This is a genomic window from Meridianimarinicoccus sp. MJW13 (genome assembly GCF_014901205.1).
GTDB lineage: Bacteria > Pseudomonadota > Alphaproteobacteria > Rhodobacterales > Rhodobacteraceae > Meridianimarinicoccus.
Window position 1 is genome coordinate 55,684 of sequence record NZ_JACNMU010000010.1, and the last position, 56,313, is coordinate 111,996.

Here is a 56,313-nt window from a genome sequence, read left to right on the forward strand (position 1 = left end):
TCGGCGACCGCACCCTTGGCCGGGTGGAGCTGGCCCTGCAGACGCGTGGCGCCTTTTCCGTCGGCTGGCCGCCGGAATACGAAGGCTTCGTGGTCCGCCCGGTGCTGCGTTATCGCCAGAACGGCGCCCTGAAACCCGGCAGCCGTGTGGAGGCCGCCATCGGGCCGTTGTTCGGCACGCAGGGCATCAACGAATATTTCTACGCGGTGGATGACAGCAACGGCGGCGGCTACAAGGCCAGCCAGGGCTACATGGGCACCGAGATCACGGCCTCGATCCGCTATCCGGTGTCGCGCCGGGTGCGTCTGATCGGCGGCGTCGGTCTGGGGATCCTGTCCGGTGCGGTCAGCGAGGACAGCCCGCTGTTCGAAAGCAACTTCAGTGCTTCGGGCTATATCGGCTTCACCGCCAGCATCTTCCAAAGCAAGCGGCAGGCGCTGAAGGATCGCTAGGCGCGATCCGGGTTGGCGATGTCGGGAAAGTGCCGCCTTTGGCCCGCGGCAGGGCAGGGCGCGGCGGGACAACCCGCCGCGCGCCGGATCACTTGCGGTGCGCGCGCACGAAGAAGGCCAGCGCGATCAGGCCCGAGCCGTTGAACAGCAGTTCGATCCCCAGAAGGATGCCCAGCAGGCTGACCGAGGCGACCGCGAAATTGGCGATGATATAGCCGGCCAGCAGCACCGACAGGGCGCCCGACAGCAGCATCGGCCAGAAGTACGGGGTCGATTTCATTCCCCAGGCCAGCACCAGCCGCAGGATGCCGCTGGCGGCCAGCATGATGGTGACCAGCAGCGCCAGCGAGATCACGCCTTCCAGCGGGTTGGCGATGAAGGACACGCCGAGAAACAGCATCAGCACGCCCATGGCGACCGAGAAGATCTTGCGCCCGGTGCCCGTTTCCGACAGCCCCAGGAAAACCTGGATGCCGCCGAGGATCAGGAACAGAAGGCCGGTCACGATGGTCACCGCCATCGAGGCCGCGACCGCGTTGCCAAGGGCAAACAGCCCGAAGACCACCGACAGGATGCCGAGGATCAGCCATTTCGTCCAACTCTTCATGTCTTGAGTCTCCGGTTCGTTTTCTGGGTCAGGCGTCGGTCAGGGTGCGCACGTCGGTCAGCTTGCCGGTGACGGCGGCAGCGGCGGCCATGGCCGGGCTGAGCAGGTGGGTGCGTCCGCCCCGGCCCTGACGACCTTCGAAGTTGCGGTTCGAGGTGGCCGCGCAACGTTCGCCGGGGGCCAGCTGGTCGGGGTTCATGGCAAGGCACATGGAACAGCCCGCCAGGCGCCATTCGAAGCCGGCCTCCTTGAAGATGTCGGCCAGACCTTCTTCCTCGGCCTGGGCGCGGACCAGACCCGAACCCGGCACGACCATGGCGCGCATGCCTTCCTTGATCTTGCGGCCCTTCAGGATGGCGGCGGCGGCGCGCAGGTCCTCGATTCGGCCGTTGGTGCAGGACCCGATGAAGACCGTGTCGATCTCGATCTCGGTCAGCGGCGTGCCCGGCTTCAGGCCCATGTATTCCAGCGAGCGCGCGGCGGCTTCCACCTTGCCGCCCTTGAAATCCTCGGGCGCGGGAACCTTGGCGGTGATCGGCAGCACATCCTCGGGCGAGGTGCCCCATGTCACCACCGGCTCGATCTCTTCGCCCTTCAGGGTGATGACCTTGTCGAAATGCGCGCCCTCGTCGGTGTAGAGGGTTTGCCACCACTCCATTGCGGCGTCCCAATCGGCGCCTTTCGGTGCGTGCGGGCGGCCCTTGACGTAGGCAAAGGTCTTTTCATCCGGCGCGATCAGACCGGCGCGGGCACCGCCCTCGATGGCCATGTTGCATACGGTCATGCGGCCTTCCATCGACAAGTCGCGGATCGCCTCGCCGCAGTATTCGATGACATAGCCGGTGCCGCCGGCGGTGCCGGTGACGCCGATCACCGCCAGCGTGATGTCCTTGGCGGTGACGCCCGGACGCAGCTTGCCGGTGACTTCCACCTTCATGTTCTTGGATTTCTTCTGGATCAGGGTCTGGGTGGCCAGAACATGTTCCACTTCCGAGGTGCCGATGCCATGCGCCAGTGCGCCGAAGGCGCCATGGGTGGCGGTGTGGCTGTCGCCGCAAACCACGGTCATGCCGGGCAGGGTCCAGCCTTGTTCCGGGCCGACGATGTGCACGATGCCCTGACGCACGTCAGACACCGGGTAGTAGTGGATGCCGAAGTCCTTGGCGTTCTTGTCCAGCGCGGCGACCTGGATGGCCGAATCCTCGGTCATGTTCTTGGGATCTTCACGGCCCGGCGTTGTGGGCACGTTGTGATCGGGCACGGCGATGGTCTTGTCCGGCGCGCGCACGGTGCGGCCCGCCATGCGCAGCCCTTCGAAGGCCTGCGGGCTGGTGACTTCGTGCACCAGGTGGCGGTCGATATACAGAAGGCTGGTGCCGTCCTCGGCCTCATGGGCCAGGTGGGCGTCCCAGATCTTGTCGTAAAGCGTCTTCGCTGCGGTCATGGCGGGTCTCTCCCGAGAATGTATGGCGGTCTGATCAGATGGCGGTGCGGGACAGGTCAGGCACCAAGGCGGGCCGTGGCCGTGCGGGCCTGCCCGTAAAATCGCCACGGCAGGCGCGCGCGGTCGTCCATATCGAAGATGCCGATCATGCAACGGGCCATAGCCGCTTGGCGCGATCTGTTCAAGCTTCGGGCGCGGCCGGGACCGGGCCGGCGCGTGTTTTGTTGATCTGTTGCGCGGGCCGGCCCGTATCCCTTTGCAAATGGAGATCAACGATGCCGAAACTGATCAAGACCCTGCACCTGTCGCTGGTGGGCGGCTTTCTGGCCGCTTCGGTGGCCGCCGCCCCCGAGGCACGGATGTACAAGGGCTATGAAACCCCCGCCTACACGGTGGTCGAAAGCGATGGGCCGATCGAGATCCGCGACTACGCCCCCTACCTCAGCGCCGAGGTGACGGTGGATGGCAGCCGCACCGGTGCCGCGAACCGCGGGTTCCGGGTGCTGGCCAACTACATTTTCGGCGGCAACGAAGACGAACAGAAGGTCGCCATGACCTCGCCGGTGGCGCAGCTTCCCGGCCTGCCGGACGGTGTTTCGGGCAGCGAAGCGGGGGACGACGGCCTTTGGACGGTGCGTTTCATGATGCCGCGCGAATTCGATGCCGAAAGCCTGCCGCGACCGGAAAATCCGGCGATCCGGATCACCACGACACCGGGTGAGCGGCAGGTGGTGATCCGCTTTTCCGGCCGCTGGACCGAAAGCGCCCTGCGTGAACACTCTGCAACCTTGCAGGCCTGGGCCGATGACCGCGACCTGACCCTTGCGGGGCCGCCGCGGTTCTATTTCTACGACGCGCCCTTCACGCTGCCGGGGAACCGCCGCAACGAGGTTGCCTATCGCCTGCAATAGCTGCACTGCGGCATTGGCGGGGGATCATTGAGATTTCAGGCGTCCGATGCTATGTTGGAAGGGTCAGGCACCGGATGGCGGTGCCTTTAGAAGGAGTGCAAACCCTGTCTCGAATCGACCAAGCGGTCCCCGTTGGGACAGCCCATCCGGCACCTGCCGATGTTTCTCTTTCGGCGCAAAGCGACGAAACGCTTGCCCGAATCCTCTCCTCACTCTCTGAAGACAAGGCCGAAGACGTGATCTCGATCGATCTGAGTGGACGCTCCGAAATGGCCGATCACATGGTGATCGCCACCGGGCGCTCGTCGCGGCAGGTCTCGGCGATGGCCGAAAAGCTGACCGATCGGCTCAAGCACGATCTGGGCGTTGGTTGCAAGGTCGAGGGAAAGGATCAGGGGGATTGGGTGCTCATCGATGCGGGCGATGCCATCGTGCATCTGTTCCGTCCCGAGGTGCGCGAGTTCTACCAGCTCGAAAAGATGTGGATTGCCCCCGGTTCGGCCGAAGGCTGAGCGAAAAGGGGATTTCGGGTGAAGGTTTCGTTGTGTGTTGTGGGCCGCCTGCGCGGCGGGCCCGAGAAAGATCTTGTCGATACCTATCTGGAGCGGTTCACCCGCAGCGGGCGGCAGCTTGGGCTGGGTCCGGTGCAGGTGCTCGAGGTCGAGGATCGCAAGGGCGGCGGGCCGGCGGGCGAGGCCGCGCTGCTGGACAAGATCTGCCCTGCGGGGGCCGTGCGGCTGGCGCTGGATGAGCGCGGGCGGCAGATGACTTCGCCCGAATTCGCCGACCTGCTGGCCGAGTGGCGCGATGCCGGCAACAGCGAGCTGGCGATCTTCATCGGCGGGGCCGACGGGTTCGAACAGGGGTTCCGTCACGGTTGCGACCGCTGGATGTCCTTTGGGCCGATGGTCTGGCCGCATATGTTGGCCCGCGTGATGATTGCCGAGCAGCTCTATCGCGCGGCCTCGATCCTCGCCGGATCTCCGTACCACCGCGAATAGATGCGCGCCTTGCCCGATCCGGGGTGCGACCGCGCGCCGAAGGCGCGCCCGGCCCAACGGGACGCCGGGCCTGAAAAGGCCCAAGTCCGGGCGGGAGTTCCCCTTGCACCAAAGTCACTGCGCCGCGATACCGGAACCAGCCCTGTGACCCGAGGATCCGACCGCCTGCCATGACCCCGCATCTGTTTTCCTTTGGACACGGCTATTCCGCCCGTGCCCTGTCCCGCCTGCTGCTGCCCAAGGGCTGGCACATCACCGGCACCACGCGCGACGCTGCAAAGGCCGAGGCGTTGCGGGCCAAGGGGATCGCACCACTGGTGCTGCCCGGCGACGACCCGCTCCCCGTCCTTGGCACGGCCACGCATCTGTTGGTTTCAGCGGGACCGTCGGCGGCGGGCGACCCGGCCCTTGCCGCGCTTCGTCCGGCGCTGGACGCGGTCGCCCCAGCGCTGAAATGGATGGGGTATCTGTCCACGACCGGCGTTTACGGCGACCACGCGGGCGGCTGGGTGGACGAAGACACCCCCCTGACACCGGCCACCCGGCGTGGACAGCTTCGGGTCGAGGCCGAGGCCGCCTGGCAGGCCTTTGCCGCTGAAACCGGGCTTCCCTTGCACATTTTCCGCCTGGCGGGCATCTATGGCCCCGGACGTGGCCCCTTTGCCAAGGTGCGTGCCGGCACCGCGCGGCAGATCATCAAGCCGGGGCAGGTGTTCTCGCGCATCCACGTCGATGACATCGCCCAGGTCCTTGCCGCCTCCATCGCCCGGCCCAACCCCGGCGCGATCTACAATCTGTGCGACGACGACCCGGCCCCGCCGCAGGACGTGCTGGCCCATGCCGCGCATCTGCTGAACCTGCCCGAGCCGCCGCGCGAGGATTGGGACAGCGCCGAGATGACGCCGATGGCGCGCAGCTTCTATGCCGAAAGCAAACGGGTGCGGAACGACCGCATCAAGGACGAGCTTGGCGTCACCCTGAAATACCCCGACTATCGCGCCGGTCTGGCCGCACTTCTGGCCGAGGAACAGGCCGGCTAGACCCGCCGCAGCCGGTTCAGCCCCAGTTGTGCTGCCCAGAGCACCAGCAGAAACACCAGCCCCGAAGCGAAGGTCACGCCGTAGAACACCGCCCGCTCGGCCAGCACCATGTCGTTCAGAAACGGATAGGGCAGCCCGTTGGTGACGCTGCCCACAGGTTCGGCATTCAGCGGATGCACCACGCCCTCGGCCCAGACCACATAGGCCAGCACAAGCACCCCCAGCCACAGCGCCACCCGCAGCGGCCATCGGAAGGCGCGCTTGATCCACAGCACGTCGATCCATTGCAACAGCGGCCCCAGCAGGTGCAGGTAATACTCGCGGTAGGCGACGATCTGCTTGTCCCCCATCACCAGCGTCGGATCGGTAAAATACAGCCGCCAGTAGGACACCACGACGATCATGTTGACCACCGCCACCACCGAGACGAAGACCTCGGCCTTCGGTCCGGGGCGGCCAAGGGCGGGCACCAGCATCAGTGCTGCCGCAACAAGGCTGCCGGTCAGCGCCCAGATGGTCAGATAGCGGAATTGCCAGCCGAATTCGGCCATGTTGCCGAAGTCCTCGACCCGGAAGCGGTCGGCGAAATAGAAGGCCGTCAGCGCCAGAACGACGAGGCGATAGATCAGAACGGGGCGAGACATGGGCAGCTCCGGCAGGCGCGCTGAGGATCAGGCCACCCTAGCAGGAACGCAGGGACAGGCCAGAGGGGAGGATCGGAGACCCGCCGCGTGCGAGCGTGTGGGCGCACACCCGCGGCATGGGGCCGCCTCTGGCCTGTCCTGCTACCATAGCGTGTAAACAAGTTCAGGGGGAGTCCGGGTTTCCGGATGTTTGACCCCTTGCGCCGGTCTATCGCTGGCGGATCGCCTGTGCAATCTGCTCCACCCCCAGCACATCCAGCACGCGGGCCTCGATGTCCTCGGCGTTCATGGCGGCGCTGGCGTACATGTCTTCGGGGCTGGCCTGGTCGATGAAGGTGTCGGGGAAGACCATCGAACGGTACTTGAACCCACGATCAAACACCCCTTCCTCGGCCAGCAGTTGCGCCACATGGCTTCCGAAACCGCCGATGGCGCCCTCTTCGATGGTGATCATCGCCTCATGATCGGCGGCCAGTTGCAGGATCAGGTCGCGGTCCAGCGGCTTGGCAAAGCGGGCATCGGCCACGGTGGGCGAGATGCCGCGTGCCATCAGCCCTTCGCGGGCCTTCATGACCTCGGACAGACGCGCTCCGAAGGACAGGATCGCCACGCGCGCGCCCTCGGCCATGATGCGGCCCTTGCCGATTTCCAGCGGCTCGCCACGTTCGGGCATGTCGACGCCCACGCCTTCGCCACGCGGGAAGCGGAAGGCCGAGGGGCGGTCGTCGATGGCCGCAGCGGTGGCCACCATGTGCACCAGTTCGGCCTCATCGGCGGCGGCCATCACCACCATGTCGGGCAGATTGGCCAGGAACGCGATGTCAAAGCTGCCCGCATGGGTCGGCCCGTCGGCGCCCACCAGTCCGGCGCGGTCGATGGCAAAGCGCACCGGCAGGCGCTGGATCGCCACATCGTGCACCACCTGGTCATAGCCGCGTTGCAGGAAGGTGGAATAGAGCGCGCAGAAGGGTTTCAGCCCGCCCGCGGCCAGACCGGCGGCGAAGGTTACCGCGTGCTGCTCGGCGATACCCACGTCGAAACAGCGGCTGGGATAGCGCTCGGCAAACAGGTTCAGGCCGGTGCCATCGGGCATGGCGGCGGTGATGGCGGCGATGCGGTCATCCTGCGCGGCCTCCTTCAGCAGCGCGTCGGAAAACACCTTGGTATAGCTGGGCGCGTTCGACGGGGCCTTTTTCTGTGTGCCGGTGGCCACATCGAACTTGGCGGTGGCATGGCCCCGGTCGCGGCGGCCCTCGGCGGGGGCATAGCCTTTGCCCTTCTTGGTAATCGTGTGGATCAGGATCGGCCCCTTGGCCCGCGCCTTGACCGTGCGCAGCACCGGCAGAAGCTGGTGCAGGTCGTGCCCATCCACCGGGCCGATATATGAAAAGCCCAATTCCTCGAACATGGTGCCGCCAACGACCGAGTGTTTCAGCAGATCCTTGGCCCGCCGCGCGCCTTCCTTGAAAGGTTCGGGCAGAAGGCTGACGGCGCCCTTGGCGGCGGATTTCAACTCCTGGTAGGGCTCGCCCGCGTACAGGCGGTTCAGATAGGACGACAGCGCGCCCACCGGCGGAGCGATGGACATGTCGTTGTCGTTCAGGATGACGATCATCCGCTTTTTCAGGTGACCGGCGTTGTTCATCGCTTCGAAGGCCATGCCGGCGGACATCGACCCGTCGCCAATGACCGCGATGGCATCGCCGATGCCATGGTCGGGTGCCCCGCCAAGATCGCGCGCCGCCGCGAACCCCAGCGCCGCCGAGATCGAGGTCGAGGAATGCGCCGCCCCGAACGGGTCATAGGGGCTTTCGGCCCGCTTGGTGAACCCCGACAGCCCGCCCTTCTGGCGCAGGGTGCGGATCCGCTCGCGCCGTCCGGTCAGGATCTTGTGCGGATAGCACTGGTGGCCCACGTCCCAGATGATCTTGTCGCGCGGCGTATCGAACACCGCGTGCAGGGCCACGGTCAGTTCGACCACGCCAAGGCCCGCGCCCAGATGGCCGCCGGTTTCCGACACCGCGCTGATGGTCTCGGCGCGCAACTCCTTGGCCAGCCGCACCAGTTCGGTGTCCGTGAAGGCTTTTATGTCGGCGGGGGTTTCGACCCGATCCAGAAGCGGTGTCGACGGGCGCTCGGTCATGATCTGTCCTTTTGGGGGGCTCAGTGTGTGCGGGAAATAACGAAACGAGCCGCTTCCCGCAAGGTTTCGGCCTGTGCGCCATAGGACGCAAGAGCTGTTTCGGCGTCCTCAACCAGGCCCTGGGCGCGGGCGCGGGCGCCCTCCAACCCCAGCAGGCTGACGAACGTGGCCTTGCCGGCGGCTTCATCCTTGCGCAACCGCTTGCCGGCCGCCTCGGCATCGCCTTCTACATCCAATATGTCGTCGGCGATCTGAAAAGCCAGCCCAAGGGCCGTGGAATATTGCGTCAGGGCCGCAGGATCCGCACCCGCCAGCCGCGCCCCGGCCTCGGCAGACCAGCGGATCAGCGCGCCGGTCTTGTTGGCCTGAAGCACGGTGATCTCATCCAGCGTCAAGGGGCGTCCGGCGGATTCGGCAGCGATGTCCTGGGCCTGTCCCAGCACCATCCCCTCGATCCCCGACGCCCTTGCCAGGCTAGCCAGAAGATCCACGCGCACCGCCGGATCGTAGGTCATTTCTGGCCGGGTCAGTAGCTCGAACGCCAGTGTTTGCAGGGCATCGCCCACCAGAACCGCGATACCGTCGTTCCATTTGCGATGCACCGTTGGCAGGCCGCGCCGCAGATCGTCGTCATCCATGCAGGGCAGATCGTCATGGACCAGCGAATAGGCATGCAGACATTCCACCGAGGCCGCAGCGAATTCCGCCTGCGCCGGATCGACCCCGTGCAACCGCGCGCTTTCCAGCACCAGGAACCCGCGCAACCGCTTGCCGCCGCGGCTGGCATAGGCCATGCCCTCGGCCACCGGTCCCTGATCGCCGATCCGCACGAATTCTGCATCCAGCCGCGTCTGAACGCGGGTCGCGGCCTGCGCCAATGCCTGTTGAAACACGCGGCTACTGCCCGGCAACCGGGGTGGTGCCCGCCGCCTCGCCGTTTTCGTCCAGCGTGATCGCGGCGATCTTTTCCTCGGCGGCTTTCAGCCGGGCCTCGCAATGCTTCTTCAGGGCCGCGCCGCGCTCGTACAGGGTGATCGAATCATCCAGCGAGACCTCTCCGGCCTCCAGCTTGCCAACCACGTCTTCCAGCGCCTTCATCGCTTCCTCGAAGCTCAGCTTTTCCACCGGGGTGTCAGTCATTGCCCTGCCTTTCCTGTCCTCGTGCCATCATGACGGCCACATAGGCCGCGACGCTTTCCGCCAATGCGGTCAGGTCATAGCCGCCTTCCAGCACCGAGACCAGACGCCCCGCGCAGATGTCGCCGGCCACATCGCACAGGCGCTCGGCGATCCAGGCGAAATCCTCGGTGCCAAGCGCCATCTGCGCCAGCGGATCGGCCGCATGGGCGTCGAATCCCGCCGAGACAAGGATCAACTCTGGCCGGGCCTGCCGCAGCGCGGGCAACACGCGGGTCTCGAACACGGGGCGATAGGCTGTGCCATCGGTGCCCGGCGGCAGGGGAAGGTTCAGGATCTGACCATGCGCGCCGCGTTCCTTGCGCATGCCCGTGCCGGGGTACAGCGGACTTTGATGGGTCGAGATGAAGGTGGCGCGCGCCTCTTCCCACAGCAGGTCCTGCGTGCCGTTGCCATGATGCACGTCGAAATCCACCACCGCCACGCGCGACAGCCCGCGCGCCTCCAACGCGTGTTTGGCCGCGATGGCGACCGCGCCGAACAGGCAGAACCCCATGGCCGTGGCCCGTTCCGCGTGATGGCCGGGCGGGCGAAGGGCGCAAAAGGCGTTGGTGGCGTCCTTGTCCAGCACCGCGTCCACGGCGGCAATCGCCCCGCCGGCGGCCCGCAACCCGGCGTCATAAGAGCCTGACATCACATGAGTGTCGCCATCCAGCGCGACCCAGCCCTCCTCAGGCGCGGCCGAGGCGACCCGGTCCACATATTCCGGCGGATGGCAGCGCAGCAGGGCCGCGCGCGCGGCCGGCGGGGCGCTGCGCCGGTCCAGGGCGTCGAACTCGGGCGCCGACAAGGCGCGTTCGATGGCCAGAATCCGGTCTACCCGCTCGGGGTGGCCCTCGGGGGTGACATGCTCAAGCGAGGCGGGGTGGGTGAACAGCGCGGTGGTCATGGCCGCAGCCTAGGCAGGGGCGCGGGCGGGCGCAACGGCCCGTGACCTGCAACCGGCAGACCCGTCGGACAGTGCGTCGCGCCGCCACGGGCGCGGGCCCCGCACCGGCGTCAGCCGGGGTGGGGGGACAGGGGAATGCCGCGTCAGCGGCCCCATCGGATCGGTCAGTCGGCCACCAGCATGTAACCCGCGCCGCGCACGGTCTGCAGATAGCGCGGCTGTTTCGGATCGGCCTCGATCTTGCGGCGCAACCGGGTGATCTGCACATCCACCGCCCGTTCCTGCGCCTGGTCGGTGTCTCGGCCCAGTTCCTCGACCAGTTGCGCCCGGCTCACCGGCTCGCCCAGCCGCGACGAGAAGATGCGCATCAACTGGCTTTCGGTGGCGGTCAGGCGGATCATCTCGGTTCCGGCCCAAAGCTCGCACCGGTCCTGATCGAATCGCACCGGCCCAAGGGTCAGCACCTGCAAGCCCTGCGTTTCCGGTTCCGCCGGCGGCACCCGGCGCAGAATGGCGTTGATCCGCAGCAGCAGTTCCTTAGGCTCGAACGGTTTGGCCAGATAGTCGTCGGCTCCGGCCTCCAGCCCGGCAATCCGGTCCGAGGTTTCGCCCTTCGCGGTCAGCAACAGGATCGGCGTCGCGATGTCCTCGCGCAGGGATTTGGTCAGTGCGATCCCATCCTCGCCCGGCATCATCACGTCCAGCACGATCAGGTCGAATTCCAGCCCCGCCAACAGCCGCCGGGCGTGGGCCGCGTCGCGGGCCGCTGTCACCCAGAAGCCGTTGCGGCTGAGGAATTTCTGCAACAGGCCGCGAATCCGCTCGTCGTCATCCACGATCATCAGATGGGTTTCGGGCTGTGCCCCCATGAACCTACTCCTTCAGGCTGTGGAAATATTTCTGGTTCTCGGCGTCCATCATGGCCTCCAGAACCTTGCGAAAGCCAGCCACGGCTTCCGGACCCGCATCGCGATAGGCCGCGCGCACGCGCGCCTGCTGGGCATCGGCCAGCTTGCGTTCCAGACTGACGCCGCTGGGGGTCAGGTGCAGGTGCCGTTCACGCTTGTCGCGCTGGCCGACCCGGCTGTCCACCAGCCCATCCTCGACCAGCGTCCGCAGAACCCGGTTCAGGGACTGCTTGGTCACGCCCAGAATGCCCAGCAGGTTGTTCACCGTGGTACCCGGACTTCTGTTCACGAAATGCAGGGCGCGATGATGCGCCCGTCCATAGCCGTATTTCTCAAGGATACGATCCGGGTCCGAGGTAAACCCCCGGTAGGCGAAGAACATCGCCTCGATTCCCTTCCGCAACTGCTCATCCGTGAGATAAAGCAGTTTCTCGCCGCTGTGCCCGTCCATGTTACCGCTCGATCACTTTTCAGGAATTGGCCCGATTTTACGTCAGCCTTGTTGACTTTCCAAGACTCAACGGATACCTCCCTTTCTGAAATTGCGCAATATTCAGTCCGCTTCGGCCCTGAGATGCGCAACTTTTGAAAATCCCCGAACGGGCCGCATGAAAAGGATGGAATGATGGCGGGTGGCTACGACGATCGCGACGGCAAAATCTGGCTGGACGGAACCCTTGTGCCGTGGCGCGATGCCAAGGTACATATCCTGACCCACGCGATGCATTACGCCTCTTCCGTGTTCGAAGGCGAGCGTGCCTATGGCGGCAAGATCTTCAAATCGGTGGCGCATTCCGAGCGGCTGAAACGATCGGCCGAGCTGATCGACTTCCAGGTGCCCTGGACCGTCGAGCAGATCGAAGAAGCGAAATACGCCACCATGAAGGCCAACGGCCTGTCGGATGCCTATGTGCGGGCCATTGCCTGGCGCGGCGCGGGTGAAGACATGGGCGTCGCCTCGGCCCGCAACCCGGTGCGTCTGGCCGTGGCCGCCTGGGAATGGGGCGCCTATTACGGCGATGCCAAGATGAAGGGCGCGAAGCTGGACATTTCCAAGTGGAAACGCCCGTCGCCCGAAACCATCCCCTGCCATGCCAAGGCGGCCGGGCTTTACATGATCTGCACCATGTCCAAGCACGCGGCCGAGGCCAAGGGCTGTTCGGATGCGATGATGTTCGACTATCGCGGCTACGTGGCCGAAGCGACCGGGGCCAACATCTTCTTCGTGAAGGATGGCGAGGTGCACACGCCGCTGCCCGATTGCTTCCTGAACGGGCTGACCCGGCAGACCGTGATCCAGATGCTGGTGGAAAAGGGCATCAACGTGCATGAACGCCACATCATGCCCGAGGAACTGGAAGGCTTCGAACAGTGCTGGCTGACCGGCACCGCTGCCGAGGTCACGCCGGTGGGCCAGATCGGGGATTACACCTTCGAAGTCGGCGCCCTGGCGCGCGACATCTCGGACTCCTACGAAAAGCTGGTGCGGGCCTGATAGGCACCGCGTATCGCATCCGAAAACACGGATGGCGCCCGCCGGGGCGCCATTTTTCGTCGTTCAGCCTGAAAGTCAGACGGTATAGCCGCGCTCGATCCGTGCGAAGGCCCGCATCATGTTTTCGGTGGTCCGCTGCTTGGGGCGGCGTTGCAGCATCAGGGTTTCCCGACGGGGGCCCATTTCCTTGTCGATACGCGAAAACGACAGTTTCATCCCTGACGTGGTTCGAGCTTTGGTGTGGTCCAGAACATGGCGTCTCATGGCAACCTCCTGATCGATTAGGGGGCCCACCCTAGCATGATTCCTGCCGATTCCGAAATACAACCTAACCTTGTGGCGTCATGGTTTCGCGCGACTTGGCACGTTGCAGGCCAAGGTGCCGTTCGCGCAGGATAATGATGACCCCGGCGCCAATCACCACCGAGGCACCGATCAGCACCTGCGGTGTCGGAATCTCCTGAAACACGAAATATCCGATCACCAGGGAAACCAGCATCGAGGCATATTCGAACGGCGCGATCAGAGAGGCTTCGGCATAGCGATAGCTTGAGGTCAGGAAGATCTGCCCGAAGCCGCCCAGAAGCCCCGCCACCACCAGCAGCCCCGCTGTCGAGGCCGACGGCAGCACCCAGCCGAAAGGCAGGGTCATCAGTGCCAGTACGGACGATGTGACCGAGAACCAGAAGACGATGGCGCTGGTCTGCTCGACCTGCACCATGTTGCGGATGTGGATCTGCGCCAGCGAGGCGAAACAGGCGCCCATCAGCACCAGCAGCGCGCCCAGGGCCTCGCGGTCGGCCACCCCGCCGGGGGTGATTGTCAGGCGCGGGGCCAGGATGATGCCGACCCCGACAAAGCCGATGATGACCGCCGAAAAGCGGAAGATGCCGACGTTTTCCTTCAGGAACATGGCGGCGAAAATGACCACCAGAAGCGGCATGGTATAGCCCAGGGCAATCGCCTCGGGCAGCGGCAGATAGGCCAGCCCGGCAAAGCCCAGCCCCATGGCGGCTGTTCCGACCAGGCCGCGCAGCACATGGGCGGTGGGGCTTTTCACCTTCAGTGCCCCCTGCAATTTGCCCTGCCAGAGCACCCAGACCAGGATCACCGGCAGCGCAAAGAACGACCGGAAGAACACCGCCTCGCCGGGGGGCACGCCTTCGGCGGCCGCCGCCTTCACAAGGCTGGCCATGATGACGAAAGACAGCACCGCGATCAGTTTGAACAGGATGCCGCGAAACGGCTGGTGCGGGGGGGCGGAAACAACACTCATGCGCCGGTTCTATCCGGTTTCCCCGCGCGCGACGATCCCGGCCCGCCGGATTTTTCGAAGGCCGGGACCGCAGGTGTGCGGCCGGATCAGGTCCGGGCCCGCCGCAGCCGCCGAATCGAGACCAACGCCCCCGCCGCCGAGGCCAGCATCAGCGCGGCCCCCGGCAAGGGCACCGGCGCCGGGGTGTTGGACAGGCCCATTGCGGTGATCGAAACATTGTCGAGCAGCCCGCCCAGGCCGTCGCTGCGGCCCAGGGCCCCGAAACCCAGCGTATAGGTGCCGGCCTTGGCAACGTTGAACACCTGCGTCACCCGCGTCCATTGCCCGATCTTCGTACCCGCATCGCGGTCCGAGACGACGCCTTTGGTCAGCCCGTCCAGCCCCCACGAGATGTCGTTGGACTGGGCGCGCTGCGTGCGCGGGCTGTAGAAGAATTCCAGCATGTGCTCGCCCAGATCCAGCACCACTTCCTGAACCATCGACGAGTTGTTGTTGCTGTCCATTTCCAGGTAGTGCAGGCCGTGCTGCGCGTCGATGCCGCGCAGGGTGCGGTTCGATTGCACTTCAATCCCGTAGCCGCTTTTCGTGGTCCAGCCCGGCAGGGCATCCCAGACCTGCCACGACGAACCCCGCCCCGATTGCAGCTTGTCGAACACCTGCCCGCCATTGCGCTTGCCGGGCGTGGCGAAGCTTTGCTCGAAACTGCCATTCTGGACGATGGCCGCCTGCGCGGCACCTGCCATCATTCCAAGGGCTGCCAGCCCCGCCACCACCATTTGTCTCATCCAAAACCCCAAACCGTTTACCGTTACAGGGGAATTATACGCGTTTAGGGAGAGCTGCCCGGGTATGATCCCGAACCAGGGTTAACCCGCAGAGGTGCTGCCCGGCAGGCGCGCCAGGGCCCATTGGACCGCATCACGAACCGTAGCGCATTGATCCTGCGCCAGATTTTCCACAACGGGGCGCAGGGTGGCATCGCCGCTGTTGCCGATAGCGTAAACCACGTTGCGGATGAACCGGTCCCGGCCGATGCGCTTGATCGGCGAGCCGCTGAACCGCGCCCGGAACCCGGCATCGTCCAGCCCGGCCAGTTCGGCCAGCGGTGGCGCGCGCAGGTCGTCGCGCGCGGCATAGCGGACCTCCTGCGCGGCCACTGCGAACTTGTTCCATGGGCAGGCGGCAAGGCAGTCGTCGCAGCCGTAGATGTGGTTGCCCAGACCGGGCCGCAGGTCGTCGTCCACCGGGCCCTTGTGCTCGATGGTCAGGTAGGAAATGCAGCGCCGCGCATCCAGTTGGAACGGCGCCGGGAAGGCATCGGTCGGGCACACATCCAGACAGGCGGTGCAACTGCCGCAATTCTCGCGCGCGGGGGCATCCACCGGCAGGGCCACGGTGGTGAAGATCGCCCCAAGGAAGAACCAACTGCCCAGATCGCGGCTGAGCAGGTTGGTGTGCTTGCCCTGCCAGCCCAGCCCCGCCGCCGCCGCCAGCGGCTTTTCCATCACAGGCGCGGTATCGACGAACACCTTGATCCCGGCGTCCGCCGCCTCGGGTTGCGCCAGCAGCCAGCGGCCCACGCGTTTCAGCCGTTTCTTGACGATGTCATGATAGTCGCGGTTCTGGGCATAGACGCTGATCGCGGCGCGGTCGGGCTGGCCCAGCACCGTGCGCGGATCGTGATCGGGCGTATATGCCTCGGCCAGCATGATGACGCTTTGCGCCTCGGGCCACAGGGCGTCGGGCGCGCCGCGCCAATGCATCCGTTCGGCCATCCAGCCCATCTGCCCGTGCCGCCCCTCGGCCACGTAGTGCGCCAGCCGACCCGCAATCTCGGGCACCGCATCGGGGCGGCAGATGCCCATGTCGGCAAAGCCCGCCGCCAGCGCCTCGTCGCGCAGCGCGGCCTTCAGGGCCTCCGGGTCGCGTCGTGCCTTGGCCATGGTCCCGCCTGTCCTGTCCGGGCCGCATGGCCCGACGTGTCAGAAATCCAGATCGGAATAATGCAGCGGCGGCGGGAATCCCGCCACCATGTCGCGCAGCAGGGGCCGATAGGCCGGGCGCGACTTGATCTTGGCGTACCAGTCCTTCAGCACCGCGCTGCGGTTCCAATCCACGTCCGAAGTATAGTCCATCACCGAAAGCTGCGCGGCGGCGGCGAAATCGGCCGCCGTCATCACATCGCCGGCCAGCCAGCGGCGGTGGTCCAGCAATTCACCCATGTAGTCGAGGTAGAACTTGATCCGCATCATCCCGTCCTTGACGTTGCGGCTGTCGGGTTGGCCGGCGCCGGTGATCTTCTTCATCACCCGCTCGCCCAGGATCTTCAGGGTGACTTCGCGGTAGAAGCTGTCATCGAAGATCCCCACCAGGCGCCGCACCTCGGCCCGTTCGCGCGGATCGCCGGGCATCAGGGCAGGGGTGGGATAGACCTCTTCCAGGTATTCGCAGATCGCCGTGCTCTCGCTCAGCACCAGCCCGTCGATCTTCAGCACCGGCACCCGCCCCACGATGTTGCGGGCCAGGTGGTCGGGGGATTTTTCCCAGAATTTTTCTTCCTGCAAATCCGTGTCCAGACGTTTCTCGGACAGGGTCAGGCGCACCTTGCGGCTGAACGGGCACAGCGGGTGATGATACAGGACGGTCATTGCGGCTCGGTTGTCAGGGGTTTCCTTCGTCTTGCCGTGAAGACGAGGGCAGATCAACCGCTGAAACAGTCGGCGCGACCATCGCGCCGGATTGTCGCCGCCCCGTCAGCGATGGATGCTGCCCGCCGCCGCAGGCTGGCCGAGGGTTTCGAGGCCGAGCGTTCCTTCGGATTGGGCAGCACGGCGGCCAGCCGCGCGGCCTGCGTGGCGCTCAGTTTGTCGGCGCTGACCCCGAAATACCAGGGCGCCGCGGCGCCGATGCCGAAGACGCCCGCGTCAAATTCGGCGACGTTCAGATAGACCTCCAGGATCCGTTTCTTCGACCAGACCAGTTCCACCGCCGGGGTCAGCAGCGCCTCCAGCGCCTTGCGCGGCCAGCTGCGCCCCTGCCACAGGAAGACGTTTTTCACCACCTGCTGACTGATGGTCGAGCCGCCGCGCTTCAACCCGCCGTCGATGGCCGCGCGCAGGGCCGCCATGTCGAAACCCCAGTGAGTGCAGTAATTGGCATCCTCGGCCGCCACGGCCGACCGGGCCATCACCGGGGCGATGTCTTCCATGTCGCGCCAGTCATAGCGGATCTCGCCCAGCCGCGCCCGCTCGCCCAGCATGTAGGGGGTCGTGGGGATCGGGAAGACCGCATAAGCGGCCAGCAGCCCGCCCAACAGGACCAACACGAGCAAAGGCGCCAGCCGAAGCCAGCGCCAGATCCGGCCGCCACGCGCCGCTGTCTTGGGGGTCGATTGTCGTTTCGTCACGCCCGGACCTTAGCGGTCCGCACCGGGCGCGCCAAGACGCAGGCCTCAGCCCCGACGCCGCAGGGCGCCCAGTCCCAGCAGCGCCACGCCCAGCAGTCCCGCCGCCCCCGGCAGCGGCACCTGCGACACCGACCAGCTGCTTGCCGCCACCCGATAGGTGCCACGCTCGCCGCCCAGCACCGTATCGAAGACCGTCCCCATGATGTAATCCGGCGGCCCGTCCAGTGCATCCAGGCTCCAGGACTGAAGCTGATAGGCCGGCCCGAAGGTGAAGCTGATCGAACTGCCCGCCACCGCGTACAGCGGGAACGAAAGCCCCCACGACACGATCCCGGCGGTCTGGTTGGCCGGATTGCCCGGACCGTTGATGCCGTAGAATTGCACGGTGCTGTTGGCGAAGCTTTGGCCATAGGCGGCCTCGCTCAGCACGACATCCCCGAAGAACGCCGGGTAGAACGGACGCCCGGGATCCGGCGGCCCCGACACATGGGGCATGTCGGCACCCTGATAGCTCAGCTTCAGGGTCACCGCATGGGCCTGCGCCGCGAAAGCGATCAGCACGGCGGACAAGACAAGTTTCAGTCGCATGATTTTCCTCCGTATGCCGGACACATCATGCCAGATCGCGGCGCATTTGTCCTACCCTTCCGCGCCTTCCAGCAGCTTGCGCAGCGCCTCTTCATTGTCGTGGCTCAACGAGGTCTGCAGCACCTTGCCCTTGTTGCGGAAGTGCTCGAGGTTCTCCAGAACCTTGTCGCCGGTGACCTTCTTGAGCAGGACGAATACCTGGCTGCCGCCCGGTGTCAGGCTTTCGCCCATTTCCTTCATGAACTTGTCATTCACGCCCAGGTCGGTCAGCGCGCCCGAGACCGCGCCGGCACCGGCACCGGCGGCCACACCGATCAACGGGTTCAGGAACAGAACCCCGATCAGCAGGCCCCAGAACGAGCCGCCCACAGCCCCGGCCGCGGTCAGGTTCATCGCCTGGTGCAGCTTGACCTTGCCCGCATCATCCTTGGTGACGACCACCGCGTCTTCCATCTCCAGCAGGTATTCCTTCTGCAGCTTCGCCAGTTCGGCGCGCAGCTCGAACCCCGTGGCCTCGTCGTCAAAAGCCACCACGATCAAATCGGCCATCTGAAATCTCCCTGTTGTGCGTCATCCGGGGCGGTGGTTTCCGCCCGCGGTCACAAAAACCGTGAGTCGGGGCCGGGTCAAGGCCCGAGGCACGAGTGGCCTTGAGGCGGGCGCGACTCGCATCCCATTCTGGAACAGGCCTGTTTGCGGCAGACCTGCCCGCAATCGGCCTCTCGGCAGGCTGGCCCGCCATCGCCACGGGCCGTGCCGCTGCGGGATTGTGCGTCTCCAGCGGCCAGATGCAGACAGGCGCGGGCGAATGCCCGCGCCTGCCCCGCCCAACGCTTTGCGATCGGCAGATCGCCCAAGGGGCGGGAGCCGCCCCCGACCGTCTACTCCGCCGGCACCGCTTCTGCCGGGATGCCCAGCGGATGCGGCAGATGCACCAGCATCTCCTTGGGACAGATCTGCATGAAGTTGGCTTTTTCCAGGTCCCAATGCTGCAGGATATCGGCGGCCTTGCGGCTGCCGGTTTCCGCATGATGCCGTTCGACCAGGCCCTTCAGCTGAGTTTCCCAATGATCCTGGGTCACCGGGCAGGTCACCAGGGTTTCCATGTTCATCAGGGCCGGGGCCGCGCCGTCTGGATCGTACAGATAGGCCATGCCGCCGGTCATGCCCGCGCCGAAGTTGGCGCCGATGCTGCCCAGGATCACCGCGACCCCGCCGGTCATGTATTCACACCCGTTCGAGCCGCAGCCCTCGATCACCACTTTCGCCCCCGAGTTGCGCACGGCGAATCGCTCGCCCGCGCGCCCGGCGGCGAAGAGATAGCCATCGGTGGCGCCATACAGCACGGTGTTGCCGATGATGGTGTTCTTCGACGCCACCAGCGGGCTGACCTGCTGTGGCCGGACCACGATGGTGCCGCCCGACAGGCCCTTGCCGACATAGTCGTTGGCATCGCCCTGCACTTCCAGCTTCAGACCCGGTGCCGCAAAGGCACCCAGCGACTGCCCGGCGGACCCGGTCAGTTTCACCGTCAGGTGATCGGGCTGCAGCGAATTGCGCATCCCGAAGCGCCGCACGATGTGGCTGGATGTGCGGGTGCCCACCGTCCGGCGGGTGTTCTGCACCGCGTAGGACAGCTGCATCTTCTCACCGTCTTCCAGGAAGCGCGCCGCATCCTCGACGATCTCGGCGTCCAGCGTGTCGGGCACCGGGTTGCGCGGCTTGTTGCGGTCGTATTTCGCGTCCTTGGCACCATCGACGGTGATCAGCAGCGGGTTCAGGTCCAGATCGTCCAGATGTGCCGAGCCGCGGCTGACCTGGCTGAGAAGATCGGCGCGGCCGATGATCTCGTCCAGCGTGCGCACGCCCATCTCGGCCATGATCTCGCGCACCTCGGTGGCGTAGAAGGTGATCAGGTTGACCACCTTGTCGGCCGAGCCGGTGAACTTGGCGCGCAGGCTTTCATCCTGCGTGCAGACGCCCACCGGGCAGGTGTTGGACTGGCACTGGCGCACCATGATGCAGCCCATGGCGATCAGGGCGGCGGTGCCGATGCCGTATTCCTCGGCGCCCATCAGCGCGGCGATGACGATGTCGCGCCCGGTGCGCAGCCCGCCATCGGTGCGCAGGGTGACCCGGTCGCGCAGCTTGTTCATCGACAGAACCTGATGCGCTTCGGTCAGCCCCATTTCCCATGGCAGGCCCGCGTATTTGATCGAGGTCGCGGGCGACGCCCCGGTGCCGCCGTTGTGCCCCGAAATCAGGATCACATCGGCCTTGGCCTTGGCCACCCCGGCGGCGATGGTGCCGACGCCCGAGGAGGCCACCAGCTTCACCGTCACCTTGCAGCGCGGGTTGATCTGTTTCAGATCGTAGATCAGCTGTGCCAGATCCTCGATCGAATAGATGTCGTGGTGCGGCGGCGGCGAGATCAGCGTCACACCCTTGGTCGAATGGCGCAGGCGGGCGATCAGGTCGGTGACCTTCATGCCCGGAAGCTGGCCACCCTCGCCGGGCTTGGCACCTTGGGCCACCTTGATTTCAAGCTCTTCGCACTGGTTCAGGTATTCGGCGGTGACGCCGAACCGGCCCGAGGCCACCTGCTTGATCTTCGCCGACGGGTTGTCGCCGTTGGGCTCGGGGTGGAAATGCGCCGGATCCTCGCCGCCTTCGCCGCTGTCGGACTTGGCGCCGATGCGGTTCATGGCCACGTTCAGGGTCTTGTGCGCCTCGGGGCTCAGCGCCCCCAGCGACATGCCCGGCGTGACAAAGCGCTTGCGGATCGAGGTGATGCTTTCCACTTCTTCGATCGGCACCGGCTTGCCCAGCGGCTTGATGTCCAGCAGGTCGCGCAGGTGGATCGGCGGGTTCGACCGCATCTTGGCCGAATACTGCTTCCACATCTCGAACGAGGCCCGGTCGCAGGCCGATTGCATCATGTGCATCGATTGCGCTTCCCAGGCGTGGGTCTCGCCGGTGCGGCGCGCCTTGTAGAAACCGCCGATGGGCAGCACGTCCTGGCCGCCGCGCCAGCCCTTGGCATGGACCTGCTCCAGCTTGCGCTGGATGCCGACCACGCCGATGCCGGAAATGCGGCTGTGCATGCCGGGGAAGAACTCGGCGCACATGGCGCGGCTCAGGCCCACAGCCTCGAAGTTCAGACCGCCGCGATACGAGGAGATCACCGAGATCCCCATCTTCGCCATGATCTTCAGCAGGCCCTGGTCGATGGCATGGCGATAGCGCGCCACCGCCTCGGACAGCGACATTTCCAGCAGGCCGCGCTCGATGCGGTCGGCCAGGCTGTCCTCAGCCAGATAGGGGTTCACCACTGTCGCACCCGCGCCGATCAGCACCGCGAAGTAATGCGGGTCGATGCATTCCGCCGACTGCACACCGATCGAACAGAAGGTCCGCAGACCCTTGTCGGTCAGCCCGCTGTGGATCGCCGAGGTCGCCAGGATCATCGGCATCGGCACCCGGTCTTCGTTCTGGTGAATGTCGGTCAGGATCAGATGACCCGCCCCCGAGCGCACCGCCTCTTCGGCCTCGTCGCGGATGCGGTTGAGACATTTGCGCAGGGCGCGGTCACCGCCGCCGGCGGGGAAGGTACAGTCGATCTCTGTCAGCGGAGCGTTGAACTGGTGCTTGAGCGCCTCGAACTGGGCGTTGCCCACGAAGGGGCTGTCCAGCACCAGGATCTCGGTCTGGCTGCTGTCCTCGTCCAGCACGTTCTTCAGGTTGCCGAAGCGCGTCTTCAGGCTCATCACGCGGTATTCGCGCAGGCTGTCGATCGGCGGGTTGGTCACCTGGCTGAAGTTCTGGCGGAAGAAATGGCTCAGCGGGCGGTATTTCTCGGACAATACCGCCGACGGCGTGTCATCGCCCATCGAGGCCAGCGCCTCCTTGCTGTCCTCGGCCATGGGGGTGAGGATCTGCTCCAGCTCCTCGATGCTGTAGCCCGCCGCGATCTGCCGCTTGCGCAGCTCGGCGCCCGAGAACATGGCGGTTTCGGTCAGCCCGTCCAGGGTTTCGCTCAGATCGCTGATCTTGCCGACCCAGTCGCCGAACGGCTGCGCCGCGGCCAGACGGTTCTTGATCTCGGTGTCGTGGTAGAGCTTGCCGTCGGTCATATCCACGGCAATCAACTGCCCCGGTCCCAGCGCGCCTTTTTCGACCACGGTCGCTTCATCCACCGGCACCATGCCCGCTTCCGACCCTGCGATCAGCAGGCCGTCGCCGGTCACCACATAGCGCATCGGGCGCAGACCGTTGCGGTCCACCCCGGCACAGACCCAGCGGCCATCGGTCATCGCCAGCGCGGCCGGACCGTCCCAGGGCTCCATCACCGAGTTGCAGTAGGAATACATGTCGCGCCACGCCGGCGGCAGGTCCACCGCCTGCTTGGACCAGCTTTCCGGCACCAGCATGGTTTTCGCCATCGGCGCCGAGCGTCCGGCCCGCACCAGAACCTCAAACACCGAATCCAGCGCGGCCGAGTCCGACGATCCCTGCCGCACGATCGGCTTGATGTCCTCGGCCAGGTCGCCAAAGGTCGCCGAGGCCATGCGGATCTCGTGGCTTTTCATCCAGTTGATGTTGCCCTTCAGCGTGTTGATCTCGCCGTTGTGCGCCAACATGCGGAACGGCTGGGCCAGCCACCACTGCGGGAAGGTGTTGGTCGAATAGCGCTGGTGATAGATCGCGAAGGCGCTTTCAAACCGGTCGTCCATCAGGTCGGGGTAAAACTCCGCCACCTGCTCGGCCAGCATCATGCCCTTGTAGATGATCGACCGGCAGCTCAGGGAACAGATGTACAACTCGCCCACGCCCTGCGCGGCGGCGGCTTTCTCGATCCGGCGGCGGATGACATACAGTTCGCGCTCGAAGGTTTCCTCATCCACGCCCTTGTTGTTGGAGATGATGATCTGCTCGATCTCGGGGCGGGTGGCGTTGGCCTTTTCGCCAAGGCAGGAGATATCCACCGGCACATGGCGCCATCCGTAGATGTAATAGCCCATGCGCAGAACCTCGGCCTCGACGATGGTCCGGCATGTTTCCTGGGCGCCGAAATTGGTGCGCGGCAGGAAGACCTGGCCCACGGCAATCAGCTGCTCCATGTTCGGCTCGTGGCCGGTGCGGCGGATCTGGTCATAGAAGAACGGGGCCGGGATCTGCACATGGATGCCCGCGCCGTCGCCGGTCTTGCCATCGGCATCCACGGCGCCCCGGTGCCAGATTGCCTTCAGCGCGGTGATGCCCGCTTCGACCACCTGCCGCGAGGGCGAACCATCGACGCTGACCACAAGACCGACGCCGCAGTTGGCTTTCTCTTCGTCGGGCAGGTACATGCCCTGTTCCGCCAGAAAGGCGCGCTGTGCTTCTTGCTGGGCCACCCAGGCCTGATCGTATTTGGTCATGAGGGGTCTCCCGGATTGGAGGCAGCAACCATCGCAAGGATGTCGGCCTCGGTCATTTTCTTGGTGTCCCCGGCAAAGGCATGGCCCGCCGGCTTGTGATCGATGTAGACCTCGGTGGTCAGGGTCAGACCGTCCAGGCTGTCCAGTGTGCCCGCGGTGACGGACATCAACCCGTGCATCGGGCCGGGGACGGTCAGCCGCCAGAACAGGTTGCTGCCGCAGGTGCCGCAGAACCCGCGCTCGGCCCAGTCGGACGATGTGTAGATGCGGATGTTGTCCGCGCCCTCGAAAGTCACGCCGCCGGGCGGGACTTCCAGGCCCAACTCGATTCCGCCGGTCCAGCGGCGGCACATGCCGCAATGGCAGGCGCCATATCTTTCGGGCGCTTCGGCGAGGGTGTAACGGACTGCGCCACACAGGCAGCCGCCGGTTGTCGAAGCCATCGCTCAGTCCTTTCCGTTGCAGGGCCGAAACAGGTCAATCTGTCTGACCCGGTTCGGGACAGGCTGGCCTTGGCGGCCAGCCCGGAAGCCATACGTCTGCCATACGCGGGCCAGACGTTTTCCAGCGCGGCTTATTCTGCCGCCACGGACGCGGATTTCGCGTCAAAAGTTGCCAGCATCGCGTCCGCCGCTTCACGGCCATCACGGATCGCCCAGACCACCAGCGAGGCACCACGCACGATGTCGCCCACCGCGTAAACGCCATCCATCGCGGTCTGATGGGTGCGGAAATCGGCCTTCACGGTGCCCCAACGGGTCACTTCCAGATCCGGCTGACCCCAGAGCGTTGGCAGGTCTTCCGGCTCGAACCCAAGGGCTTTCACCACCAGATCGGCCTCTTCCACATAGTCCGCGTCTTCGATCAGTTCGGGCATCTGGCGGCCGGTGGCATCCGGCGCGCCCAGGCGCATCTTCTGCACCATGACGCCGCTGACCGGATCGCCGGCAAAGCCCTTGGGGGCCGACAGCCAGACGAATTCCACGCCTTCTTCCTCGGCATTGGCCACCTCGCGCTGCGAGCCCGGCATGTTGGTCCGGTCGCGGCGGTACAGGCATTTGACGCTTTCGGCGCCCTGCCGCACGGCGGTGCGCACGCAATCCATGGCGGTGTCGCCGCCGCCGATGACCACGACCTTCTTGCCTTTGGCGTTCAATTCGCCGCTTTCGTATTCGGCCACCGTGTCGCCAAAGCCGACGCGGTTCGAGGCGGTCAGGTAATCGATGGCGCGCACGATGCCCTCGGCACCCGAGCCGGGGCCCTGCAGATCGCGGGTCTTGTAGACGCCGGTGGCGATCAACACAGCATCATGTGCCTTGCGGATATCGGCGAACGAGATGTCATCGCCCACGGTGCAGTTCAGTTTGAAGATGACGCCGCCTTGTTCCAGCTGCTCGATACGCTGCATGACGACGGGTTTTTCCAGCTTGAAACCGGGGATGCCATAGGTCAGCAGCCCGCCGGCGCGGTCGTAGCGGTCATAGACCGTGACCTGCACACCCGCGCGGCGCAGACGGTCGGCCGCGGCCAGCCCGCCGGGACCGGCGCCGATGATGCCGACGCTCTCGCCGCGTTCCGCTGCCGGAACGATGGGCTTGACCCAGCCTTTTTCAAAAGCGGTGTCGGTGATGTATTTCTCGACCGAGCCGATGGTCACGGTGCCATGGCCCGACTGTTCGATCACGCAATTGCCTTCGCACAATCGGTCTTGCGGGCAGATCCGGCCGCAGATCTCGGGGAAGGTGTTGGTCGCCTGGCTGAGTTCATAGGCTTCCTCAAGCCGTCCTTCGGCGGTCATGCGCAACCAGTCGGGAATGTTGTTGTGCAAAGGGCAATGCGACTGGCAGTAAGGTACACCACACTGGCTGCACCGGCTCGCTTGCTCTTCCGCCTTCTGCGCGGCAAATTCCGCGTAGATTTCACCGAAGTCCTGGTTGCGAAGATTGGGCGCACGCTTTTCAGGCATGTCCCGTGCTACGGACACAAACTGAAGCATCTTTTGCTTGGCCATCCCGTTACCTCGCTCAACTGGGGTCAGGGGCCTTTTAGTAGGGAGAAGAGGAAATGAAAAGTCATAAGTAGTGACCTATTTTCCCTCACGAGCCTGCGGCAATGCAGCATCATCGGGTCAAATGCGGGAAATATAAGTCATATATACTGACTTATAAATCTAAAATACGATCAATAACAATATCTTACGAGTTCTTCCCCAAGGTACGGATTCCAACGACATGTCCCTGTTTCACCTTCTTCTGATCGCCATCATCCAGGGCGTGACCGAATTTTTACCGATCTCTTCGTCTGGCCACCTGATTCTTCTGCCGAATCTGACCGGGATGGACGATCAGGGGCTGGCCATCGATGTGGCCGTTCATGTGGGTACGTTGTTCGCCGTGATCCTGTATTTCTGGTCGGACGTGAAGCTGGCCGCAGTGGGCACCCTGCGGTTGCTGCGGGGGCGGATCGACACGCCGGGGGCGCGGCTGGCCTTCCTGCTGGCGGTGGCGACGGTGCCGGTGGTGATCGTCGGGCTGATCCTGAAGGTTACCGGGTTGAACGACGCCATGCGCTCGGTCGCGGTGATCGGCTGGACCATGCTGGTGTTCGGCATCGTTCTGTACGTCTTCGACCAGAGGGGGCCCAAGGTTCGCAAGGCCGAGGACTGGACCCTGCGCGATGCCATCATCATGGGGCTGTGGCAGGTGCTGGCGCTGATCCCCGGCACCTCGCGGTCGGGTATCACCATCACCGGTGCCCGCGCTTTGGGCTATACGCGGGAGGATGGTGCCAAGCTGGCCATGCTGATGTCGATCCCGACCATTGCCATGGCGGGCGGTTTGCTGACGCTGGATGTGATGGCGCATTGGGATCCGGCGCTGGCGCTGGATGCGGCCATCGCGGCGGTTTTCGCCTTCGGTTCGGCGTTGCTGGCACTGGTGCTGATGATGCGGCTGCTGAAGTCGGTCAGCTTCACACCCTATGTGATCTATCGCGTGATCCTGGGGCTGATCCTGCTGGGCATTGCCTATAGCTGACATGACAAGGGCGACCGTGAAGGCCGCCCCGTGGTCTGTGCCCAGGGGGCCGGTTCAGGCTTTCATGTCCTTGGCGGATTCGGTCAACGCCTCGTACTGGCCGGTAGGGCGGAAGCGCCACAGGTAATCATCCAGCACCGCGCCATAAGCCACCGGCGTGATGCCCAGATCGGCCAGCCCGCGCGCGCCGTCCGAGACCGCGTTGTCATTGCGCAGGTTGCGCACCTGGTCGGCGGTCAGCATCTTGTTCTCGATCAGGCCCATGCCGATCTTCTGCACCAGGTCCAGGCTGGCGCCCATGATCCAGGCGATCCAGAACGGCGTGTTCACGATCAGGCGACGGCGGCGGATGACCTTGAGCATGTCCTGCATCAAGTCGTGGAAACTGGCCACTTCCGGCCCGCCCAGTTCATAGACACCGGGCGCTGCCGCGCCGGTCACCCCCATGACGGCGGCCTCGGCCACATTGTCCACATAGACCGGCTGAAACCGCGTGTCGGCGCCCACCAGCGGCAGCACCGGGCCAAAGCGCGCCATGCTGGCAAAGCGGTTGAAGAACCCGTCCTCGGGCCCGAACACGATCGAGGGCCGCAGGATCACTGCATCGGGCTGATGCGCCAGCACGCCCGCCTCGCCGGCGGCCTTGGTACGGGCATAGGCGCTGTCGCTGTCCGCGTCGGCACCGATGGCCGACACATGCACCATGCGCGAGATCCCGGCCTCGGCGGCCAGCCGTGCCACACGGCCCGGCCCTTCGGCCTGCACCTTGTCGAACTTGTTCTTGCCAAACTCGTTCAGGATTCCAACGCAGTTCACCACCGCCTCGGCCCCGCCCAGAACCGCGCGCACCGAGTCGTCATCGCGGATGTTGCAGAACACCGGTTCGACCTGACCGACGACACCATAGGGCTTCACGAAGATCGCCTCGTTCGGCCGCCGCACCGCCACGCGCACACGGTAGCCTTGCTTGGCAAGGCGGCGCACGATGTAGCGCCCGACAAAGCCCGATCCCCCGAAAACAGTCACAAGTTGCGTCATCTCTGGCCTCCGCGCATTTCCCTTTGGGATGTATCGCCCGGACCCTTCCCGGGCAAGGCGCATCGCGTCGCGGTGGGTCGTGGAGGCGTGCGCAGAGTTTTTTTCAGAAAGTTTCGCACCCCGTGTTGACACCCCCCCCGCAGCAGGTCTAAACGCCGCTTCACGACACCTGCCCAGGTGGCGGAATTGGTAGACGCGCTAGCTTCAGGTGCTAGTGTCCGTATGGACGTGGAGGTTCGAGTCCTCTCCTGGGCACCATTTCCCTCAAAAGAAATGTCATCCGAACAGTGGGTTGGCGCGAAAGCGCACCGCGCTGCCTTCGGTCCACGCGGGTTGGCCTTTGGGGGCCGCCCGGTGATCCTGACGTTTGTCCGCGTCATGATGCACTCCCTGCTTTCACGGCCTGTTAACCCGCCCTGATGCTCCCTGTCGGCATGGCGCACGTTCTTTTCCTTTGCCTGATGTTGTGGGCCGGCTTGGCCGGGGCCGCGCCTTTGCGTGTAGCCATTTTCACGGCCGAACTGGATCGTGACGGGCCGGGGGTGTTGCTGCGCGATATTCGAAAGGACGATGCGCAGGTTCTGGCCGTGGCCGGGGTCATCGCGGCGGCGGATCCGGATGTGATTCTGCTGACGCGCTTTGACTGGGATTTCGAAGGCCGGGCGCTGACGGCTTTTGCCAAGGTTCTAGCGCGATCCGGGGCGACCTATCCGCATCGCTTCGCCCCGCGGCCCAACACGGGCTGGCTGTCGGGGGTGGACCTGAACGGCGATGGGCGCGTGCGGCTGCCCGAAGACGGGCAGGGCTGGGGGCGCTTTGCGGGTCACAAGGGCATGGCGTTGTTGTCGAAATGGCCGATCCTGACCGACCATGCCCGTGATTTTTCCGGTCTGCTCTGGGCTGATCTGCCCGGGGCAACCTTGCCGAAAACCGCCACGGGAGCGCCGTTCCTGTCGTCCGAGGCGCTGGCGACGCAGCGGTTGTCCACCACGGGCCATTGGGCGGTGCCGGTGGACACGCCAGAGGGCAAGGTGACCCTGCTGGTCTGGCACGCCACGCCGCCGGTGTTCGACGGGCCCGAGGATCGCAATGGGCTGCGCAACCGCGATGAGGCCCGTGTCTGGTCTTTGCTGATGGGCGGGCAGATTGACGGAGAGCCCCCGCCCGACGCGCCCTTCGTGTTGTTGGGCAATGCCAATCTGGACCCGCAGGCCGGGGATGGGCATCGCGCCGCGATGGCCGAACTGCTGGCACATCCGGCCCTGCAAGACCCGCGCCCAACCAGTGCGGGCGCTGCGGCAGAGGGGCGGGCCAGCGATACGGTGGCCTGGGATCAGGCCGGAGAACCCGGCAACATGCGCGTCGACTATGTGCTTCCGCAGGCAGGGCTGGAGGTCTCTGGCGCCGGTGTGCTCTGGCCGGTGCAGGGCGATCCGGCGCGCGCGCTGTTGGGCAAGGACGGGCGTGGGGCCAGTCGGCACCGGCTGGTCTGGGTCGATCTGGTGCTTCGGGGCGGATCCTGACGCGGCCTTGATCCGTTCCATCCCCGAGCCTGTCAGACGCGACCCAAGGCCAGGGCTGCACCGCGCGCCACCTTGACCCTTCCCCGAGGGCGGGCTACGCCCCCGCGCAAGTCTTTCAAGGAGATGCCCCCATGACGAACCCCTCCCTGCTCATCCTGCCCGGCGACGGGATCGGTCCGGAAGTTATGGCCGAGGTCCGCCGCATCATCGACTGGTTCGGTGACAAGCGCGGCCTGACCATCGATGTGTCCGAGGATCTGGTGGGCGGGGCGGCCTATGACAAGCACGGTGTGCCGCTGACCGACGAGACCATGCAAAAGGCGCAAGATGTGGACGCGGTTCTGCTGGGCGCCGTCGGTGGCCCCAAGTACGACGATCTGGATTTCAGCGTGAAGCCCGAGCGCGGCCTGCTGCGCCTGCGCAAGGAAATGGATCTGTTCGCCAACCTGCGCCCGGCCCAGTGCTTTGACGCACTGGCCGATTTCTCGTCGCTGAAGAAAGACGTGGTGGCCGGTCTGGATATCATGATCGTGCGCGAACTGACCTCGGGCATCTATTTCGGCGAGCCGCGCGGCATCATCACCGAGGGCAACGAGCGCGTGGGCATCAACACCCAACGCTACACCGAAAGCGAGATCGACCGGGTGGCGCGCTCGGCCTTCGAACTGGCCATGAAGCGCGACAGGAAGCTGTGCTCGATGGAAAAGGCCAACGTGATGGAATCGGGCATCCTGTGGCGCGAAGTCGTCACCAAGGTGGGCCGGGATTATCCCGAGGTCGAGCTGTCGCACATGTACGCCGATGCCGGCGCCATGCAGCTGTGCCGCTGGCCCAAGCAGTTCGACGTGATCGTCACAGACAACCTGTTCGGCGACCTGCTGTCGGATGCCGCCGCGATGCTGACCGGCTCGCTGGGGATGCTGCCCTCGGCCAGCCTTGGCGCACCGATGGCCAATGGCCGCCCCAAGGCGATGTACGAACCGGTACATGGCTCGGCCCCGGACATCACCGGGCAGGGCAAGGCCAACCCCATCGCCTGCGTGCTGAGCTTCGCCATGGCGCTGCGCTACAGTTTCGATCAGGGGGCCGAGGCCGACCGCCTTGAAGCCGCCATCGAGCAGGTGCTGGCCGACGGCGTGCGCACCGCCGATCTTCTGGGCGAAGAGGGCGTGACACCGGTCACGACCAGCGAGATGGGCAGCGCGATTCTGGCAGCGCTGGACGCATCGCTTTGAAATTCCACGGCGCGGGTTCTTGATCCGCGCCGTTGACAGCGCTAACGGTTGAGGCATCCCCGTATAGGATGCCCCAAGATGCTTCGTTCCCTGTCCGCCAACGCGCAAGGCGCCGTTATCGCGCTTGCGGCGTTTGCCGTTTTTTCCGTCCATGATGTGCTGGTCAAGCTGCTGGGTGGCACCTATGCGCCTGTTCAAGTGCTGTTCTTCACGGTGCTGTTCAGTTTTCCCCTGTTCACGCTGGTCCTGATCCAGAAACAACGCAGCGGATCCCTGCGCCCGCACAGACCATTGTGGACCGGGCTGCGGACCGTCAGCGTGGCCATTACTGGTCTGTCGGCCTTCACCGCCTTTTCCCTGCTGCCGCTGACCCAGGTTTACGCGATCCTGTTCTCGATGCCGCTGTTGATCACCCTGATGTCGATCCCGGTACTGGGCGAAAGGGTCGGCATCCATCGCGGCGCGGCGGTTCTGGTCGGCCTGTGCGGGGTTCTGATCGTGCTGCGTCCGGGGACAGAGCCCCTGTCGCTGGGGCATCTGGCGGCGCTTCTGGCGGCGGTCTGCGGCTCGTTCGCCTCGGTGATCGTGCGCAAGATCGGCCAAGAGGAACGCAGCGCGGTGCTGCTGCTGTACCCGCTGTTGACCAATCTCGTGGTGATGGGGCTGGCGCTGCCGTTCTATTATACCCCGATGCCGGTGGCGGACCTTGGTGTGCTGGCGGCCATCGCGGCGCTGTCCCTGACCGGCACCGGGCTGATGATACTGGCCTATCGCACCGGTGAAGCCGCCGTGGTTGCCCCGATGCAGTATTCCCAGATCGTGCTGGCGACCCTGTTTGGTTGGGCCCTGTTCAATGAAACCCCGGATCTGGGCACCATCATCGGCGCTTCGATCGTGATCGCCTCGGGGGCCTATGTGGTCTGGCGCGAAAGCGGGGTGCGCGACGACGGCAATCAGCCCGTGCTGCGCACACGGTCGCGCGTCGAAACCGGCGCAGCGCCCCGTGTCAGCGCGCTGATGAACGAGCGGCGAAACCCCGAGGATTGAGCGATTTCCTGTCGCTTCCCCCCTTGCAAAACTTGGTCAAAGTCAATATTGCCGCCGCTACACGGTCGGAGTGTAGCTCAGCCTGGTAGAGCACTGTCTTCGGGAGGCAGGGGTCGGAGGTTCGAATCCTCTCACTCCGACCATGTAAACAATCACTTACAAGTCATTTCCCACGAACCGCTTTGGCGCGGACTGTCTGCGCGCGTTCGGATTGTCTTGGGGGTGGTATCCTGTGCGGGCGGTGGCGACATTAGACGCCGACTCAAGCCGTATCGCACATGCTGCCGGGCGATTCAGGATATTTGTGGCCGTTCCGAAAACGACGACGGTCCGCCGGGTCGAGCACGGCGCATCGCCGCCGGTCCCCGCCCCGGCAGCAGCGCGACGCGGACCGGGGCGTCAGGCCATCAAAGATAGGGCGGGGTGCAGGCGGAAATCACGGTCGCGGCACGGTCGCCGATATTGCGAAACCGGTGCGGCTCCTGCGAGTTGAAGAGATAGGAATCCCCGGCCTTGAGAACTGCCACCCGGTCGCCCACCGTCAACTCGATTTCGCCCGACACGACGATGCCGCCTTCAGTGGACACATGTTCCAGCATGTCCTCGCCGGTGTCGGCCCCCGGCTCATAGGTCTCGTGCAGAATCTGAAGATTGTGTGCGCGGGCGTCCCCGACCTGCTTCAACGAGACCTTGCCTTCCAGCCCCTGCGCTTCGGAATAGATGCGCGAGGTCAGATCGCGCAACTGCTGCGGCGTGAAGAAAATATCAGTGTCCGGCGCATCTTCCGGCTCAAAAAATTCGGACATTCCAATGCTCAGGCCGCCCAATATCTTGCGCAACGATGCAACGGATGGGCTGCTCTTGTTCGTCTCGATCATCGAGATCTGCCCATGGGGCACGCCGGCCACATCTGCTAGCTGACGTTGCGAAAGGTCGTGCCGAAGGCGAAGTTCCTTCAGCCGCGCGCCGACGTCAAAATCGTTCATCTGAGCCTCCTTGGTCGGTTCCTGCCTACACAACATGGCGATTATGCTCAATATAATAAAATTATGTTGCTCAATATTATGAGCGATGGTAAGCGTACCCCCGAAATCAATAAGGAGCGCAACTGTGGACAAGAACGAAGAACTCAAGGCGCGTCGTGATCTCGCGGTTGCCAATGGGGTGGCGACGCGCGGAATCTATGCCGCACGCGCTCAGAATGCCGAGCTTTGGGACGTTGAGGGCAAGCGCTATATCGACTTTGCCGCCGGAATCGCCGTGAACAACACCGGCCACCGTCATCCCAAGGTGATGGCAGCCGTGGCGGCCCAGTCCGAGGCCTTCACGCACACCTGTTTCCATGTCTCGCCCTACGAGACCTATATCCGTCTGGCCGAGCGCCTGAACCAGGCCACGCCCGGCGATTTCGCCAAGAAGACGATGCTGGTCACCACCGGCGCGGAAGCCGTCGAGAATGCCATCAAGATGGCGCGGGCCTATACCGGACGGTCCGGTGTGATTGCCTTTGCAGGCGCGTTCCATGGGCGGACGCTGATGGGTATGGCGCTGACTGGCAAGGTCGCGCCCTACAAGCGGGCGTTTGGCGCCATGCCCCCCGAGGTCTATCACGCCGCGTTCCCGAACGAATTCCACGGTGTCACCACCGAGATGAGCCTGGCGCATCTTGACCAGATGTTCCGGTCGACCATCGACCCCGAGCGCGTGGCGGCCATCATCGTCGAGCCGGTGCAGGGCGAGGGCGGGTTTGTCGTCGCGCCGCCCGAGTTCCTGCGGGCCCTGCGTGAAATCGCCGACCGGTACGGCATCGTGCTGATCGCCGATGAAGTCCAGGCCGGCATGGCGCGCACCGGCAAGCTGTTTGCCTTTGAACATTCGGGCGTCGAAGCGGATCTGGTGACCATGGCGAAGGGTCTGGCCGGGGGCTTCCCGCTGTCGGCCGTGACCGGGCGCGCCGAGATTCTCGATGCGGCACCTGTGGGTGGCATTGGCGGCACCTATGCGGGCAACCCGCTGGGGATTGCGGCCGCGAACGCGGTGCTTGATGTCATCGAAGAGGAAAACCTCTGCGCCCGTGCCCTGGAAATCGGCGACAAGATCAAGGCACGCCTGATCGCACTGTCGGAGCGTCAGGGCATGGAGGCCATCGGCGAGGTGCGCGGGCTTGGGGCAATGGTCGCCTTCGAACTGGTCACCGACCGTGACAGCAGGTCGCCCGACCCGGCCCTGACCCTGGCAATCATCGCCGAAGCCGAGGCACGCGGCCTGATCCTTCTGCCTTGCGGGACGCGCGCCAACGTTGTCCGCCTTCTGCCGCCGCTGACCACGCCCGATGCGCAGGTCGACGAGGCGCTCGATATCATCGAATCCGCTTTCGAGGCGGCAATCTCCAAAACCGCCGCAGCTGCCTGAAGGGACCACGAGCATGGCCAAAGACCTGAAAGCCAAGAACTCCCCGGGACTGTCTCGGTTTGATTGGGAAGATGCCTTCCGGCTGGAAGACCAGCTCTCGGAAGAGGAAAGGATGCTGCGCGATGCTGCGCGCAGCTACGCACAGGAAAAGCTTCAGCCCCGCGTGATCGAAGCCTACCGCGAAGAGCGGACAGAGCCCGAGATCTTTCGCGAAATGGGGGACATGGGCCTTCTGGGCGTCACCATCCCCGAAGAATACGGCGGGCTGGGGTCGTCCTATGTCGCCTACGGGTTGATTGCGCGCGAAGTCGAGCGGGTCGATTCCGGCTATCGGTCGATGATGTCTGTGCAGTCGTCGCTGGTGATGTACCCGATCTATGCCTACGGTTCGGAAGAGCAGCGCAAGAAATACCTGCCAAAGCTGGCATCGGGTGAATACATCGGCTGTTTCGGTCTGACCGAACCCGACGCCGGATCGGACCCCGGCGGCATGAAGACCCGCGCCACCAAGACCGAAAACGGCTATGTGCTGAACGGCACCAAGATGTGGATCTCGAACGCACCGATTGCCGATGTTTTTGTCGTCTGGGCCAAGTCCGACGCGCATGACGGCAAGATCCGGGGTTTCGTGCTCGACAAGGGCACGCCGGGCCTCTCGGCGCCGAAGATCGGTGGCAAGCTCAGCCTGCGCGCGTCGATCACCGGCGAGATCGTGATGAAGGATGTCGAGGTTGGCGAGGACGCCCTGTTGCCCGATGTCGAAGGTCTGAAGGGGCCGTTCGGATGCCTTAACCGCGCGCGCTATGGCATTTCCTGGGGTGTTCTGGGGGCCGCCGAAGCCTGTTGGCATGGCGCGCGCCAGTACGGTCTGGACCGCAAGCAGTTCGACCGGCCGCTGGCACAGACCCAGCTTTTCCAGAAAAAGCTGGCCGACATGATGACCGAAATCTCGCTTGGTTTGCAGGCCAGCCTGCGGGTCGGTCGTCTGATGGACGAGGGCAAGGCCGCGCCCGAGATGATCTCGCTTGTCAAACGCAACAACTGTGGCAAGGCGCTGGATATCGCGCGGGCCGCACGCGACATGCACGGTGGCAATGGTATCCACGAAGAGTTCCAGGTGATGCGTCATGCGATGAACCTGGAGACCGTGAACACCTATGAAGGCACCCATGATGTCCATGCGTTGATCCTTGGACGCGCGATTACCGGGTTGCAGGCCTTCTACTGAACGCGCAGCCGCAGGATGTGCCCGTCCTTTGCGGGCGCATCCTGCGCAGCGTTTGACATCCCAATTGCTTTCGCGAGGCCAATGCCATGGCGAATGACGCAATTCTTGCGATCAATCCGGGGACAACCACGACCCGCTGCGCGCTGTACGGTGTCACCGGGGACGGCCTGCGGCTGATCGCCGAACAGAATCTGGACCACGACGAAGGCCAGATGGCCGGCTTTGCCGGCATTCCCGACCAGTTGGATTACCGCGATTCCTGTGTGTCGGCGTTCCTGTCCGATACGCTCGATGCGCATCGGTTGGTGGCGACAGCCGGGCGGGGGGGCATGCTGACCCCGGTGCCTTCCGGCGTGATCGCGGTGAACGACGCGCTTGTCGATTTCGCCCTGCACCGTCCGGTCTATCACCACGCCAGCAACCTTGGCGCGCCGCTCGCCAACCGGATCGCGCAGAGGCACGGCATCCCGGCCTATATCGTCGACCCGGTCAGCGTGGACGAACTGCCGCCCGTGGCACGGGTGTCGGGGGTCGAGGATCTGCCGCGATTCAGTTTCGTTCATGCGCTGAACATCCGGGCCTGCGCCCGCAGGCTGGCCGATGACCTTGGCAAACCCTTCGAGGCGCTGCGCGTGGTCGTGGCGCATCTGGGAGCCGGGTTTTCCATCGCCGCGCTGATCGATGGCAGGATCGTTGACAGTTCCAACCGGATGGAGGTTTCGCCCTTCTCGCCCGAGCGCGCGGGGGGCTTGCCGCCCTTGCCGCTGATCGAGCTGTGCTTTTCCGGCAAATATAGCAAGACAGAGCTTCTGGCGAAACTCTATGGCCGCGGCGGGGTCTACGGCTATCTCGGCACCAAGGACATGCGCAAGGTCGAGACGATGATCGCCGAAGGCGACACGCGGGCGGAATTGATCCACGACGCCATGCTCTACCAGACGGCCAAGGCCATCGGTGCCATGGCCGCCGTTGCCGATTTCGATCTCGACGGCATCATCCTGACCGGCGGGCTGGCCAACAGTTCGCGCGTCGTCGACGGCCTGACCCGCAAGGTCGCGCGGATTGCACCGGTGCACGTGCATGCGGGCAGCAACGAATGCCTTGCGCTGGCCGAGGGGGCCTTTCGGGCCCTGTCGGGAACCGAAACGCCGATGCAATGGCCGATTGAACCGCGGGCAGACGTCGCGTGATGCCGGTGCGAAGCTTTGCGGACATGCGCGCGCAAGTGCGGGCGCGGGGGGCCGTGCGCCTTGCCGTGGCCGGGGGCAACCATCCCAGCATCGTCGCGGCACTTGTCCGGGCGATAGAGGACGGGCTGGTCTCTGCCGTCGAGGTCACGGGCGACAGCGCGGCGATCATGGATGCCATCCCGGCGCCCCTGCGTGCGGCGGTCACGTGCCACGAGGCCGGTGACCCCAAGGCCTGTGCCGACGGCGCTGTTGCGGCAGTGCGGGACGGTCGGGCCGATATCCTGATGAAGGGGCATGTGGACAGCACCGCCTATCTTCGCGCCATCGTTGACCGAGACACCGGTATTCGTGCGGGTGGCGTTCTGTCCAATGTCACAGTTGCGGCAATGCCGAGCTATCCCAAACTGATCGCGGCGACGGACAACGGCATTCTGCCGGCGCCCGATCTGGCCCAGAAACGGCAGATCATTCTGAACACCGCGCCGCTGTTTCTCGGGCTGGGGATAGATCCGGTCAAGGTCGCGGCCCTTGCGGCAACCGAGAAGGTTTCGGACAGGCTTCCGGCCACGGTCGATGCCGCCGCGCTGGCAGGCGAGAGCACGTCAGGTGCGCTGCCGGGGTTCGTGGTCGACGGCCCCTTCGGATACGATGTGGCCGTCAGCCGCGATGCAGCACGGGTCAAGGGCTTGGCGGGGTCCACGGTTGCGGGGGACGCGGACCTGCTGTTGTTCCCCAATATCGACGCGGCCAATTCGGTTGCGAAGGCCTGGAAATTCCACGGTCAGGCCGAGACTGGCTCGATCGTGCTTGGGGCTCGGGTGCCGGTGCTGCTGAACTCGCGCGCGGACAGCGCTGATCGCCGGATCAATGCGCTGCTTCTGGCCATGGTCTGCAAAGGCGCGTGATATCTGCCGATCCGCGGGCAGAGATTGCCTGTATCCACATACGTGGGGCAGGGCGGGGCAGTCTGCCCCGCCGATGGGTCAATGGCCAGGCCGACCCGGTTTGACCAGGGGGCCGAGGCTTTCCAGATAGCCTTTGTCGAACCCCGGTTCATAGACCGGGAACTTGACCTGGTTGTCGCGGAAACTCTTCAGCGGCTGGCCCATTCTCAAGACACCTTCACGGCGCTGACGGCGGACCAGTTCGAAATCAACCTCGATGGGGATCATCTCTTCCATCACGTTGCCGCGGTGCAGGATCTGTCCGGCGGGATCGATCACCATCGAATAACCGTTGCCTCCCGCCACAAGCCCGTTGATGTGGAAGATATAGCTTTGGAACATCGCGGCGGAGCCTTGCGCGATGGCAAGGTCGGCCGGACGGTCGACAAAGCTGGCCAGCACCGGGTTGATGATAACTTCGGCACCCATCGCAGTCAGCGTCCGGGTCACCTCGGGGAACCAGAGGTCATAGCAGATCGACACACCGAACCGGCCCGCGCCGGGCACGTCGAAGACGCAGAACTCGGTGCCGGGTGTGACGTCCTGTTCATAGGGCGTGAACGGGAACATCTTGCGATACCGGGTGACCACTTCCCCTGCCGGGTTGAACACCGGGGTGGTGTTGAAGATCTGGTCGCCGTTCTTTTCGAAATAGCTGCCGGGCACCAGCCAGCAATCGAACTTGCGGGCAAGCTCGGCCATCTCGGTTTCGATGGATCCGCCCATGGGCTGGGCTGCGGGCTTTGACGGGCCGTGCGGCGCAAGTTCGCTGAACACGACCATCTGAACCCAGGGATAAAGGTGGAACAGAACCTCCATGCGCTTGCGCATTTCGGCAATGTTGTTGTGCATGGTTATCGACATCTGGATGCCGGCAATCGAAAAACGGGACATGAGGTCTCCTGTTTGACTGGATCAATCTGCTGATCGGCTTTTGGGATCAGGCTGGCTTGTTCTGGTGCAGCTGGGGCAAGCCGAAGCCCAGCCGCCGGGCGGGTTCACCGGACCCTGCTTGTGTCGCGTCGGCCGTGACGGAAACGGTTCTTGAGCCATCTGCCGTGAATGCCACAACCCGCTCGCCGGGGGTCACGGCACCAAGGCCGTGGTGTTCGCCCGAGCCATCCATCCAGTGCAGCGAAAGCCGCTGCTGGGCGGGGCGATAGGCGGCGGTATAGACGGTTCCAAAACCGCGGTCATAGCGGGTGCTGGCCAGTGGCCGGCTGAGAAATTCCTGCAACAGCCGGTCGGCGGTCAGCTTGCGGTCGTCCAGCAGTCTTTCAAGATGATCCGACCGGCCCTTGGTGTTGGAAAACCTGCCATGCTGGGGCCACTCGACGCCCAACTGGTGGTTTGTCGTGTAGGGGGTGGCGGTCACGATCGCCGGGCGGTCCGGTGCCAGATAGACCGTCGCGAAATTGCCCCGCGCGTCCGCCACCGTGACATTGTAGGACATATGCGACGGCACGGCGCGCAAGGCCTCGACCGCCTGTTGCACGTCGACACACATCTCAAGGATGTAGCGGATGATGATGGGGATGCCAAAACCCGCGGCCCTGACCGTCCGGCCGCCGAAGGTCAGCGACGCGGCAAGCCCGGCATCGTTCATCCCGTCCGCCAGACCGGAAATTCCGTCGACCATCCCGGCCACCCGACGCCCGCGCCAGTTGGTCGACAGCAGGGTCGATTCATTCAACTGGGGATCAAGGTCGTAGTTGCGGATCAGCAGTGGCCCGTCGTCGTCGACAAGCACGGCCTGAGAGCAGTTCACCAGGTAACGCGGCGGCGACCAGAAGCTCAGGAACCGGGCCGCCTCGTCATCGCCGTCACAGACATCGACCCAGGTGTCCCACAGGCGTTCGAACTCCGGCATGTGGCGGCGCAGCGACAGGCGGGCATCCCGCAGATCAGTCGTATGGGTGCCGCGCCGCTTGCGCAGCCACTTGGACCAACCCGGCCAACCATGGTTGAAAACCTGGCGCAGCGCCGGACCGGGACGGTCTTCGACAAGGCTTCGAAATCTGAGTTGCATGATGGGTCCGCGTGCTCTTCCTTGAGTGCAGTGCCTGCGACGTGCAAGACATTCCCATTCCCGTCAGGGGAGGAGAGCACCATGGCGCATGGTGTGAATATTGACTTTCACCTGCATTTTGTCAAGATCCGCCCATGTTGAAGTCGCCTACGCCCACTGGTGTCATTCGTCAAAGCGATATTCCAGGCTTGATCGATTCCCAGAGAATTACACAGTATCCGACCGTAGTTCGGGTGCGCCGGACCAAGCAGGGCGGCGGCTTTGGGGATCAGGACCGTAACCCCTATACTTGGACAGTGTTTTTCCTGGTCGACGGGCTTTGGATGTCGCTGGAAAGTGCGCGTGGCATGCCGCTTGAATGGGGCAGCCTGGACCGGCTTGAGATCTGGCTGCGCGGCAAGGGGTTTGCGTTTTTCTGGGTCCGGAACGATATCGACCTGGTCGGGGAGCCAAACGGCGACGCTGAATAGTCCCATGTTGTGCTGAATACGGCACAGTCGAGGGGTCAGGAGGCGCTGAAAACGCCTCCTGAGAGATGTCAGATCAGAACCATTTGCCGGCGGTCATGTCGGCCGGCATGGTCACTTCGGTCTCGGCGGTCAGCGGAACGCTCTTGAACTGGGCCTTGATCGCCTTGTTCCAGTTCTTGGCCCGATCCAGAAGTTCGCGATCGTCCGATTGCATCCGCCCGCGCGCCAGGATGCAGCCAAGGTCGGCACCGTGATAGCAGTACTCGCCCTCGCCATAGACCCGCAGGTAGAAGGCTTCGTGTTCGTCGCCCAACGCATTGATGTTGTGGCCGGCCCGCACGAATTCGATCTCGCCGTTTTCATCCATGCTCCAGATGCCCGAACGGGGCGCCTGGGTGATCAACTCCACCTTGTCCTCGGTCTGTTTCAGGATCAGCTGGGTCCAGAAATCGTAGTCGTTCCAGCGGCTCTGCACTTCTTCAATGTCGATCTCATAGTCGACATCCATGAATTCCAGCAGGTGGAACAGGAACATCGGACAACCGCCATAAGTCGAGGTGATCAGGTTGGTCGGCGGGGAGGCTCCTGAAATCCGCGGGTTGATTTCACCCAGGTAAACTTCGTTGGTGTCGGTATCGAGCAGGAAGTCGGTGCAGAAAACGCCCTTGTAGCCTTCCTGATAAAGCTGATCGCCCAACTTGCGCGCCATTTCGCGCACCTTGTCCGGCACGCCGTCCGGCAGGATCGCGGGCGAGATGTCGTTGCCGCACCAGCCGCCCTTGTAGGGGGTGATTTCCTCGAAACCGGTGATGTCGGTCATCACTGGCCCGACCAGCGTGCCGTGCCGTGTGGCGCAGGCCTCGATGGTGCCGGGCAGGTGGTTGATGCGTTTCATCACCTTCAGCTCTTCGCCGATGATCTTGCTGGAGAACTTGTCCCACTCCGCCTCGGACTTGATGAAGAAGGTCGTCCGCCCGCTGTCGCCATAGGGGGTCTGCACCACGAGATCCGAGCCCAGCTTTGCCCCTTCGGCCAGCTTGCTCAGTTCCTCATAGCTGTCGGCCCGCCCCATGACGTTGGGCGCGCTTTCAACCCCGGCTTCGTTGCCGATGCGGGTGGTTTCGATCTTGCTGTCCAGCCGGTGCCGCAACTCGTTTGAGGGCAGCGCGATTTTCAGGCCGACATCCTTGCACAGTTCTTCGGTCTTCTCGTCGAACATCACGAATGCCGCCAGACCGGGCGGGCGTTCCTTCACCCGCGCACGAAACTCCGGGTGATCGACCAGATAGTTGGCCACGTCTTCCATCGACTGGAATACCGGGGCGTCCGCCACGTTCGGGACGAACACCCGGGGATGCTGGCCGTCGAAGACGTCGAAGAAGTTGACGAACTCCAGCCCACCGACCCATTGATCCAGACCCATAAGGTTGAACGGCGTTGGCATGACGACGTAGATCGGCGTCTTGTTCCGCCTCAGATAGCGGTAAATTTCGGTAAGCCCGGTTAGTTTCTCGCTTTGGTCGGCCATCTTGGGCGCTCTCCCGATGTTGTGTTCTTGGTTGTTGCTCGGGGTTCGTGACGCTTCCCCGGTTGCCGCTTGGTTTGGACGAGTCCCACCCAGGAGTCGCCTTTTGGTTGCCGCGAACAGGGCAAGTGACTTCTGCCACAAGTCCTGCAAACCCTTCTTATGCGAAATTATCGGCATGATCACAGCCGGTTATTAACATTATTATTGCTCACAGTATAGTCCATGATGTAAGGAGGTTTTCAAGCCTTGGAGGCCGTCGAGGCCAGGGTTGGAGAATGAGACCTGTTGGCGTTGCAACAAGGGTCTTGCGAAGGCAAAGTAAACCTAAAGGAACAATGGTATGACAAGCATCCCTTTCACACGCCGACTTGCGATGGCCGCCATGACCGGTGCACTGGCGCTGACATCGATGGCGACGGTTGCGTCGGCTGATACGACACGGCTGAGGTTTCATACGTTCTATGGCACCGAGATCGATCCGATCCTGAAGAAGTTCCGCGACACCGTCAAAGAAAATTCCGGGGGCGACCTGCGAATTCAGACATTCCACGGCGGCGAGCTTGTCGCCAGCGACCAGTTGCTGGAAGCCGCCAAGAAGGGATCGATCGACATCGCCCATGGTCACGGCGGCTATTGGTCCGGCCAGGTGGACATCGGCAACATCGAAGCCGGTCTGCCCGGTGGCTGGACGAGCCTCGACGAAGCCCGCGCGTTCTTTGACAGCGAGCCGGTGGATGCCCTGCTGACCGCGGCCTATGACGAGGCCGGCGTCGTCTATCTGGGCAAGGGCTATGGCCACGACTACGATCTGCTGACCAAGGAGCCGGTCACCTCGCTCGACGATCTGAAGACGCGCAAGATCCGCGCCACGTCGAATGTTGCGAAGGTTCTTGAGTACTTCGAGATCCCGACCGTCTACCTGCCCGCGGGCGAGCTTTACATCGGCATGTCGACCGGCGTGATCGACGGTGCCATCTACGGCGGCCCCATCGAATACGAGCAGCTCAAGCTGAACGAGACCGCGAAACACTATACCCGTCTCAACATGCTGATGCCGGGCTGGACCGAAACCTTCCTTGCCAACAAGGAAAAGTGGGACGGCCTGTCGGACGAGCACAAGGCGATCATGGAAGAAGCGATTGCCCAGTTCGCCGCAGACATCACCGACTGGCTGGCCGAGGGCAACCAGTCCGTGGTCGACAAGGGCGACGTCTTCGAATTCGCGGTCCTTCCGGATGAGGATTCCAAGCAGCTGACGGTTGCAGCACAGGCGGTCTGGCAGGAAGAAGCCGAACGGTCCGCGCGCAACGCCGAGCTGATCGACCTTCTGGTTGCGAACGCCAAGGCGCAAGGGCGTCTCTGATGGCCTGGGTGACAAGATATCTTGTCGCCCAGGATGGCCTGTCCGAATTCGTCGGGCGGGCCATTTCCTGGCTTACGCTGGGGATGATCGGGGTTCTCGTCATCGAGATCGTGTTTCGGTACTTTCTCGATTCCCCGACCCTCTGGGCGCATGAAACCAGCACCATGCTGTATGGCGGTTTCTGCATGCTGGCCGGCGCCTATACCCTGCGCCACCGTGGCCATGTCCGCAGCGAGGTGATCTGGGGGGCATTGCCCAAGCGGGGCCAGGCGATCTGCGATGTCGTGATCTTTTCGACCGGTGCCGTCGTTCTGGTGATGTTCCTGAAGCTGGCCATTGGCTTTGCCGCCGAAAGCTGGGCTGTTCGCGAATACTCCAACAAGAGCATGTGGCAACCGCCGCTGTATCCGATCAAGACGGTGATCCCGATCGCTGTCGGACTGGTCTTGCTGCAGAACATGGCCGAATTGCTGCGGGCCGTTTTGACCGCGCTCGGCATCGAGTATGACGATCCGCGCGAACGCGAGTTCGAAAGCGACATTGATCCGGAACTTCTGCCCACCATTCTGGATGCCGATGTCACCGAGGCCGTGGACACCTCCAAGCCCAATGACCGCTGATCATGCGCGTGCATCCCGCGGCTGCTCTTAAGGACCTGTAAATGGAAAATCTGGATCCGCTCGCCATTACGGGCATCATGTTCGCATCCATGCTGGGGTTGATGGCGCTTGGCGCGCCGCTGGCCTGGGCGCTGACCATCTGCGGCATCGGAAGCGCCATGGCGATCTTTGGCGACGGGGGGCTTGATCTTCTGATCTCGTCGACCTTCAGCGCCATGGACAACTTCCTGCTGGTGGCGCTGCCGCTGTTCATCTTCATGGGGCTGGTCCTGCAACGGTCAGGCATCACCGACGATCTGTTCGAGATGATCCACAAGCTGATGGGCCGGTTGCCCGGCGGGCTTGGCATCGGGACGGTCATCATCTGTGCCCTGATCGCCGCGATGGCCGGGGTCTCGGGCGCGGCGACGGTCAGCCTGGGCATCATCGCCCTGCCTGCGATGCTCAATCGCGGCTATGACAAACGTCTGGTCACCGGCACGATCATGGCCGGCGGCGCGCTTGGCTTTCTGATCCCGCCCAGCGTCCTGATGATCATCTACGCCTTTCTCAGCCGCGATTCCGTCGGCAAGCTGTTCGCTGCCGGGCTGATGCCGGGACTGATGCTGGCGGGGATCTACATCGCCTACATCCTGATCCGCTGCCGCATCAATCCGTCGCTCGGCCCCCCGGCCGAAGAACAGTTCACGGCGATGGAGAAGTTCAAATCCCTGCGCTTCCTGATCGCGCCGGGGCTTCTGATCTTCACGGTTCTGGGGTGCATCATCGGCGGTATCACTTCGCCCTCCGAAGCCTCTGCCATCGGTGCCTTCGGGTCGCTGGTGATTGCCGCGATCCAGGGCCGGTTAAGCTGGGACACCCTGCGCTATGTCATGCTGTCCACGACCAAGCTGATGGGCATGCTGATGTGGATCACCATTGCCGCCGTGTTCTTTTCCAAGATCTACGTCGGTGTCGGTGCGGGCATGGTCGTCGGAGAGTTGATCGAGGATTACGCGCTGTCGCCGAACCTGGTCATCCTGTCGATGCTGCTGGCCTACTTCGTCCTGGGCATGTTCCTGGATGATTTCGCCATCGTGTTCATCACCGTGCCGCTGTTCGTGCCGATCGTCCGCGATCTGGGTTTTGACACCACATGGTTCGCGGTGCTCTTCATCCTGAGCATGCAGTCGGCCTATCTGACGCCGCCGTTCGGCTACAACCTCTTCTACATGAGGTCGGTGGCGCCAAAGGATGTGACGATCATCGACATCTACTGGGCGGCCATACCCTTTGTCGGATTGCAGATCCTGGGCCTGGCGCTGGTCTTCATGTTTCCGCAGATCGCGCTTTGGCTTCCAAGCGTCCTGTTCTGAGGAATGTCCTGAAACGCAAAGGGCGCGCCACTGGCGCGCCCTTTGTCGTTTTCGGGAACTGGTTTACCGGTCAAGCTTGAAGAACGCCTCGAACTTGTCAGCAAGATCGCCAGAGGTCAGCGGAGCGTTGACACGGGCCATCGCCGCCTCGGCAATATGCTCTGGCAACACCGACCGGCGGGCCGCCATCAGATCGGTCAGAAACTCTGCCGTGAATTCCGGATGCGGCTGAACGGTCAGCGCCTTGTTCCCATAGGCCAGCATCGCGTTGGCACAAAAATCCGAGGATCCGATGACCTCTGCCCCCTCGGGCAGTTCCGTCACCTGATCCTGATGCCACGCCATGACGCAATCCGTCGTGCCCGCTGCACCGGCATACTCGGTCGGACCGACGGACCAGCCGCCCGCGAACTTCTCGACCTTGCCGCCCAGGGCTTGCGCCAGGATCTGATGCCCGAAGCACACGCCGACAATCGGCACTCCGGCGGCAAATGCCCGGCGCAGGAAATCCTCCAGCGGCGGGATCCAGTCATGGCCCTCGTAGGCGCCGAATTTCGACCCGGTGATCAGCCAGCCGTCAGCATCTGTCACCGCATCCGGAAAGACGCCGTCCAGCACCGGATAGGTCACGAACTCGAACCCGCGACCATCCAGCAACCGCTTGAACAGGTCGTCGTAGTCGCCGTGCCTGGCGCGAAGTTCTTCCGGCGTCCGACCGGTCTGCAAAATCCCAATCTTCATCCCTGCGTCCTTGATCTCTGCCAATGCAGGCAGTCGTGATGTGATGAGTGTCTGACCCGCAGCGCGGGTCAGAGACGTCGCTTGCTTCGGCTCATCTGCAAGGCCGACACGATGATCCCCAGCGACACAAGCCCGATAATGACCGTGGCCAGCGCGTTGACATCGGGGCTGACCCCAAGCCGCACCTTGGAGAATATGACCATCGGCAAGGTCGAGGCACCGGGGCCGGAGACGAAGCTTGCAACCACCAGGTCGTCCAGGCTGAGCGTGAAGGCCAGCAGCCAGGCCGAGACCAGCGCCGGGGCGATCACCGGCAGGGTAACGTCGAAGAAGACCCGCACCGGTTTGGCGCCCAGATCCTGCGCCGCCTCTTCGATGGACATGTCCATGTCCACCAGCCGCGACTGGATGACAACGGCCGCATAGGCCGCCCCGAAGGTGGAATGGGCGATGATGATCGTCATGATGCCACGGTTGCCCGGCCAGCCGATCAGCCCCTGCATGGCAACGAACAGCAGCAGCAGCGACAGGCCGATGATCACCTCGGGCATGACCAGCGGTGCGGTGATCATCATGCTGAGCAGCGACTTGGTGCGGAACTTCGCGAACCGGATCAGCACGAAGGATGCAACGGTTCCGATGGTCACCGCCAGCGACGCCGAGACGAATGCAATCTTGGCACTGACCCACGCGGCTTCAAGGATCTGCGGATCGCGGAGGAGTTCGCCGTACCACTTGGTCGAGAACCCGCCCCAGACCGTCACCAGCTTGCTTTCGTTGAAGCTGAAGATCACCAGCGACAGGATCGGCGCGTAAAGGAAGACAAAGCCGAGGACGCCGGTGATCTTGAGGAATTTGGACCTGCGCTGCATCAGCTCGCTCCTTCATCTGCGGATTGCGCCTTGCGCAGCAACATGATCGGGATCACCAGCACGAAAAGCATGACAATGGCCACCGCCGAGGCAATCGGCCAATCCCGGTTGGAGAAGAATTCGTCCCAGAGCACCCGGCCGATCATCAGCGTGTCGGGTCCGCCCAGAAGCGCCGGGATCACGAATTCGCCGACGGCGGGAATGAAGACCAGCATGCAGCCGGCAATGATCCCGCTGGCGGACAGCGGCAGCGTCACCGTCAGGAACGTGGTGGCAGGCCGCGCGCCAAGGTCTGCCGAGGCTTCCAGATAGGATTGGTCCAACTTCACCAGGTTGGCGTAAAGCGGCAGGATCATGAACGGCAGGTAGCTGTAGACGATGCCGATATAGACCGCGAAATCGGTCTGCAGCATGATCAGCGGCTCGTCGATGATGCCGGTCCACATCAGGAAATTGTTGATGATGCCGTTGGCCTTGAGAAACCCGATCCAAGCGTAGACCCGCAACAGGAACGAGGTCCAGAATGGCAGCACCACCAGCATCAGCAGCAGGTTGCGCTGGTTTTCCGGCGAACGCGCGATCAGATAGGCCATGGGATAGCCGATCAGCAGCGCGATGAAGGTCGAGATCCCGGCGATCTTGATCGATTCGATATAGGCCGACAGGTAAAGCGGGTCTTCCAGCAGGAACAGGTAGTTGCCGAAGTTCAGGTTGACCGAAAGAACGCCGTCCACCCATTCCCAGACCGGCAGGTACGGCGGTCTGGCGATGGCGGCTTCCGACAGGGAAATCTTGGCGACCACTAGGAACGGGATGAGGAAGAACAGCAGCAGCCAGAGCGTCGGGATCGCGATGACCAGCCCACGTCCGCCCAGGCCCAGCCGTTCCAGCACGCGGCCGATCATCGGGCCGCCGGGCAACCGGCTGCTGGGGCCGGTATCGGGGGCCGCGCTCATGACGCCACCACGACGCCGGCATCGTCGGCCCAGCCGACGAAGACCCTGTCATCCCAGGTCAGGTCGTCGTTGTCGCGGGTCAGGTTCGATTGGGTCACGCGGACCCGTTTGCCGCTGTCCAGGCGCACCTGAAACACCGATGAGTTGCCCATGTAGGCAATCTCGTCGATGGTGCCGGTCACCTTGTTGCGCAGGTCGCTGAGGTTGGATTTGCTGATCCGTACCTTCTCGGGGCGCACGGCAACGGCAAGTTTCTGACCTTCAACACCGCTGATGCCATGCGGCACAAAGATGTCGGCACCCAGCTCCTTTGACGAAATGACCACGTGGTCCTTGCCGTCCTCGATCACCCGTCCGTCGAAGATGTTCACCGACCCGATGAAATCGGCCACGAAACGCGATTGCGGGTATTCGTAGATCTCGTGCGGGGTGCCGGTCTGAACGATCTGGCCTGCGGTCATGACGCCGATGCGGCTTGAAAGCGTCATCGCCTCTTCCTGATCGTGGGTGACCACGACGAAGGTGACGCCAAGGCTTTCCTGGATCTTGATCAATTCGAACTGGGTTTCCTCGCGCAGCTTCTTGTCCAGCGCGCCCAGAGGTTCGTCCAGCATCAGCAGCTTGGGTTTCTTGACCAGCGACCGGGCCAGTGCCACCCGCTGACGCTGACCACCGGACAGTTGGTGCGGCTTGCGGGCCGCGAACTGGTCCATTTGCACCAGGGACAGCATGTCTGTCACGCGCGTGGCGATCTCGTTTTTCGGCAGGCCGTCGCGTTTCAGTCCATAGGCGATGTTCTTTTCCACCGTCATGTGCGGGAACAGCGCGTAGGACTGGAACATCATGTTGGTGGGGCGGGCATACGGCGGGATGCCGGCCTGATCCTGGCCGTCGACAATGATCTGGCCGGATGTGGGGGTTTCAAACCCCGACAGCATCCGCAGAAGCGTGGACTTGCCGCAGCCGGACCCGCCCAGAAGGCAGAAGATCTCGCCCTTGTAGATATCGAGCGAGACGTTGTCGACGGCCGTGAAGGCGCCGAACTTCTTGGTGACATTCTTGATCTGCAGGAATGGCGTCGCGTTGGGATCGGCCCAAGGCTTCACGTCGGTGGTCGGTCGGCCTTCAGACATGGCAGCCCCCTTGGAATTCTGAAATGAGGTGCCGGAGCCCGGTATGGCAAGCTCCGGCAGATGGCATCACTTGCCGGTCTTGATCGTCGTCCAGGCGCGGGTCAGCGACCGGTCATAGCGCGACGAATGCGGCTTGACCGAGAACAGCTTGGCCCGGATGGCATCCGGAGGATAGATGCCGGGATCGTTCTTCACGTCGTCGATCACGAACTCGGTCGCTGCCGTGTTGGGGTTGGCGTAGTAGACGTAGTTGGTGATGTCCGCCACGATCTTCGGCTCGAGGATGAAGTTGATGAACTTCAGCGCATTCTCGGGGTTGGGGGCATCGTCCGGGATCGCCATCATGTCGAACCCGACCTGACCGCCCTCGGCGGGAATCGCGTAGGTCAGGTTGATCCCCTGACCGGCTTCGCTGGCGCGGTCGCGGGCTTGCAGCACATCGCCGGAATAGCCGACCGTAACGCAGATATCGCCATTGGCCAGGTCGTTGATATACTGCGACGAATGGAAATAGCGGATGTGCGGGCGCACCGACAGCAACAGTTCGGTGGCCTGTTTCAGATCGCCGCTGTCTTCGGAATTCGGGTCAAGGCCGAGATAGTGCAACGCGGGCGCCATGATCTCGGACGGGCTGTCCAGAACCGCAATCCCGCAATCAGCCAGCTTGGCGGCGGTCTCCGGGTCGAAGACCATGTCCCAGCTGCCGATCTTGTCGGCGTCGATGCGCGACGACACTTCGTCGATGTTGTAGCCCAGACCCACGGTGTACATCATGTACGGCACGCCATAGGTGTTGTCCGGATCGTTGACGGCGATGATCTCCAGGATCTTCGGATCGAGGTTGCCGTAGTTGCTGAGCGCCGCCTTGTCGATTTCCGCATAGACACCGGCCTGCGCCTGACGCGCCAAGAATTCGACCGACGGCACCACGACGTCATAGCCGCTGGAGCCGGTCAGCATCTTGGCTTCCAGAACCTCGTTGCTGTCATAGACATCGTAGTTCACCTTGATGCCGGTTGCGGCTTCGAAGTTCGCGATGGTGTCTTCGGCGACATAGTCCGACCAGTGATAGACGTTAAGCTCGCCTTCCGCCAAGGCCGCGCCGGCGGTCAGGGCAAGTGCAGAGCACGTGATTGCAAGGTTCTTCATAGGTTTCCTCCCTGGAATTCTGAAGATTTCGGTGTCTTAAAGTCCCAACTTGTCGCGCGCCGCGTACCACCACGATCCGACCATCGAATAGGGAACGCGGAACATGCGCCCGCCGGGGAAAGGATACCATGGCACGTTCTCGAAGACGTCGAAACGGGTCAGGTCGCCGTCGATGGCTTCGGACAGGATGCGCCCGAACGTGTGCGATCCGGTGACACCGTGGCCGGAATAGCCATGTGCGAAATAGGTGTTGGCACCGATCCGGCCCATCTGCGGCACGCGGCTGAAGGACAGCGCGAAGTTGCCGCTCCAGGCATAGTCGATCTTCACACCCTTCAGTTGCGGGAACACCTTGTCCATGTTGCCACGCAGTTTGGCTTCGATATCGCGCGGGTCGCTGCCGCCGTAGACCGTGCCGCCGCCGAAAAGCAGCCGCTTGTCGCCGGACAGGCGATAGTAATCCAGGATATAGCGGATATCCTCGACACAGACGTCGGTCGGGATCAGCGCATTGGCGCGGTCCTCGCCCAGCGGTTCGGTCGCCATTACCTGCGTTGACACCGGCATCACACGCGATGTCAGCGTCGGGACCACATGGCCGAGATAGGCATTGCCACACAGCACCAGCGTCTTGCAGGTCATCGTGCCCTTGGCGGTTGTCACCACAGGCCGGGCGGCCTCGGTATCGACATCGGTGACCGGGGACATCTCGTAGATCGTGCCGCCCAGCTTTTCAAAGGCCGCCGCTTCGCCCAGGGCCAGGTTCAGCGGGTGCATGTGACCCCCGGAATGGTCGATCAGTCCGCCGGCATAAAGGTCGGAATCGATGTGCTTGCGCAGTTGATCCTTGTCCAGCATCTCCTGGTTCTTGATGCCGTAGCTGGCCCAGAGGTTCATCCGGTCTTCCAGCTCGCGCATATGCGCCTTGGTCAGGCCGGTGAAGATGTTGCCATCTTTCAGATCGCATTGGATGTCATAGGTCTTGACCCGCTCGCGGATAATCTCGCCGCCTTCCTGCACCAGACCGGCGACAAAGGTGGCGGTGTCCTGACCATAGCGTTTCTTGATCGTTTGCAGGCTGGCGTTCAGCCCGTTGACGATCTGGCCGCCATTGCGCCCCGACGCGCCCCAGCCGACGCGGGCGCCTTCGATGATCGCGACCTTGTAGCCTTTTTCAACAAGGTGAAGGCCGGTCGACAGCCCGCTGTAGCCCGCGCCGATGATGCAGACGTCGATCTCGTTGCTGCCGGACAGTTCCGGGCGGTCGGGCGAGGCATTGGCCGACGCCGCGTAGTAGCTTGTGGTATGGCTGCCGTCGCCGGCATAGGGGTGCGCCATCGCGTTCATCACACGACCTCCAGATAAGAGTGAATTTCAAAGTCGGTTACATGGCGCGCGAACCGCTGGAGTTCCTGCGCCTTGCATTCCACCAGCATCTTCTGAAGCCGCTTGGAAAAGACCTGGGGCACGTGCTGCCCGCGCTTGAAGGCATCAATCGCACTGGCCCAGTCCAGCGGCAGATACGGCAGATCGCGCTGGTAGACATCGCCGACGATCGGGTCGGCGGGGACCATCTTCTGTTCGATACCGACAAGCGCGCCGCCAAGAACGCTGGTCAGCATGAGATAGGGGTTGGCGTCCGCGCCCGCGACCCGGTGTTCGATCCGGCGCGCCTTGTGGTTGCCGCCGGGAATACGGATCGCCGCGGTGCGGTTCTCATAGCCCCAAGCGACGCTGGTCGGCGCATGCGCCCCCGGCATCAGGCGACGAAACGAATTCTCGTGCGGTGCGAAGGTCAGGCTGTTTTCCTGCATCGTCGCCAGCAGACCGGCAACGGCATTCAGCATCACGTCGGTGCCCTCTTCGCCGCCGTTGTCAAAGACGTTCTCGCCGGCCTCGTTTACCAGCGAGAAATGCACATGCATGCCGCTGCCGGCCCGGTTGCCATAGGGTTTGGCCATGAAGGTCGCCGCAAAGCCGTGCTTGCGGGCGACGCCGCGCACCAGCCGCTTGAACAGGATCGCATCATCCGCCGCGCGCAGCGGGTCGGCGACATGCATGAGGTTGATCTCGAACTGCCCGGCGCCGTTTTCCGAGATCGCCGCATCGGCGGGAATGCCCTGGGCCGCGCAGGCGTCATAGACATCGTTCAGAAAGCCGTCGAAATGCTGCAACTCGTCGATGGACAGGACGCCATCGGAATCCAGCCGTTTGCCGGTGACCGGCGACAGCGGCGCTTCGGGGCGGTCGCTTGTGGGATCACAGAGATAGAATTCCAGTTCGGTGGCCACCACGGGCGTCAGCCCCAGGGCCTTGTAGCGGTCGACCACGTTCCCCAACGCGCGGCGGGGATCGCCCGCAAACGGCGTGCCGTCCTCTTGCCGCATCCACAGCATCGCCATTGCGGTCGGGCGGTCGGTCCATGTGATCGGCAGAAGGTCACGCCCGGTGAAGTCGCACAGGCCATCGCTGTCGCCGGTTTCGAAGACCAGTTCGCTGCCCTCGATATCCTCGCCCCAGATATCCACGCCGGTGACCGACAGCGGCATCCGGATGCTGCCGTCGATGACCTTGTCGGCCTGATCCACCGGAACCCGTTTGCCGCGCAGGGTGCCGTTCAGATCGCAGACGCAGGCAAAGATCGACTCGATCTCGGGGCGTTCTGCCAGCCATTGGGTCATGTCTTGGTTTGGCATCTTCGGTCCTCGGCGATGGGGCGGGTAATTTGTGATATCATTTATATCTTTTAGATTTCTTTTAGGCCTTGTGTCAACTTTTTTTTCAAATACTATCACAATATGGAATTTCTAAGTGGATAGGGTCATGACCAAGCACCGACAACTGGACGTCCCCGAAATTCCCATGCGGGACGATCTCACCATCCAGGAACATGTCTATGAACGCCTGCGGTATGCGATCATGGTCGGCGCGTTTCCTCCGGGAACCAATCTGACCATGCGCGGCCTGGCCGAAGCGATGGGGCTCAGCCCGACGCCGATCCGCGAGGCGGTGCGTCGGCTGAGTTCGGAACACGCCATCGAAGTGCTGCAGAATCGACGGATGACGGTGCCGGAGATGACGCTAGGACGCTTCGAGGAATTGCTGGCCCTGCGGGTTGCGCTGGAAGTCCACGCGGCAGAGCGATCCCTTCCCTATGTATCTAACATTATTATAGAAAATATGGAATCCATCGACCTGGAGATGGATGCCGCCCTGACCCGAAACGACCTCGACCGGCTGACGATCCTGAACCAGGACTTCCACAGGGCGCTCTACATGACCAACCCGCACCAGGTGTCGATGCCGGTCATCGAAAGTGTGTGGTTGCAGATGGGACCGTTTCAGCGGCAGGTCATCGAGAACGTCAAGGACTACTACAAGGTGGACCGCCACAAGGAGATCCTGGACGCTCTTCGGGCGCGCGATGTGGCGGCACTTGTGATCGCCACCGAAAGCGACATCCGTGAAGGCATGAGCCGCAGCGGGCGCCAGCAACTGACTCAATCCCACCCGGATGGCCACGCGGCCTGATCCAGCGGTGCGGTCGATCGTCGGGTGATTATGCTGCGGTTGCACGGTATATCGCGGCGATACGACGGGGCAGCGTACAGATGCTTGACTTTTTGTGATATCATTAGAATATACGAGATATCATAAAGCTTGAAAGGAGTCGCCCGTGTCTGACCTGTCAAAGATCGACTGGCACGAGAAAGCCGCAGCCCTCAGCATCCGCGGGCAAATGCTGATCGACGGCCAACTGGTGGATGCCGCTTCGGGCAAGACCTTCGCTTCGATCAGCCCGATCGATGGCCGGCACCTCGCGGACGTGGCGTGCGGCGATGTCGAGGATGTCGACAAGGCGGTGTCAGCCGCCCGACGGGCTTTCGAAGATGGCCGCTGGTCCGCGCGTCCGCCGGCCGAGCGCAAGCTGACGCTGCGCCGGTTTGCCGACCTGCTGCGGGCGCACCGCGATGAACTGGCGCTTCTGGAAACCATCGACATGGGCAAGCCGATCGCCGACAGCACCACGATCGATACCCGCGCCGTCGCCAATTGCTTCGACTGGTACGGAGAGGCGATCGACAAGATCTATGATGAGATCGCCCCAACCGCACCGGGCACTGTCGCCATGGTGACCAAGGAACCGCTGGGCGTCGTGGCTGCGGTTGTACCGTGGAACTTCCCGATGGTCATGGCCGCGTGGAAAGTCGCGCCCGCGCTGGCGACCGGGAACTCGGTGATCCTGAAACCGGCCGAACAGTCGTCGCTGTCGGCCATCCGGCTGGCGGAACTGGCGCTGGAAGCCGGCATCCCGCCCGGTGTGTTCAACGTCGTGACCGGCGACGGGCCGGCGGTGGGCCGCGCGCTGGGTCTGCACATGGATGTGGACGGCCTGTTCTTCACCGGCTCGACGCCGGTCGGCAAGTTCTTCATGGAATACTCGGCCCAGTCCAACCTTAAACGGCTTGGCCTGGAACTTGGCGGGAAAAGCCCGAACATCATCCTGTCGAGCTATCGCGACACGGTGCATGCGGCCACGACCTCGGCGCATTCGGCCTTCTTCAATCAGGGCGAGATGTGTACCTGCCCCAGCCGGCTGATTGTCGAACGCGCGATCCACGAGCAGGTCGTCGAAACCCTTGTCGAGATCGCCAAGAGCTATCAGCCGGGCGACCCGCTTGACCCGTCTACCAACATGGGGGCGATGGTGGACGCACGTCACACCGAACGTGTCCTGCAGTTTGTCGACTACGCGGCACAGGATGGTGCCGATCTGGCGACGGGTGGCGCGCGCGTGCGCCAGGAAACCGGTGGGTGCTATATCCAGCCGACGATCTTCGACAACGCGTCCAATGCCATGCGGATCGCGCAGGAGGAAATCTTCGGCCCCATGTTGACGGTGATCCCCGTCGACGGCGTTGACGAAGCCATCAAGGTCGCGAACGACAGTTGCTACGGGCTGGCCTCGGCGGTCTGGACCGACGATCTGTCGACGGCGCACAAGGTGTCGAAGGGCATTCGCGCCGGTCTGGTCTATGTCAACTGCTACGACTGCGATGACCTGACCACACCGTTCGGCGGCTTCAAGGAATCCGGCATCGGGCGGGACAAGTCGCTGCATGCGCTCGACAAGTACGTGGAACTGAAGACCACCTGGATGAACGTTGCCGGCCGGCCCTGAGGGCCGACCGACAACGAGGCTCGGTCTTTCGAGCTGGGGTGTTTTCTGGATGCAAGGGTGCGCGCGTCCCTCAAGGGACAGCGCGAACCCGTCGTGTCAACTCAGTTCCGACCCAGCAGAACGTCCAGCGGCACCGGTGTCGAGATCGTCCACTGGTCCACTTGCGCTGGGGCGCCATCAGTGATCTCGATGATCTGCATTTCCGCCGTGTTCTGGTGGTGAAGCTCGCTGCTGAACGACCGGGGTCCGAAGGCCGTCGGCTCGTTCTGCATCTTCTCAAGCTCTGCCGTGACCTCGGCGCCATCAAGCGTACCGGCCCGTTCCACGGCCTTGGCCCACAGGTCGATCAGGACGTAGCCCGGATAGGCATAGGAGCTTGAAGGCCGCGCGCCTGTCGCCTTTTCATAGGCGAGATTGAAGTCTTCGACTGCGGGGCGCGGATCGTCGCCATAGATCGAACCCTGGACCGGCACCACGAAGCCCGACAGATCCGGCGTTGCATCAAGCCAGTAGGAGCCATCGACCGCCGAGCCGTTGAGGATCAGCGAATTGATGCCTGCAGCCCGGATTTGGCGCACTGCCGAGGCCGCGCCGGGGATATAGGAGCACAGCATGATCACGTCCGGTTCGGTCGGCAGGGCCTTGATCCGGGTGATTTGGCTGGCAATCGAGGCGTCGTCGTTCTTGAAGGTGTCGCGCCCGACGATCTCGGTCCCGTCAAGCTGCGGGAACATCCAGTCAAAGCCGCTGCAGATGCCCTTGTTGTATTCGATGGTGGTGTCCAGCAGCACATAGCCGGTCTTGGCATCGCGCTTGGCGTTGCTCCATTCCGCCATGGTGGCGCCTTGCACCGCAGCCAGCACCGAGCCAGAGAAGGCCAGCGGGCCGACGCCCTGGATCCCGGCCTTCACATCCTCGGCACACAGGAAGAATGACACCATGCCCTCGGCTTCGGCCGAAAGGGCGGCGGGGGCGCCGAAATCATAGTCGCAGCTCACGACCATCATGTCGGCGCCGTCGTCGATCACCTGAAGCCCGGCCTTGGCCGATTGCTGTCGGTCGGTCTTCGTATCGGCCTCGACCCATTGGATCTGCCGCCCGAGCAGCCCGCCGTTGGCGTTGATCTCGTCGATCCGGATCTTGGCGGCGGTGGCCGCGGGTGTGTCGTAGGCTTCCATCCAGCCGGATTTCGCGATTGCGAAACCGATGGTGATGTCGTCGGCCATGGCGGGCAGCGCCAGGGCGGCGACAGCCGATGCAAGTGCAAGTCGTTTCACAGAGATTCTCCTCAGTTGGTGGATTTCGCCCCCACAAGGCGCGATTGACGAAGCCATTGCGGCTTCAATTTGAACTCCTTGCCCGCGGTCAGGCCGTTGGGCCGCACGATCAGAACGACGATCATTGCGATCCCGATCAGGATTTCCTGGCTCCCCGAGGGCAGCGCGAGTTGGGTTTCGTTGATGGAAATGCCCTGCTCGGCCCGCACCAGCAGTTCGATCAGGACCGACAGCAGCAACACACCGACCACGGCGCCCGACAGGCTACCGATGCCGCCGATCACCAGCATCGCCAGCGATATGAAGGTGATGCCAAGGTAGAAACTGTCGGGGTTGAGCACGCCGATGGAGTGGCCCAGCAGCGCGCCGGACACGCCGGTGAAAAAGCCCGAGATCACCAGTGACAGCAGCCGGTGGCGATACATGTTGATGCCGCTGGCCCGCGCGGCGACCTCGTCCTCGCGGGTGGCGCGAAGCGCCAGACCCGAGGCAGAGTTGGCATAGACGTTGGCCGCGACGATGGCAGCCACCGCCCAGCCCAGTGCCACCCAGTGATCGACATAGC

54 protein-coding genes and 2 tRNA genes (2 of these 56 cut by a window edge) are annotated in these 56,313 nt (G+C 63.7%); 22 read left to right on the plus strand and 34 right to left on the minus strand.

Annotation, left to right across the window (positions count from 1 at the left end):
- Positions 1–452, plus strand: partial view of a MipA/OmpV family protein gene (locus H8B03_RS16980; protein ID WP_193143094.1) — the 3' portion only. 430 nt of this gene lie to the left of the window's left edge; the window shows 452 of its 882 coding nt (coding positions 431–882); its start codon lies off the left edge, out of view; its stop codon occupies positions 450–452.
- Positions 453–540: 88 nt separating this feature from the next.
- Here the strand turns inward: H8B03_RS16980 and H8B03_RS16985 are convergent, their stop codons facing one another.
- Positions 541–1,059 carry an HdeD family acid-resistance protein gene (locus H8B03_RS16985; protein ID WP_193143095.1) on the minus strand — a complete coding sequence of 173 codons (519 nt, stop codon included), beginning with the start codon at positions 1,057–1,059 and terminating at the stop codon, positions 541–543.
- A 28-nt stretch (positions 1,060–1,087) separates the two neighbouring features.
- Entirely contained in the window at positions 1,088–2,503 is a 1,416-nt protein-coding gene (gene leuC / locus H8B03_RS16990; RefSeq protein ID WP_193143096.1) for a 3-isopropylmalate dehydratase large subunit, read from the minus strand.
- 275 nt (positions 2,504–2,778) lie between these two features.
- On the opposite strand from leuC, the gene H8B03_RS16995 reads away from it, so the two are divergent.
- From H8B03_RS16995 to H8B03_RS17010, 4 genes are all read left to right on the plus strand, one after another.
- Positions 2,779–3,414 carry a heme-binding protein gene (locus H8B03_RS16995; RefSeq protein ID WP_226926063.1) on the plus strand — a complete coding sequence of 212 codons (636 nt, stop codon included), beginning with the start codon at positions 2,779–2,781 and terminating at the stop codon, positions 3,412–3,414.
- 74 nt (positions 3,415–3,488) lie between these two features.
- Complete coding sequence (gene rsfS / locus H8B03_RS17000; protein ID WP_193143097.1) at positions 3,489–3,926, plus strand: ribosome silencing factor; 438 nt, start codon at positions 3,489–3,491, stop codon at positions 3,924–3,926.
- Positions 3,927–3,944: 18 nt separating this feature from the next.
- Complete coding sequence (gene rlmH, locus H8B03_RS17005) at positions 3,945–4,415, plus strand: 23S rRNA (pseudouridine(1915)-N(3))-methyltransferase RlmH (RefSeq protein ID WP_193143098.1); 471 nt, start codon at positions 3,945–3,947, stop codon at positions 4,413–4,415.
- Positions 4,416–4,585: 170 nt separating this feature from the next.
- The gene (locus tag H8B03_RS17010) at positions 4,586–5,455 is read left to right on the plus strand and encodes an SDR family oxidoreductase (protein ID WP_193143099.1); all 870 of its coding nucleotides are present in this window, start codon (positions 4,586–4,588) and stop codon (positions 5,453–5,455) included.
- Here the strand turns inward: H8B03_RS17010 and H8B03_RS17015 are convergent.
- From H8B03_RS17015 to H8B03_RS17045, 7 genes are all read right to left on the minus strand, one after another.
- Positions 5,452–6,099, minus strand: a complete 648-nt coding sequence (locus H8B03_RS17015) for a hypothetical protein (RefSeq protein ID WP_193143100.1) — start codon at positions 6,097–6,099, stop codon at positions 5,452–5,454. The two genes, H8B03_RS17010 and H8B03_RS17015, sit on opposite strands and share 4 nt — an antisense overlap.
- 208 nt (positions 6,100–6,307) lie before the next feature.
- The gene (gene dxs / locus H8B03_RS17020) at positions 6,308–8,242 is read right to left on the minus strand and encodes a 1-deoxy-D-xylulose-5-phosphate synthase (RefSeq protein ID WP_193143101.1); all 1,935 of its coding nucleotides are present in this window, start codon (positions 8,240–8,242) and stop codon (positions 6,308–6,310) included.
- 20 nt (positions 8,243–8,262) lie between these two features.
- Positions 8,263–9,135, minus strand: a complete 873-nt coding sequence (locus tag H8B03_RS17025; protein WP_193143102.1) for a polyprenyl synthetase family protein — start codon at positions 9,133–9,135, stop codon at positions 8,263–8,265.
- A 4-nt stretch (positions 9,136–9,139) separates the two neighbouring features.
- Positions 9,140–9,382 (minus strand): exodeoxyribonuclease VII small subunit, encoded by a 243-nt coding sequence (locus H8B03_RS17030; RefSeq protein ID WP_193143103.1) that lies wholly within the window; start codon positions 9,380–9,382, stop codon positions 9,140–9,142.
- The gene (locus tag H8B03_RS17035) at positions 9,375–10,328 is read right to left on the minus strand and encodes a histone deacetylase family protein (RefSeq protein WP_193143104.1); all 954 of its coding nucleotides are present in this window, start codon (positions 10,326–10,328) and stop codon (positions 9,375–9,377) included. The genes H8B03_RS17030 and H8B03_RS17035 overlap by 8 nt, the downstream gene beginning before the upstream one ends.
- A gap of 164 nt (positions 10,329–10,492) precedes the next feature.
- Positions 10,493–11,197 carry a response regulator gene (locus H8B03_RS17040; RefSeq protein ID WP_193143105.1) on the minus strand — a complete coding sequence of 235 codons (705 nt, stop codon included), beginning with the start codon at positions 11,195–11,197 and terminating at the stop codon, positions 10,493–10,495.
- A gap of 4 nt (positions 11,198–11,201) precedes the next feature.
- Positions 11,202–11,687, minus strand: a complete 486-nt coding sequence (locus H8B03_RS17045; RefSeq protein ID WP_193143106.1) for a MarR family winged helix-turn-helix transcriptional regulator — start codon at positions 11,685–11,687, stop codon at positions 11,202–11,204.
- A gap of 174 nt (positions 11,688–11,861) precedes the next feature.
- Here H8B03_RS17045 and H8B03_RS17050 point away from each other — a divergent pair, with 174 nt between their 5' ends.
- Positions 11,862–12,731 carry a branched-chain amino acid aminotransferase gene (locus H8B03_RS17050; RefSeq protein WP_193143107.1) on the plus strand — a complete coding sequence of 290 codons (870 nt, stop codon included), beginning with the start codon at positions 11,862–11,864 and terminating at the stop codon, positions 12,729–12,731.
- Between the two features lie 75 nt (positions 12,732–12,806).
- On the opposite strand, the gene H8B03_RS17055 is transcribed toward H8B03_RS17050, so the two are convergent.
- The 11 genes from H8B03_RS17055 to H8B03_RS17105 form a co-directional block, all read right to left on the minus strand.
- Positions 12,807–12,995 carry a hypothetical protein gene (locus H8B03_RS17055; protein WP_193143108.1) on the minus strand — a complete coding sequence of 63 codons (189 nt, stop codon included), beginning with the start codon at positions 12,993–12,995 and terminating at the stop codon, positions 12,807–12,809.
- A 64-nt stretch (positions 12,996–13,059) separates the two neighbouring features.
- Entirely contained in the window at positions 13,060–14,007 is a 948-nt protein-coding gene (locus tag H8B03_RS17060) for a DMT family transporter (protein ID WP_193143109.1), read from the minus strand.
- Positions 14,008–14,093: 86 nt separating this feature from the next.
- Complete coding sequence (locus tag H8B03_RS17065) at positions 14,094–14,792, minus strand: hypothetical protein (RefSeq protein ID WP_193143110.1); 699 nt, start codon at positions 14,790–14,792, stop codon at positions 14,094–14,096.
- 81 nt (positions 14,793–14,873) lie between these two features.
- The gene (gene queG / locus H8B03_RS17070) at positions 14,874–15,950 is read right to left on the minus strand and encodes a tRNA epoxyqueuosine(34) reductase QueG (protein ID WP_193143111.1); all 1,077 of its coding nucleotides are present in this window, start codon (positions 15,948–15,950) and stop codon (positions 14,874–14,876) included.
- 39 nt (positions 15,951–15,989) lie between these two features.
- Positions 15,990–16,655: a glutathione S-transferase family protein gene (locus tag H8B03_RS17075; RefSeq protein ID WP_193143112.1), complete on the minus strand. Its 666-nt coding sequence runs from the start codon at positions 16,653–16,655 to the stop codon at positions 15,990–15,992.
- A 53-nt stretch (positions 16,656–16,708) separates the two neighbouring features.
- Positions 16,709–17,413 carry a monofunctional biosynthetic peptidoglycan transglycosylase gene (gene mtgA / locus H8B03_RS17080; protein WP_193143113.1) on the minus strand — a complete coding sequence of 235 codons (705 nt, stop codon included), beginning with the start codon at positions 17,411–17,413 and terminating at the stop codon, positions 16,709–16,711.
- Between the two features lie 45 nt (positions 17,414–17,458).
- Positions 17,459–18,001 carry a hypothetical protein gene (locus H8B03_RS17085; RefSeq protein ID WP_193143114.1) on the minus strand — a complete coding sequence of 181 codons (543 nt, stop codon included), beginning with the start codon at positions 17,999–18,001 and terminating at the stop codon, positions 17,459–17,461.
- A 51-nt stretch (positions 18,002–18,052) separates the two neighbouring features.
- Positions 18,053–18,550, minus strand: a complete 498-nt coding sequence (locus H8B03_RS17090; protein WP_193143115.1) for a DUF1269 domain-containing protein — start codon at positions 18,548–18,550, stop codon at positions 18,053–18,055.
- Positions 18,551–18,882: 332 nt separating this feature from the next.
- On the minus strand, positions 18,883–23,421 hold the full coding sequence (gene gltB / locus H8B03_RS17095) for a glutamate synthase large subunit (RefSeq protein WP_193143116.1): 4,539 nt from the start codon (positions 23,419–23,421) through the stop codon (positions 18,883–18,885).
- Positions 23,418–23,864 carry a GFA family protein gene (locus H8B03_RS17100; RefSeq protein ID WP_193143117.1) on the minus strand — a complete coding sequence of 149 codons (447 nt, stop codon included), beginning with the start codon at positions 23,862–23,864 and terminating at the stop codon, positions 23,418–23,420. The genes gltB and H8B03_RS17100 overlap by 4 nt, the downstream gene beginning before the upstream one ends.
- A 131-nt stretch (positions 23,865–23,995) precedes the next feature.
- Positions 23,996–25,432, minus strand: a complete 1,437-nt coding sequence (locus H8B03_RS17105; RefSeq protein WP_193143118.1) for an NAD(P)-dependent oxidoreductase — start codon at positions 25,430–25,432, stop codon at positions 23,996–23,998.
- 220 nt (positions 25,433–25,652) lie between these two features.
- Here H8B03_RS17105 and H8B03_RS17110 point away from each other — a divergent pair, with 220 nt between their 5' ends.
- Positions 25,653–26,456, plus strand: a complete 804-nt coding sequence (locus H8B03_RS17110) for an undecaprenyl-diphosphate phosphatase (RefSeq protein WP_193143119.1) — start codon at positions 25,653–25,655, stop codon at positions 26,454–26,456.
- Between the two features lie 54 nt (positions 26,457–26,510).
- Here the strand turns inward: H8B03_RS17110 and H8B03_RS17115 are convergent, their stop codons facing one another.
- On the minus strand, positions 26,511–27,494 hold the full coding sequence (locus tag H8B03_RS17115; RefSeq protein ID WP_193143120.1) for a complex I NDUFA9 subunit family protein: 984 nt from the start codon (positions 27,492–27,494) through the stop codon (positions 26,511–26,513).
- A gap of 171 nt (positions 27,495–27,665) precedes the next feature.
- On the opposite strand from H8B03_RS17115, the gene H8B03_RS17120 reads away from it, so the two are divergent.
- From H8B03_RS17120 to H8B03_RS17140, 5 genes are all read left to right on the plus strand, one after another.
- Positions 27,666–27,752: transfer RNA gene (locus H8B03_RS17120), tRNA-Leu, on the plus strand.
- Between the two features lie 236 nt (positions 27,753–27,988).
- The gene (locus tag H8B03_RS17125; RefSeq protein WP_226926065.1) at positions 27,989–29,017 is read left to right on the plus strand and encodes an endonuclease/exonuclease/phosphatase family protein; all 1,029 of its coding nucleotides are present in this window, start codon (positions 27,989–27,991) and stop codon (positions 29,015–29,017) included.
- A 131-nt stretch (positions 29,018–29,148) separates the two neighbouring features.
- A complete protein-coding gene (gene leuB, locus H8B03_RS17130; protein WP_193143122.1) occupies positions 29,149–30,252 on the plus strand; it encodes a 3-isopropylmalate dehydrogenase in 1,104 nt (367 codons plus the stop codon).
- 78 nt (positions 30,253–30,330) lie between these two features.
- Positions 30,331–31,299: a DMT family transporter gene (locus H8B03_RS17135; protein WP_226926066.1), complete on the plus strand. Its 969-nt coding sequence runs from the start codon at positions 30,331–30,333 to the stop codon at positions 31,297–31,299.
- Between the two features lie 66 nt (positions 31,300–31,365).
- Positions 31,366–31,442: transfer RNA gene (locus H8B03_RS17140), tRNA-Pro, on the plus strand.
- A 264-nt stretch (positions 31,443–31,706) separates the two neighbouring features.
- On the opposite strand, the gene H8B03_RS17145 is transcribed toward H8B03_RS17140, so the two are convergent.
- On the minus strand, positions 31,707–32,285 hold the full coding sequence (locus H8B03_RS17145; protein ID WP_193143123.1) for a cupin domain-containing protein: 579 nt from the start codon (positions 32,283–32,285) through the stop codon (positions 31,707–31,709).
- 85 nt (positions 32,286–32,370) lie between these two features.
- On the opposite strand from H8B03_RS17145, the gene gabT reads away from it, so the two are divergent.
- From gabT to H8B03_RS17165, 4 genes are all read left to right on the plus strand, one after another.
- Positions 32,371–33,711 carry a 4-aminobutyrate--2-oxoglutarate transaminase gene (gabT, locus tag H8B03_RS17150; RefSeq protein WP_226926068.1) on the plus strand — a complete coding sequence of 447 codons (1,341 nt, stop codon included), beginning with the start codon at positions 32,371–32,373 and terminating at the stop codon, positions 33,709–33,711.
- A gap of 13 nt (positions 33,712–33,724) precedes the next feature.
- Entirely contained in the window at positions 33,725–34,939 is a 1,215-nt protein-coding gene (locus H8B03_RS17155; protein ID WP_193143125.1) for an acyl-CoA dehydrogenase, read from the plus strand.
- Between the two features lie 86 nt (positions 34,940–35,025).
- Entirely contained in the window at positions 35,026–36,129 is a 1,104-nt protein-coding gene (gene buk, locus H8B03_RS17160; protein WP_193143126.1) for a butyrate kinase, read from the plus strand.
- Between the two features lie 23 nt (positions 36,130–36,152).
- The gene (locus H8B03_RS17165; protein ID WP_193143127.1) at positions 36,153–37,034 is read left to right on the plus strand and encodes a phosphate acyltransferase; all 882 of its coding nucleotides are present in this window, start codon (positions 36,153–36,155) and stop codon (positions 37,032–37,034) included.
- Positions 37,035–37,112: 78 nt separating this feature from the next.
- On the opposite strand, the gene H8B03_RS17170 is transcribed toward H8B03_RS17165, so the two are convergent.
- Complete coding sequence (locus H8B03_RS17170; RefSeq protein WP_193143128.1) at positions 37,113–37,967, minus strand: carbon-nitrogen hydrolase family protein; 855 nt, start codon at positions 37,965–37,967, stop codon at positions 37,113–37,115.
- A gap of 46 nt (positions 37,968–38,013) precedes the next feature.
- Positions 38,014–39,102, minus strand: a complete 1,089-nt coding sequence (locus H8B03_RS17175) for a C45 family autoproteolytic acyltransferase/hydolase (protein WP_193143129.1) — start codon at positions 39,100–39,102, stop codon at positions 38,014–38,016.
- A 134-nt stretch (positions 39,103–39,236) separates the two neighbouring features.
- On the opposite strand from H8B03_RS17175, the gene H8B03_RS17180 reads away from it, so the two are divergent.
- Positions 39,237–39,572 (plus strand): hypothetical protein, encoded by a 336-nt coding sequence (locus tag H8B03_RS17180; protein WP_193143130.1) that lies wholly within the window; start codon positions 39,237–39,239, stop codon positions 39,570–39,572.
- Between the two features lie 73 nt (positions 39,573–39,645).
- Here H8B03_RS17180 and H8B03_RS17185 read toward each other — a convergent pair whose 3' ends face one another.
- The gene (locus tag H8B03_RS17185) at positions 39,646–41,100 is read right to left on the minus strand and encodes a biotin carboxylase (RefSeq protein WP_193143131.1); all 1,455 of its coding nucleotides are present in this window, start codon (positions 41,098–41,100) and stop codon (positions 39,646–39,648) included.
- A 340-nt stretch (positions 41,101–41,440) separates the two neighbouring features.
- Here H8B03_RS17185 and H8B03_RS17190 point away from each other — a divergent pair, with 340 nt between their 5' ends.
- Genes H8B03_RS17190 through H8B03_RS17200 form a run of 3 tightly spaced genes read left to right on the plus strand, consistent with a single transcriptional unit; the run spans position 41,441 to position 44,438 of the window.
- Positions 41,441–42,463 carry a TRAP transporter substrate-binding protein gene (locus H8B03_RS17190; protein WP_193143132.1) on the plus strand — a complete coding sequence of 341 codons (1,023 nt, stop codon included), beginning with the start codon at positions 41,441–41,443 and terminating at the stop codon, positions 42,461–42,463.
- Positions 42,463–43,083, plus strand: a complete 621-nt coding sequence (locus tag H8B03_RS17195) for a TRAP transporter small permease subunit (protein ID WP_193143133.1) — start codon at positions 42,463–42,465, stop codon at positions 43,081–43,083. The genes H8B03_RS17190 and H8B03_RS17195 overlap by 1 nt, the downstream gene beginning before the upstream one ends.
- Positions 43,084–43,124: 41 nt before the next feature.
- Positions 43,125–44,438, plus strand: coding sequence for a TRAP transporter large permease subunit (locus H8B03_RS17200; protein ID WP_193143134.1), 1,314 nt, complete (start codon positions 43,125–43,127; stop codon positions 44,436–44,438).
- A gap of 63 nt (positions 44,439–44,501) precedes the next feature.
- On the opposite strand, the gene H8B03_RS17205 is transcribed toward H8B03_RS17200, so the two are convergent.
- From H8B03_RS17205 to H8B03_RS17235, 7 genes are all read right to left on the minus strand, one after another.
- Positions 44,502–45,179, minus strand: coding sequence for a type 1 glutamine amidotransferase (locus H8B03_RS17205; RefSeq protein ID WP_193143135.1), 678 nt, complete (start codon positions 45,177–45,179; stop codon positions 44,502–44,504).
- A gap of 68 nt (positions 45,180–45,247) precedes the next feature.
- Positions 45,248–46,051 carry an ABC transporter permease subunit gene (locus H8B03_RS17210; RefSeq protein WP_193143136.1) on the minus strand — a complete coding sequence of 268 codons (804 nt, stop codon included), beginning with the start codon at positions 46,049–46,051 and terminating at the stop codon, positions 45,248–45,250.
- A complete protein-coding gene (locus H8B03_RS17215) occupies positions 46,051–46,956 on the minus strand; it encodes an ABC transporter permease subunit (protein ID WP_226926089.1) in 906 nt (301 codons plus the stop codon). Before H8B03_RS17215 ends, H8B03_RS17210 begins: the two co-directional genes overlap by 1 nt.
- A gap of 47 nt (positions 46,957–47,003) precedes the next feature.
- A complete protein-coding gene (locus tag H8B03_RS17220; protein ID WP_193143138.1) occupies positions 47,004–48,140 on the minus strand; it encodes an ABC transporter ATP-binding protein in 1,137 nt (378 codons plus the stop codon).
- A 66-nt stretch (positions 48,141–48,206) separates the two neighbouring features.
- Positions 48,207–49,289, minus strand: coding sequence for a polyamine ABC transporter substrate-binding protein (locus tag H8B03_RS17225; RefSeq protein WP_193143139.1), 1,083 nt, complete (start codon positions 49,287–49,289; stop codon positions 48,207–48,209).
- A 36-nt stretch (positions 49,290–49,325) separates the two neighbouring features.
- The gene (locus tag H8B03_RS17230) at positions 49,326–50,636 is read right to left on the minus strand and encodes an FAD-binding oxidoreductase (protein WP_193143140.1); all 1,311 of its coding nucleotides are present in this window, start codon (positions 50,634–50,636) and stop codon (positions 49,326–49,328) included.
- Positions 50,636–51,985 carry a glutamine synthetase family protein gene (locus H8B03_RS17235; RefSeq protein ID WP_193143141.1) on the minus strand — a complete coding sequence of 450 codons (1,350 nt, stop codon included), beginning with the start codon at positions 51,983–51,985 and terminating at the stop codon, positions 50,636–50,638. The genes H8B03_RS17230 and H8B03_RS17235 overlap by 1 nt, the downstream gene beginning before the upstream one ends.
- Positions 51,986–52,112: 127 nt before the next feature.
- On the opposite strand from H8B03_RS17235, the gene H8B03_RS17240 reads away from it, so the two are divergent.
- Together H8B03_RS17240 and H8B03_RS17245 are read left to right on the plus strand one after the other, a co-directional pair.
- Entirely contained in the window at positions 52,113–52,820 is a 708-nt protein-coding gene (locus H8B03_RS17240) for a GntR family transcriptional regulator (protein WP_193143142.1), read from the plus strand.
- A 145-nt stretch (positions 52,821–52,965) separates the two neighbouring features.
- On the plus strand, positions 52,966–54,471 hold the full coding sequence (locus tag H8B03_RS17245; RefSeq protein ID WP_394355484.1) for an aldehyde dehydrogenase: 1,506 nt from the start codon (positions 52,966–52,968) through the stop codon (positions 54,469–54,471).
- A 101-nt stretch (positions 54,472–54,572) separates the two neighbouring features.
- Here the strand turns inward: H8B03_RS17245 and H8B03_RS17250 are convergent, their stop codons facing one another.
- Together H8B03_RS17250 and H8B03_RS17255 are read right to left on the minus strand one after the other, a co-directional pair.
- Positions 54,573–55,748, minus strand: a complete 1,176-nt coding sequence (locus H8B03_RS17250) for an ABC transporter substrate-binding protein (RefSeq protein WP_319022498.1) — start codon at positions 55,746–55,748, stop codon at positions 54,573–54,575.
- An 11-nt stretch (positions 55,749–55,759) separates the two neighbouring features.
- Positions 55,760–56,313 carry the 3' portion of a branched-chain amino acid ABC transporter permease gene (locus tag H8B03_RS17255; RefSeq protein ID WP_193143143.1) on the minus strand. The gene runs 511 nt beyond the window's last position, so the window shows 554 of its 1,065 coding nt (coding positions 512–1,065); the start codon falls outside the window, past its right edge; its stop codon occupies positions 55,760–55,762.

Excerpts from the sequence above, each read along its gene's own strand:
- H8B03_RS16985 (WP_193143095.1), bottom strand. The coding sequence starts at position 1,059 with ATGAAGAGTTGGACGAAATGGCTGATCCTCGGCATCCTGTCGGTGGTC.
- leuC (WP_193143096.1), bottom strand. The coding sequence starts at position 2,503 with ATGACCGCAGCGAAGACGCTTTACGACAAGATCTGGGACGCCCACCTG.
- H8B03_RS16995 (WP_226926063.1), top strand. The coding sequence starts at position 2,779 with ATGCCGAAACTGATCAAGACCCTGCACCTGTCGCTGGTGGGCGGCTTT.
- rsfS (WP_193143097.1), top strand. The coding sequence starts at position 3,489 with ATGGCGGTGCCTTTAGAAGGAGTGCAAACCCTGTCTCGAATCGACCAA.
- H8B03_RS17010 (WP_193143099.1), top strand. The coding sequence starts at position 4,586 with ATGACCCCGCATCTGTTTTCCTTTGGACACGGCTATTCCGCCCGTGCC.
- H8B03_RS17015 (WP_193143100.1), bottom strand. The coding sequence starts at position 6,099 with ATGTCTCGCCCCGTTCTGATCTATCGCCTCGTCGTTCTGGCGCTGACG.
- dxs (WP_193143101.1), bottom strand. The coding sequence starts at position 8,242 with ATGACCGAGCGCCCGTCGACACCGCTTCTGGATCGGGTCGAAACCCCC.
- H8B03_RS17030 (WP_193143103.1), bottom strand. The coding sequence starts at position 9,382 with ATGACTGACACCCCGGTGGAAAAGCTGAGCTTCGAGGAAGCGATGAAG.
- H8B03_RS17035 (WP_193143104.1), bottom strand. The coding sequence starts at position 10,328 with ATGACCACCGCGCTGTTCACCCACCCCGCCTCGCTTGAGCATGTCACC.
- H8B03_RS17040 (WP_193143105.1), bottom strand. The coding sequence starts at position 11,197 with ATGGGGGCACAGCCCGAAACCCATCTGATGATCGTGGATGACGACGAG.
- H8B03_RS17045 (WP_193143106.1), bottom strand. The coding sequence starts at position 11,687 with ATGGACGGGCACAGCGGCGAGAAACTGCTTTATCTCACGGATGAGCAG.
- H8B03_RS17050 (WP_193143107.1), top strand. The coding sequence starts at position 11,862 with ATGGCGGGTGGCTACGACGATCGCGACGGCAAAATCTGGCTGGACGGA.
- H8B03_RS17055 (WP_193143108.1), bottom strand. The coding sequence starts at position 12,995 with ATGAGACGCCATGTTCTGGACCACACCAAAGCTCGAACCACGTCAGGG.
- H8B03_RS17060 (WP_193143109.1), bottom strand. The coding sequence starts at position 14,007 with ATGAGTGTTGTTTCCGCCCCCCCGCACCAGCCGTTTCGCGGCATCCTG.
- H8B03_RS17065 (WP_193143110.1), bottom strand. The coding sequence starts at position 14,792 with ATGAGACAAATGGTGGTGGCGGGGCTGGCAGCCCTTGGAATGATGGCA.
- queG (WP_193143111.1), bottom strand. The coding sequence starts at position 15,950 with ATGGCCAAGGCACGACGCGACCCGGAGGCCCTGAAGGCCGCGCTGCGC.
- H8B03_RS17075 (WP_193143112.1), bottom strand. The coding sequence starts at position 16,655 with ATGACCGTCCTGTATCATCACCCGCTGTGCCCGTTCAGCCGCAAGGTG.
- H8B03_RS17085 (WP_193143114.1), bottom strand. The coding sequence starts at position 18,001 with ATGCGACTGAAACTTGTCTTGTCCGCCGTGCTGATCGCTTTCGCGGCG.
- H8B03_RS17090 (WP_193143115.1), bottom strand. The coding sequence starts at position 18,550 with ATGGCCGATTTGATCGTGGTGGCTTTTGACGACGAGGCCACGGGGTTC.
- gltB (WP_193143116.1), bottom strand. The coding sequence starts at position 23,421 with ATGACCAAATACGATCAGGCCTGGGTGGCCCAGCAAGAAGCACAGCGC.
- H8B03_RS17100 (WP_193143117.1), bottom strand. The coding sequence starts at position 23,864 with ATGGCTTCGACAACCGGCGGCTGCCTGTGTGGCGCAGTCCGTTACACC.
- H8B03_RS17105 (WP_193143118.1), bottom strand. The coding sequence starts at position 25,432 with ATGGCCAAGCAAAAGATGCTTCAGTTTGTGTCCGTAGCACGGGACATG.
- H8B03_RS17110 (WP_193143119.1), top strand. The coding sequence starts at position 25,653 with ATGTCCCTGTTTCACCTTCTTCTGATCGCCATCATCCAGGGCGTGACC.
- H8B03_RS17115 (WP_193143120.1), bottom strand. The coding sequence starts at position 27,494 with ATGACGCAACTTGTGACTGTTTTCGGGGGATCGGGCTTTGTCGGGCGC.
- leuB (WP_193143122.1), top strand. The coding sequence starts at position 29,149 with ATGACGAACCCCTCCCTGCTCATCCTGCCCGGCGACGGGATCGGTCCG.
- H8B03_RS17135 (WP_226926066.1), top strand. The coding sequence starts at position 30,331 with ATGCTTCGTTCCCTGTCCGCCAACGCGCAAGGCGCCGTTATCGCGCTT.
- H8B03_RS17145 (WP_193143123.1), bottom strand. The coding sequence starts at position 32,285 with ATGAACGATTTTGACGTCGGCGCGCGGCTGAAGGAACTTCGCCTTCGG.
- gabT (WP_226926068.1), top strand. The coding sequence starts at position 32,371 with ATGGTAAGCGTACCCCCGAAATCAATAAGGAGCGCAACTGTGGACAAG.
- H8B03_RS17155 (WP_193143125.1), top strand. The coding sequence starts at position 33,725 with ATGGCCAAAGACCTGAAAGCCAAGAACTCCCCGGGACTGTCTCGGTTT.
- buk (WP_193143126.1), top strand. The coding sequence starts at position 35,026 with ATGGCGAATGACGCAATTCTTGCGATCAATCCGGGGACAACCACGACC.
- H8B03_RS17165 (WP_193143127.1), top strand. The coding sequence starts at position 36,153 with ATGCGCGCGCAAGTGCGGGCGCGGGGGGCCGTGCGCCTTGCCGTGGCC.
- H8B03_RS17170 (WP_193143128.1), bottom strand. The coding sequence starts at position 37,967 with ATGTCCCGTTTTTCGATTGCCGGCATCCAGATGTCGATAACCATGCAC.
- H8B03_RS17175 (WP_193143129.1), bottom strand. The coding sequence starts at position 39,102 with ATGCAACTCAGATTTCGAAGCCTTGTCGAAGACCGTCCCGGTCCGGCG.
- H8B03_RS17180 (WP_193143130.1), top strand. The coding sequence starts at position 39,237 with ATGTTGAAGTCGCCTACGCCCACTGGTGTCATTCGTCAAAGCGATATT.
- H8B03_RS17185 (WP_193143131.1), bottom strand. The coding sequence starts at position 41,100 with ATGGCCGACCAAAGCGAGAAACTAACCGGGCTTACCGAAATTTACCGC.
- H8B03_RS17190 (WP_193143132.1), top strand. The coding sequence starts at position 41,441 with ATGACAAGCATCCCTTTCACACGCCGACTTGCGATGGCCGCCATGACC.
- H8B03_RS17195 (WP_193143133.1), top strand. The coding sequence starts at position 42,463 with ATGGCCTGGGTGACAAGATATCTTGTCGCCCAGGATGGCCTGTCCGAA.
- H8B03_RS17200 (WP_193143134.1), top strand. The coding sequence starts at position 43,125 with ATGGAAAATCTGGATCCGCTCGCCATTACGGGCATCATGTTCGCATCC.
- H8B03_RS17205 (WP_193143135.1), bottom strand. The coding sequence starts at position 45,179 with ATGAAGATTGGGATTTTGCAGACCGGTCGGACGCCGGAAGAACTTCGC.
- H8B03_RS17210 (WP_193143136.1), bottom strand. The coding sequence starts at position 46,051 with ATGCAGCGCAGGTCCAAATTCCTCAAGATCACCGGCGTCCTCGGCTTT.
- H8B03_RS17215 (WP_226926089.1), bottom strand. The coding sequence starts at position 46,956 with ATGATCGGCCGCGTGCTGGAACGGCTGGGCCTGGGCGGACGTGGGCTG.
- H8B03_RS17220 (WP_193143138.1), bottom strand. The coding sequence starts at position 48,140 with ATGTCTGAAGGCCGACCGACCACCGACGTGAAGCCTTGGGCCGATCCC.
- H8B03_RS17225 (WP_193143139.1), bottom strand. The coding sequence starts at position 49,289 with ATGAAGAACCTTGCAATCACGTGCTCTGCACTTGCCCTGACCGCCGGC.
- H8B03_RS17230 (WP_193143140.1), bottom strand. The coding sequence starts at position 50,636 with ATGAACGCGATGGCGCACCCCTATGCCGGCGACGGCAGCCATACCACA.
- H8B03_RS17235 (WP_193143141.1), bottom strand. The coding sequence starts at position 51,985 with ATGCCAAACCAAGACATGACCCAATGGCTGGCAGAACGCCCCGAGATC.
- H8B03_RS17240 (WP_193143142.1), top strand. The coding sequence starts at position 52,113 with ATGACCAAGCACCGACAACTGGACGTCCCCGAAATTCCCATGCGGGAC.